A 57,671-nucleotide genomic window follows, 5' to 3' on the forward strand; every position below is an offset into this window, starting at 1 on the left:
AGCATAGCGTTAACATTCCTACTTACGTTGCTCGGATCTCCCATATTCAAACGGTCGGCTATCCACGGGTTGGTGGCGCTGGTTTGTTTTCTGAGTTCCCGGGCTAAGGCGATTTTCCAATCCACGGATTTCTTATCCTGATCGATGTGTTTCTGTGTTTTGCGGACCGTATCGACCACGGTGAACCCATCCCTGAACTCGCTAAGATGTTTTCCGTTGTGGCCGCATGAGTAACTGGCCTTCGACGAAATCGAGAAAAGTACTCAAAGCCCTTCTCAAGAATGGCTGGAGCATCAAAAGGGAAGTTCGGGGTCACACAAAATATTACAAAGGGATGGTTGGGATGATTATGTATACGCTTTTCATGAAGGCGTAGAGATTGGTCCCAGGATGCTTGCGCGTATTGCCAAAAGGACCGGCCTCAAACCGGAAGATCTAAGATGAAAAACTCGAACCAGTCGGTGGTCCAAATCTCCGGAAGCTGCGCTTCCTCCGATTAGACACCTCGGCGTTCTGAGAAGCAAAATGGTCACGGTTAGCAACTACAAAACTGACAAGTATTACCCAAAAATTGAAAGCGCCTTTGACGCCCTCCTAGCTGAAGGCACGGTGGTTGCATCCGTTGATGTCTTTATGAAAATCGGGAATTTAGAAAAAAGAAAATATGAAGACTGGTGATTCGGACGCATTTCTTGCTTGGAAAGCGTAATAATAGGAAACCTATCAAAGTGTAAGAGAATATTGAGAATAGTTGGGTTCCATGCACACGATCTCGACATGTCCCCAAGTCGAACCGTCTACAAAAATGGGGAAAAGGGAATTAAGTAGTTTTGAGATTCACGAAAAGCGGAAATCAGAAATTAGAATCGGACTATTCAAGGTGTTTTGTATGGAACAAACGGGAGTCTTACCTTAATTGGAAACAGAATCACAACAAGCCGTGTGATCAAAGACTATTTAAAGGAACTGGAGGAATTAAAATGAACAAAAGCGAAGAAAAAGAAATTATAGAGGCATACGAATCTGGGGAAGCAGTCCTCGAAAAACCATCCAAGGAACTCTTAGCTCAATTGGCCATCGCCGGCGAGAACACTTTTAAGAAGGATAAGAGAATAAACATCCGCTTAAGCAGTCATGACCTGTTGGGGATTCAGCGTAAAGCAGTCCAGAAGGGAATACCCCATCAGGCACAGATCTCTGGATTAATCTACCAATACGTGGAGGGTGACCTACTCGAAAAACAAAGATAGAGAATAAGTTGCTTCACGAAACCTGGACAAGCCGGTTCCGTGAGCTCGGTGTTCACTGAAAAGTGAATTCCCGAATCCTGTTCTATCAGTTTTCAATCAAAAAAACCCTTGGACTAATCTTTCGAGAACAAAAAAAGACCCTGCCATAAAGGCAGGGTCTTTTGAAATGACTTAATTAAGCACCAACGTTAGATGGCGGCGTCGCCACGTTCGTCAGTGCGGATTCGCACAGATTCTTCGATCGGAATTACGAAGATTTTGCCATCTCCGATTTTGTCGGTCTTCGCTGCAGCGACAATCGTCTCAACGGCTTTTTCAGCGATATCGCTGCTTACAGCGATTTCAATTTTTACCTTCGGAAGAAAGTCCACGGTGTATTCGCTTCCGCGGTAGATTTCAGTGTGACCTTTTTGACGACCGAAGCCTTTTACTTCGGTGACTGTCATGCCTTCGATCCCTATCTCGGCGAGTGCTTCTTTAACTTCCTCCAATTTGAAGGGCTTAATAATGGCTGAAATGAGTTTCATTTATTGTACCTTTATTTAAATTTTTGATTTATGATTATTTGTTAGTTTCTGTGGAAACAAGCATTAACGGCTCGCATGACCGAAGTCCGGGTATGCTTCCTGACCATGCTCTCCGATATCGAGACCTTCCGACTCTTCTTCTGCTGAGACTCTAATTCCCATGACTGCCTTTACAATAAGGCAAACAACAAACGAGAAGACAAAGGCAAAGATTGAAACAGATGCTGTTCCGATAAGCTGAGTGAAGAAACTGAGATCTTCATTGCCACCGTTAAAGAACGGAATACCTACAGCGAGAGTTCCAAAAATTCCGCAAACGCCGTGGACGGAAATGGCTCCAACCGGATCATCAACCTTGATCTTGTCAAAGAACAGGATCGAGACCACTACAAGCACTCCAGCGATAAGACCAATAACGACAGCCGACCACAAGGTTACCGAGTCGGCACCGGCGGTAATTCCCACCAGACCAGCCAGAATTCCGTTAAGAGCCATGGACAAATCGGGTTTCTTCAACAATCCCCATGAGAAAAAAATGGAAGAAAATCCACCAGCTGCAGCGGCGAGCGCTGTGGTTACAAATACATAGGAAACGGCTTCAGGATTAGCACTTAAAACAGATCCTCCATTGAATCCAAACCAACCCAGGAAAAGTAAGAATACTCCCATGGTTGCGAGTGGCATGCTATGACCGAGGATGGGGCGAATTCTGCCACCTTCAAGGTATTTACCTTTACGGGCACCCAGCACCAATACGGCTGCTAGAGCGGCGAAACCACCGAACGCATGAACCAGGGTTGATCCGGCAAAGTCGTAAAAACCCATTTCCGCCAACCAGCCTCCGCCCCATTTCCAAAATCCGGTAATCGGGTAAGCAACCAATACGATCAAAGTTCCGATTACCATGAAGCTACCGAGCTTGATACGCTCAGCAACGGCACCAGAAACAATCGTGGCCGCTGTGGCCGCAAACATCGCCTGGAAAATAAAGTCGGCCCACCCCGTCATACAGAGCGCAGTGCCTCCATATGAAAAATCAGTACCGCCAGAAGCAGCCATAGAAATAGGAGATCCTAAAGCGAACCAGCCACCGGCAAAGTCAGTTCCAGGATACATGGCGTTGAATCCCCAAACCGCATAAGTCAAAAGACCCATACAAATAATAAACACATTCTTAAAGAGTATGTTTACCGTGTTCTTCGATTGGGTGAGTCCACTTTCTAGAGTCGCAAATCCCAAATGCATTATGAACACGAGACCAGCAGCGATAAGCGTCCAAAGCACACTAATGGTAAAGAAATCAAATGTTTCTCCGTATTTGGCTTTTAGGGCGAGGTAATCTTTATCGGGCGCAGCGGTTTCGGCAACAGCTGCAGCAGCATCAGCAAGCTCGGTCTGAGCAAAGCCATGCGTTGCGAAGCTGAACACAGCTAGCAAGGTAACGGCAGTGAATATTAATGGTTTTAGTTTCTTCATGTGGTGATCAGTTAGCTATCAATGTTTAGATGGTTATGAGCCGGAATTCTCCTTTGAGCTTAGCAACTGATATGCCAACGCCGTCCACGGATAAAAAAATATTTCCGCATACCTCCTAATCCACTAACTACCATTCATTTATAAAACCTGATGCGTTTTGTCAGGCTGATGCAGAAAAGAACAGAGGATGAGTGGATTGAACGAAAATGAATTATTTTAAGCCTTATTATGAAAACAATTCCCTCATTATCGCACGCTACACGGAGACACTGGTCGATTTTGACCAGTCGAGTGGAACTGCCCGTACATAGAAAACCTCACCCATAATTGGATGAGGTTTTTGAAACTCTAAATCGTGACTACTTTTTTTCTACTACGATGGTCTGAATATGCAGATCGCGTAGCTGCCGCTCAGTGGCTGGTCCGGGACTCTTCGACATCAAGCACTGGCCTTTCTGATTTTTTGGAAATGCAATCACGTCGCGAATACTCGGCGAACCGGTCAATAGCCCGATGATACGATCAAGCCCCAATGCAATACCACCGTGAGGGGGAGCACCGTATCGGAATGCATTTACCATGTATCCGAAACGATCCTCAATAACGTCCTTGGGAAGTTGAAGTACTTCTTCGAACACTTTTTGCTGAAGCCCAGGCTGATGGATACGAATACTTCCGCCACCCATTTCCATGCCATTGAGAACCAAATCGTAATGCTGCCCCCGGACTTTCTTAGGATCTTCGTCCAGGTATTTCATATCTTCGACCACAGGTGCGGTGAACGGATGGTGAGCAGAAACAAATCGTCCTGCTTCATCGTCATAGACCATGAGCGGAAATTCGATCACCCAGAAAAAGTCCCATCGAGTGGAATCAATTTCCAAACGACCGCGCTTTTTAAGTAATTCCGCTGCTTCCAGGCGCACCTTGCCCAGTATGGAGCAACTTCTCTCCCAATCGGCGGCCATGAAGAAAACGATATCTCCGTCAACGACATCCATCTGTTCCTTGATCGCGGCTATTTCTTCATCACTAAAGAATTTAAGAATCGGCGATTTCCATTCTCCACCGTCACGGGCCTTAATGAAAGCCAGGCCTTTGGCACCCATGTTTACCGCCATGTCTGTTAAATACTTGAGCTCGCCCTCGGTGATATCGGAAAGTCCCTTGGCATTGATCGCTTTTACGCTACCACCACCCTTGATCACTGAGTTAAACACTTTGAATTCCGAATTCTTAAACAGGTCGTTCAGGTCTGTAAGTGGCATACCAAAGCGACGGTCGGGCTTGTCGCTTCCGAAGTTATTCATGGCATCGAGATAAGACATCCGTTCAAACGGAGTTGGAATATCCACATCGAGGATTCCTTTCCAAACAGCCTTCATCATCCCTTCGATCAAGGCATACATGTCTTCACGATCGATGAACGACATTTCGATATCGACCTGGGTAAACTCGGGTTGGCGGTCCGCTCGGCCATCCTCGTCGCGGAAACAACGCGCCAATTGGAAATAGCGTTCTACTCCGGCAACCATAAGCATTTGCTTATACTGCTGCGGGGACTGAGCTAACGCATAAAACTCACCGGGGTTCACTCGGCTGGGCACCAGGTATTCACGAGCTCCTTCGGGAGTACTCTTAAACAGCATGGGAGTCTCCACTTCGAGGAATCCCTCAGAGTCCATGTAATCACGGATAATTTTTGAAGTACGGTGCCTGATCCTTAGGGTCTTCAAGTTCTTGGGACGACGCAGATCCAGGTACCGATAGGTCAGGCGAAGATCCTCGTTTACTTTGTCCCCTTTTTCATCGTCGATCGGAAACGGAGGAGTTTCCGAAGCATTCAGCATTTTAAAGCTTTGAGCCTGGACTTCAATATCACCGGTGGCGAGACGGCTGTTAACCGCATCGTTCTCGCGGGCGGTAACTACGCCGTTCACCAGAATAACGCTCTCCGGCTTCAAATGATGCAATTCCTTGGCCAGAGCATCCTGAGTATTGGGATTGAAAACTACCTGGGTAATGCCCTCCCGGTCGCGCAAGTCGACGAATAATACGCCTCCATGGTCGCGAACCGAATCAATCCATCCAGTCAGAATAGCCGAAGATTCTATATCGGCTGACCTGAGTTCCCCGCAATGATGCGTCCGTTTCATGTGATTTCTTTCGTTCGAAGTGATTTCCCTCAGTGGGAAAATGAAAAGCTGGCTATAAACCGAAACTAAGGAGGAGAAATCAAACTTAATTTTGAGGTATAAAAACCATGGAATAATCAATATCAGTCGAGGCGCCGCGTCAAAGCGGTCACATTTCCTACTTCATCCTCGATTTCTACCAACAAGCTGCGGTCAGAACCTTTCGGAGAATTGAGGATAAGTTCGAACGTTTCCAAGGATTCATCAAGAATACCATCTTCCGGGTGAATGGAGTCTTTATCGTTTCCATTTAGTCGGTAGGTGACTTGACGGATGAGGCTGGTATTGTCCGAAGCGGTCAAATTCAAGGTCACCTCATCTCCGTCACGATCGTAGCTATTTATCAGGATGATGGGTGGGGTGTTGTCTATAAGAAACACCTCACTGATAAGCTCCCCCGTTTTCGCTTCCGATGCGGGATTAGTCGGATCATCGGTCACCGTGACCTTAAGAAGATAATAACCATCCTTAAATCCTTGGGTCGTAAAGGAGAGATAATTCTCCTCCTGGTCCTCTGATAAGGTGATCCAGGTATTTTCCCCCAATGCGGACAGTTTCACGGTAAACAATAAGTCATCTGCATTTCCATCCATGGATCTCCACACCGCAGTTCGAGCACCGGGTTTTGGAAATAATTTCACCTGGTCTGGTTTGTTTTCGAGTTTGCTGAATTCCTCTTCAACACCCGTGCTCAAACTTCGCGCCAAATCCACATTGGGTGCGGTAGTCTGGGTAGTAAACTTTCTCGCTTCATATCCTGAGCCCAAAACTTTTATACTGGTTACAAGCGGTGCCAAATTTTGAGTTCTCGAGAAGAAACGAATCTGATGAACCGCGGGTGCTTCTTCGTTTTCAAACAAGACTCTATATTGCATAAAACGGGATGGAGGAAGTGGATTACGAAAAACACCGCGTTCGCCGCTCAACGAGACCCAATCGGACCACGTCCGATCCGGGCTTTCCAAATTACCACCTCGAACCTCAACTCCGACCTGGCCATCAGCCAAAGGCTCGCTGAACACCTGGAAACTGCCAAACTGAGATACGTGATCCAAATCGACAACTTCAGATTCGTAGAACCCCACAGAAGCTTTGGTGGTATCCAACTTCAATATTCGCCCTGGATTGCTGCACACAAGATAGAACATCCCCTCCTTTTTAAGCGGAACAATGCCAGTTATCTCTCCGCTTGAATCCAACGAATGGAGCAGTGACCAGTCACTTGGTTTTGTTACCTCGTAAAGTTTCCCTTCACTTCCGGTACCTAAAATGAGATGCCCGTTTGGTAACTGTGCCATTGAATAAATAGATACTTTATTTTCCAACCACCAATTCGTCACAAACCCGTCTGGATCCATCCAGTAAACGACTCCAGAGTCCCCATCTTTCCCGGAAACAGTGAGCCCATAATAGGAAGGAGATTTGTCATTGCCGCTCGAAGGTTCGTCAGAGTCGGCAAAGAAAGAACTGCCAGAAGAATTGTTCGATTGGCTACTTGAAGAACTCGATGAAGTGCTTTTCTTTACAACTGTGGCTCGGCTGGGTTGATTGAACGAACTAAAAAAAATGGATCCATCAGGCTGTGGAAGTATGGTCCGGACTTCTCTTTCACCGGTCGAGTAAATCACCTCTCCTTCCCCTTCGGCATCAATGCGATATAACAGGCCGTGAGTCGCACTACCAGCGAGTAGGTGACCATCTGCTTCGAACGCCAAGGAGGTTATGTGCGTTTCCTCGGAATCAAAAAATACTTCCGCTTCTGGAGATTTGGAGCGGGTATTGATTCGATAAATCTTCCCATGCGAACCCGTGGCGAGGTATAACTGGTCGCCACTAAAAACCATATCCCAGACATATTCGTCCGGTAGTTTTAAGAAAACGTCCACATCGCCGTCACGGGAAATGCGGTAGAGCATTCCATCGGGAGATACCGATACATATACCTGATCCCGACTATCAATTGCTAATGCCCGAGCCATCAGCCGATTTGGCTCAAATACGGTGGTAACCTCACCATCTGCCCCTACCTTATAAATTACGCCTTCATTTCCGCTCCCAAGATACAGGTTTCCTTTGGAATCCAATTCGACGTCCCACAAGATGGGTGCATCAATCTCAGCAAGTGTTTCCAAAGACGGAGCAGGTAACAAATATCCATTGGTGTGAAGCGAGACCTGACTCAATTTACCCTTGCTGAATTGCTCGAAAGATTGGTGGACCGTTTCAATAGTGCGTCCGGTTAATAATGCACCGGAGACCAGGAAAGCAAAGGCGACTTGAGTAAGTTTCATATCAATCAACATTTAGAGGTAGTAATGCGCTGCCGCGAAATTCTGAGTCCATCGGTATTTTCATTTCAAAACCGCTCTCGCGACTCGTATTTTTATCAATCTTGAGACCTTTCGCATTCTTGAGTAATGCTAAGGTAGAAGGCGGTAAACCAGCCAAATGCTGGCCTTCAAAACTAATTCCGGGAGCTTGGCGCAAGAGTTTGACGTAAATGTGATCGCGGCTTTTCAAATCCTTGATTCGCTCTAACACGTGTTCAAATCGGGAAGCGGTGTAAAATCCTTCGAACTCCACCTGATCGGCTGAAATCGCATCGGTAACCAATATTTCAACACGTTCTTTTCTTACTTCTTCGGGTAGAACAAATGAAACTTGTTTGGAAAAGCGCTTACCCTGATGATTCTTTATTTGTAGAGTAAGGTTAACCGTATCCCCGGATTTAACCTTTTCTTCGTGGAGATAAACGGCCTCAAGGTAGCTTATCTCGGTGACAGGTCTCGACTCGATAGAAACCTTGAAATATTCAATCGGAGGCGGGTCAAACGTGTTGTCAGCAATCAGCTGATGAATAGCCAGTTGTTGAAAAGCGGCCGCATTGTCTACCCCATTGCCGGCAAAAATATCGGTCACTTCAATAGGATCATATCCTTCAACCTTAACCTCGGTCTTCACCCGAAGCGTTAGTTCCTCCGAGTATTCCAGACCACCTCTCAGCGATTCCATGGTAGCCATAGCGCCGACGATTGGACCGAGTCGAGGATGCCGAAACATCTTTGCCGAAAATTTCTTGTCTTCGAAATCCGGATAGGAAATGGACACAGAATAATCGATCATCGGTGAAACCGGCCCCAACTCCGCGGCAATACCTGTGAGTCGATCCTGATATACCCGACCCACCTGACCTCCCATATTCGACAATTTGAAAGAAGAGGACATGGAACGGACTATCGTCAGGATCTCGGCCTGGGCCAACGGCATCTCCACAGAGCCCCATTGAAAAAATGGATGCCCGAACGCAAGCAACTGATCACCGTCTACATGGGTAACCGTACCGGTCGCGCCGAAATTAAAATCACCCTGCATCAGGATGGCAGATACAGCGGAACCAGCTTCGATCTGGCCGGACAACTCGGTAGAAGAGGCACCACCTGGTCCATTCAACATTGTGATGCCGAGCTTATCCAATTCGCCGCTGAATGCGTTTAAAGTGGCCTCTGAGATTCCGGATGCGATCAATGGGGCCGGAAGTGGCTGAAGCACTGTTTGATATTCCCCGAGCCGTCCTCGACTAGTCGGCTCCACCGATTTCCAGTACGAATTCACGGAACCAGAAGAAGCCACTCCGCTCCCCTTATCTTCGAAAACAGGAAGCATGTTGTGAATCGGCGTTACTCCAATAATAGCCTGTTCCTTTGGCCAGGTGTAGCCATAGGCATAGGCCCCAACCAGTTTGCCCTGGATGAAAACAGGACTTCCACTCATCCCGGCAACAGGACCCGATAAAATATTAACTTTGTCGATCGCTTCGCAAATAATGACGGGTTGGTTAGGACCGACAAAGTGCTCCGCGATTCCAATTACCCGCAGCGGAAATGTTTCGATCGCAGTACCCGACATTACCGTACGCCACTCACCTTCCATGCCAGGTTTCACATCCTCGAGACGCATAAGCTCATAAGCCGCGTCGCTTTGAGAAAAGAGCGAGGCCGAACTCAAGGTCAGGATGGCAAAGAAAGCTATTAACCGGGGATACATGAAGGCAGATTACTCAATAACTAAATTTTGTCCTGTCATTTCCAATGGTTTATCGAGTCCAAGAAAATGCAATACAGTGGGTGCAATATCAGCTAGACGTGCGTCGGAGGAAATTAGTTTCAAACTTTCACAGCCTTTACCATAAACAACAAGTTCAACCGGATTCAAAGTATGGGCTGTGTGAGGACCGTCCACGGTTGGGTCCCACATCTGGTCGCAGTTCCCATGATCGGCAGTTACCAGGGCAACACCTCCTGCAGCGTCAATGGCTTCCAGGAGTTGACCCAGGCAGTTGTCCACTTTTTCGCAGGCTTTTTTCACTGCTTCCATCGAACCTGTGTGCCCAACCATATCCGGATTGGCAAAGTTGACTAACATGAAGTCGTATTTCTTCGAAAGGATAGCTGCTTTAGTAAGTTCCTTTACCTCTTCGGCAGACATTTCCGGGGCCAAATCATAGGTGGTCACTTTCGGACTCGGCGCCATCCCCCACTCTTCCCCAGGGAAAGGTTCTTCACGATAATCGTTAAAGAAGAAAGTCACGTGCGGATACTTCTCAGTCTCAGCACAGCGAAATTGAGTCATGCCATGGTCCGCTAAATAGCTTCCCAGAATGTTAGCCATTTTTCCAACACGTGGGAAAATGATATGATCAAGCATATCCTTTTTATAATCGGTCATGCCGGCGTAAAAAAGATCCAGCTTTTCACCCCGATCAAACTCGGCAAAACCCTCTTCGATAAATGCACGGGTTATTTCACGAGGGCGATCACCCCGGTAGTTATAAAAAACAACCGAGTCGCCGTTACCAATGGTGGCCAGCGGTGCGCCGGTTTGGTCAACCACCCAGGTTGGCGGCACAAATTCGTCACCTGTTCTGGAACTATCCAACGGATTATCGTAGTAATGTTGAACAGCCTCGGCAGCGGAGCCAGCTGTGTTACCAGCTTCCTTCCCAGTCAACATATGGTAGGCTTGAGATACGCGCTCCCAGCGGTTGTCGCGATCCATACTCCAGAAACGCCCACATACGGAGGCAATCTTGCCAATACCAAGTTCAGCGCATTTTGCTTCGACTTGCTGAATATAGCCCAGACCACTGTGGGGCGAAGTATCACGACCGTCGGTAAAAGCATGAATGTAAACTTCATCCAGCCCTGCCGCCGTTGCCTCTATGAGAAGCCCATACAGATGCTCTAGTAAACCATGAACGCCTGCGTCTGAAACAATGCCAAGCAGGTGCAAATGGCCGCCGGCCTTCACACGATCGAAAGCGGCTTGGAGCGTTTCATTCCCACGAATGCTTCCAGTCTCAAATGCTTTTGTGATTCGGACCACCTCCTGGTCAACGATCCGTCCAGCGCCAATGTTTTGGTGCCCAACCTCGCTGTTGCCCATTACTCCGACAGGAACCCCGACATCCAATCCACACGCAGCTAACTCTGTTCTGGGCCAATTTTCCGATAACCTATTGGAAACCGGTATGTTAGCCTGTTTGACGCAATTAAATGCGTCGTGGTCGTGGTTGTGATTTGCTCCCCAACCATCTCGGATCACTAGCAATACTGGACGTTTTTCCAATTTCATATGATTTGTTTACTATCGACTCATCCAAACCCCATCCCGGGAATAAGGAGCCGAAAGAATCGATAAATAGACGCTCCAAGTCTAGAATATATAAAAAAATTCTGGAAATGAACAACAGGTGGTTCAATCGACCTTCAATACCTTGCTGGCAACCGTTTTCGTGTCGATTAGCTGGTGGTTAAAATCCTTACTAAATTTTCGTCGTAGAACGCTTGACTCGGATAGGTTAAGTAGCTTTCTTCCGGCGCTTATCGGCGACCTTTGGAAGGGTGGCCGAACTTTTAATACCATCATGGCCAATAACCTGAAAGATACCCTTACACTACCGACTACCGACTTTCCAATGCGGGCTAGCCTTGTGGAAAGGGAACCAAAGCGAATTGAACATTGGGAAAAAGAGGATCTTTACGGTAAAATCCAGGAAAAGAACGCCGGAGGCCCCACTTTCATACTTCACGATGGCCCTCCGTTTACGAGCGGAGATGTGCATATCGGCACGGCTCTGAACAAGAGTTTGAAGGAAATGATTCTTCGCTACAAGTCCATGCAAGGCTTTCGAGCACCCTATATTCCAGGCTGGGATTGCCACGGGCTTCCCATTGAGCACCGGGTGATGAAAGACATGCGGGAAAAGGGCAAAGACCTTCCGGCATCAGAAATCCGCAAAGCGTGCGCCGATTTCTCAAAAAAATTCATCGAAATCCAGCGAACTCAGTTCAAGCGATTAGGTATCATGGCGGACTGGAAGAACGAGTACCGAACGCTGGATCCAGCGTATGAAGCGGATATCTTAAGGACCTTCTCTGCATTCATTGAAAAGGATCTGGTTTACCGAAGCAAAAAGCCGGTCTACTGGTCTATCCCTTGCGAAACAGCCTTGGCCGAGGCCGAGATTGAATATAAGGACCATGTGAGCCCTTCCATTTGGGTTAAGTTTGCATTGCCAGATACTGGTGCCCTGGCGATCGAAGGGAAGGTATCCATTGTTATCTGGACTACTACTCCCTGGACGATTCCATCCAACATGGCGGTAGCCGTGCATCCACATATCGACTATGCTGTCGTCGTTGCCGGAGACGAAAAGTATATCGTCGCGAAGGACCTAGTTGAAACCTTTACGGCAGCCACTGAGCTTGGAGAATACGCCATCGAACAAGAAATCCGTGGAGAACTGCTGGCAGGACTACAAAGCCGTCACCCATTTATCGACCGGGCAAGCCCGATCATACTCGCCGAATACGTTACCACCGAGACAGGAACCGGTGCCGTGCATACTGCACCGGGACACGGTTTGGAGGATTACCAGTCGGGTTTGAAATACGGATTGGAGATTTATTGCCCTCTGGACGATCAGGGCAGATATATCGATGATGGGCAAATTCCCACAGAACTCGTCGGAGTCACAGTATTGGAACGCAAGGGAAGAAGCCCCGCCAATGAAGCAGTTCTCGAGCTGCTTAAAGAATCGGGTAAGTTACTAAAATTTAAAAGATTCGAACACAGTTATCCTCACTGCTGGCGATCGAAAACACCGGTTATTTTCCGAGCGATGGATCAATGGTTCGTTGAGATGGATAAAAACGGATTTCGTGAACGCGCACTGGAAGCCATTGGAGAAGTAAAGTGGGTTCCCAATTGGGGGGAGAACCGTATTCGTGGTGCGGTGGAAGGTCGTCCGGATTGGTGCGTGAGTCGTCAAAGGAGTTGGGGTGTTCCGATACCGGCTTTTTACGATGATGATGGGACTGCCTATCTGGATGCAGGCGTGGTTAAAGCCATTGCCGATAAGACCGAAACCAAAGGAACGAATTTCTGGTTTGAGAATGATGCCGAGACGATTCTTGAAGGCATTGAGCTGCCCGACTCCTGGAAAGGGAAATCTTTAAAATGCGGCAAGGATACCTTGGACGTCTGGATCGATTCGGGATCGAGTCACCAGGCTGTTTTGCGGCGCCATGAAACACTGACCTTTCCAGCCGACTTGTATTTAGAAGGAAGCGATCAGCACCGCGGGTGGTTTCAATCGTCTCTATGGACAAGCATCGCCAAAGAGAATCAGGCGCCTTACAAAGGAGTCGTAACCCATGGATTTATAGTCCGTGGAGATGGGACCAAGATCAGTAAAAGTGATACCCATGGAAAACCGCAGACATCGGACGCCTACATCAGCCGTTATGGCGCGGACGTTATTCGCCTTTGGATAGCGTCACAGGATTACCGCAACGATATCCCGGTTTCGGATGACATCATTAAACGAATCGTGGATTCCTACCGGTTGGTCCGAAATACCATGCGTTTCCAGCTTTCCAACCTGAGCGATTTTGACTACGAGAAAGACGCGATAGCAATCGAGAAGCTCGATCCAATTGATCGCTGGGCATTACACAAAACTGCTGAACTTATTGACCCGGTAACGCAGGCCTATGAAGACTACGAATTTCATCGGGTTTACCAGCTGATAAACCAGTTTTTCTCGGTTACTTTATCAGCGCTCTACCACGATATGCTGAAGGACCGCCTGTATACCCTGGCTCCTGATTCGGAGTTGCGGCGATCGTCGCAAACGGCAATTTACCACATATTTAAGACGGTTTCACGGCTTTTGGCACCAATTGTTGCCTTCACGGCTGATGAGGCTTGGTCCTATTTTAAATCAGGCCAGGAATATGGATCAGATTCCATTCATCTGACGACATGGCCGAACGCTGAAAACAGCTGGAAATGGCCAAAAAACATTGAAGAATTTGAAAATGTCTTAAAATTTCGGAATCGGGTAAATGAACTACTGGAAAAGGCTCGACAAGCGAAAGAAATTGGAAAATCTCTCGACGCCGTCGTAACAATTATTGGATCAACATCTGATATCCTCTTTCAAAACCTTCAACAATTTGAATCCAAACTCCCTGAAATATTTATCACATCACAAGTCTCTTTGGAACCAAAGGACGTGGATACTGTTTCTGTATCCATTAATACAGCCTTAGGCGAACGCTGTCCTAGATGTTGGAGGACGGTCGAAGAGCTTGTAGCAACTAAATTAGAAGAAAACTTATGCCCGCGTTGTAAAGACACACTCAACCTTTAACACCCAAAATTATTTCAGAAGATGCCTGCCAAAAAAACTGATACCAAAAAAGTAACTAAGGTCAAAGCGGCGACAAAGCCTAAAGCTAAACCGACGGCCTCAGCACCAAAACCTAAAGCTAAACCGACGGCTTCAACTGTAAAGCCCACCAATGGGAAAGTGGCTGCTTTCACTCTTGATGATGTTAAAAGCCTGCTCAAAATCAAAAAAGCAGAAAAGAGTGAGAACGGAGTAAAGGAGCCAATAATAGTAGTTAAGAAAAAAACCAAATTCGAGTTGGATGATATTCCACATGAAACTCAAAACTTCGGAGCTGCATCTCTGGCAGACATTCTTGGATTCAGTGCCGGGGCGAAGCCAAAGAAAAATGACGAGTCGAATGTTCCAAAGAAATTAAGAGTATACTATGACTTGCTCATCGATTTGCGAAACCATGTGAATTACGAGCTCAATCTCCACACTCGCGAAACCTTGAAGAAATCCAGCTCGTCAGGTTCAGGCGCAACAGCTGGCTACGATAAGGGCGTTATTGATGAAGCGAAGGATGATTTCGATCCCGATTTCGCTTTGAGTCTTGTTTCCAGCGAGCAAGAAGCACTGGCCGAGATTGAAGAAGCGATCAACAGAATATTCGATGGAAGCTACGGAAAATGTGAAATCACTGGTGAAACGATATCAGCAGAACGCTTGCTTGCTGTCCCGTTCACAAAACACTCTTTGGAAGGTCAAAAACAACTGGAGAAAAACCGTCGTTTCAGCGTGAAGCGGGGCGGAGTCTACAGCACCGGTATCGAGGAATCTTCACAGTTTGTAATAAACGAGGACGGAGATTAAGTCTGATTCTGTGCACGACAAAATTTCCCGGCTAAACCGCATTCTGTATTATCGGATATTTTTTATAATCGCAGCTATTGTACTGGCGACTGATCGTTTAACCAAGTGGGTTGTTCAAATCTCTATACCATACGGCACCTACGATGAGTCCTCTATGATTGAGGTAATTCCTCACTTCTTCTATATTTGTCACATCGGAAATACAGGCGCTGCCTGGGGCATGTTTCACGGAAAGAGTTTCTTCCTGGCAATATTCTCCGGGGTAGCACTGGTTCTTCTCTACTTTTTTCGCAAAGGACTTGGACTGCGCAATATTTATGTCCAACTCACCATGGGTTTGGTTTCGGGAGGCATTCTTGGAAACCTGTATGATCGACTGGTTTTCAATCATGTAGTCGATTTCCTGGATGTGCATTTGGGCTTTTATAGATGGCCGGCATTTAACGTTGCCGATGCCTGCATATTGATAGGCGTACTTTTATTCTCCTGGTTCAGTTTTCAGGAAGAGGCGGCACGCAAAAGCTCCAAAACCTAGCTCGCTACTCAATATTTGCGATTTGCTCGCGTAGTCGTTCCAGCTCGTTCTTAAAATCGATAACATGACGAGTAATACGAATGTCGTTTGATTTACTCCCAATCGTATTGATCTCCCGATTCATCTCCTGGAGAAGGAAGTCGATTTTCCTGCCTACGGAACCCTCTGCATCGAGGAACTGCCCCAGTTGGTCCAAATGACTATTGAGTCGCGTAATTTCTTCAGCAATATCACAGCGATCAGCAAAGAGAGCAATTTCTTTTAACACCCGTTCATCGTCGAGATTTAACTCAAGGTCCGCCTGTCGCAGACGTTGAAATAACAATTCACGATATTGAGGGACACTATCGCCTGCATGGGCGGCAACTTCCTTCACACCGGCTTTCAGCAAATCTAAACGCTCAGCTAAATCAACTTTGAGCTTGGAGCCTTCGCTCTTTCTCATTTCTACCAAAGCATCGACTGCCTGAGAGAAAGCTCCACACAGAGATTCCTTCACCATTTCTGCATCGGGCAACACTTGGTTTTTCTTAGAGTAAAGAGCTAATTGAAACAAAAATTCGGGAGATGGATTAAAAGCTACTCCCAGTTCGTTCGATATCGATCGGAATTGGTCGTATAGACTATTAATTGTAAGTTTATCAAACTCCCCACTACCGGAATCACTGGTGAATTGAGCTTGAATCGTGACAACCACACGACCGCGAGAGATTTTTTCTTTCAAAATGCGAAGTAAACTTCCTTCCAATAGTTGCCACTCACGAGGCATCGTAATATTGGCATCGAGTGCTTTTCGATTAACCGAATGAACTTCGATGGTAATCTCAAGGTTTCCATGCAAGGCCGATGAGCGGCCATATCCAGTCATTGAATACATTATAATTCTCCTTCGCCTAAAATCTTTGCAACTTGTTGAACATCCTTATCACCTCGGCCGCTCATATTGACTAACAAAAGCGAATTTTTGTCCATTTCAGGGGCTCGTTTCAGTGCATAAGCCACCGCATGGGCAGATTCTAATGCAGGAATAATACCTTCGATTTGGCTACATTTCTGAAAGGCCTCCAGAACTTCATCATCTGTAGCGTAAGTGTACTCGATCCGGCCTTCGTCTCTGTAATAGGCGTGCTCTGGCCCGATTGCGGCATAGTCAAGTCCGGCAGAAACAGAATGAGTCAGTTCGATTTGCCCGTCGCTATCCTGCAAGACATAAGTCTTGGTCCCTTGCAACACTCCAAGTTTGCCTCCCTCGAAACGTGCGGCGTGTTCTCCAGGTCGAATACCCCTGCCACCGGCTTCAACTCCAACCATTCGAACGGAAGGGTCGCCCAAAAAGTCGTAAAATAGACCGATTGCATTACTGCCACCGCCAACGCAGGCGCACATCTCATCCGGCAATCGCCCTTCTCTTTCAAGGATTTGAGCTCTGGCTTCTTTACCGATGATGCGGTGAAAATCACGAACCATCATAGGATAAGGGTGTGATCCGAGTGCAGATCCCAAAATGTAGTGAGTATCTCGAACATTGGTAACCCAATCGCGCATGGCCTCACTCACAGCTTCCTTAAGAGTTTTCTGGCCAGCATCAACCGGCCGAACTTCTGCTCCGCAAAGACGCATTCGGTAAACATTCAATGCTTGCCGCTCCATGTCGACACGTCCCATGTAGATGACACATTTCAAACCAAATTTTGCACAAGCGGCAGCAGTCGCAATGCCATGCTGTCCAGCTCCTGTTTCAGCAATTATTCGTTTCTTACCCATCCGTAGAGCAAGAAGCGCCTGGCCGATCACATTGTTTATTTTGTGGGCTCCGGTGTGAAGAAGATCTTCCCGTTTAAAATATATTTTGGCGCCTCCCAAGATCTCTGTAAGACGTTTTGCAAAATATAATTCAGTAGGTCTTCCAGCGAACTCTTTCAAATGCCATGCTAATTCAGCCTCGTAGCTTGCATCCTTACGGGCTTCGGCATATACATCTCCGAGCTCCTTTAAGGCTGTCATGAGTGTTTCTGGCACATAGGCTCCACCATAAGGACCGAAGTGACCGCCCGCGTCAGGTAAAGTTGGTTTTTCGACAGATGATTCCTTACTCATTTAAGCTATAAAAGGGTTCCATTCAGGTTTTGCACCAGAAAAATTTGAAGAAGTAACAGACTATTGTTCGATAAATTCCAAACAAAAGGAATTAATCCTCATTCTTTAGAAAAGTGAGCAGGTCTACGAACTTGGAAAGATTTGCCTCATCTATTCTGATCAAATCTTTATGGGCCTCGATCAACATGTTCTTTTTCTGATCTTCTGTTTGCTCTTCCTCCACAAGACCTGTTGAAGTGCCATCAGGTCCTTTAACACTGTCTTCTACAATAGTTACGATTCTCCGAAGTCCCAAATTGTTCACTAACTCGAGGTTTCGTTTGTTAAGGCTAGCAAGCTGTAATTCACCAGGAGAACTCACTCGCTTCGTTTCCAGGGCGGCACCAGCTAAGATTCCCAAAAACGTGCTGTCCATTCCTGTACAATCTGAGAAGTCCAAAAGAAACTCGCGCTCTCCTTTATCGAACATTCTGCGGAAAAATGTTCTCAGAGGACTGCAATTCAAGAAATTGGCCCGACCGTGAATGTTCACCAGTATGGGTCGCCTCGACACATCGACCACAAAGGTCGGCTCCGTATCCTCGGCCATAATACTACAGATTTATTGAGAAGAAATTATGTTTCTAAGAACATAGGGTAATATGCCGCCATGACGGTAGTACTCCACCTCAATAGATGTATCGATACGCAATTTTACCTGAGTTTTTTGGCTGCTTCCGTCAATACGTTTGACTTCCATATCCAACACAATTCCTGGCTGTAACTCATTCGAAAGTCCGGAAATAGAAATTTCCTCAGAACCATCCAACTGAAGTGAATCGATAGTTTCACCTTCGATAAACTCTAATGGAAGAACTCCCATTCCAAGAAGGTTGCTTCGGTGGATTCTTTCGAAACTTTTTGCAACAACGGCTTTTACACCAAGCAGGTTTGTTCCCTTGGCGGCCCAGTCACGGGAACTTCCCATTCCATAATCAACACCGCCAAATACAATTGTTCCGGTACCACTATTTTTGTATTCCTGACTCGCATCGTATATCGACATCATTTTCGCTTCCGGCATGAGTTTTGTGTATCCACCTTCCTTACCGTCAGCCATGCGGTTCTTAATCCGCACATTGGCAAATGTGCCACGTGTCATGATTTTGTCGTTGCCCCGTCGAGAACCATAGGAATTAAAATTTTGGGGTTCAACGCCTTTTGAAATCAAAAACTTACCTGCCGGAGTGTCGGCCTTGAAAGCACCTGCCGGAGAAATGTGATCTGTGGTTACAGAATCTCCGAGTATCGCCAATGGACGAAGATCTACTAGATTTTCAATCTGGTTAGGTTCCATCGAGAAGTTGTCGAAAAATGGAGGCTCCTGGATGTAGGTGCTTTCTTCCTTCCAATTGAAAATGTCTCCTTCGCCAGAATCGATCGACTGCCATTCAGCAGACGCATCCATGATTTTGGAGTATTGATTTGTGAACATTTCGGACTTCAAGCCGCTTGCAACCAAGGACTGTACTTCTTCCTGAGTTGGCCAAAGATCTTTTAGATAGACAGGGTTTCTGTCCGAATCATTTCCGATAACATCCTCATTGAGATTAATATCGACTGTGCCGGCCAACGCATAAGCGACAACCAACGGAGGCGACATTAGAAAATTTGCCCGAATCGATCCATGCACCCGCGCTTCGAAATTGCGATTTCCGGACAGAACGCTCGCCGCGACTAAATCACCTTCGCGAATGGCACTCTCAATTGGTTCTGCCAATGGCCCGCTGTTACCTATGCAGGTGGTACAACCATACCCGACTAAATTGAATCCGATTTTATCCAGATACTCTTGAAGACCCGTTTCTTCTAAATATTCAGTAACTACGCGTGAGCCAGGTGCCAAGCTGGTTTTGACGGTCGAGTTAATTGTCATTCCTTTTTCCACAGCCTTTTTGGCAACAAGGCCAGCGGCGATCATTACATTAGGATTGGACGTATTGGTGCAACTGGTGATGGCTGCTATTAACACATTACCGTGTCCAATTTCTGATTCTGCAACAGCCACCCCACCCTCACCAGAACGAACAGGCACCTTTTCTGTGATGGTATCAAGCGACTTTCCAAATCCACCTTCAGCCACTGGCATTTCAAAAAGTGAACGGAATCGCTCTTTTAGTTCAGGGACGTTGATTCGATCCTGCGGTCTTTTGGGACCAGCCACACTTGGGACTACCTTTGTTAAATCGAGGTCGATAGATTTGGTGTATTCAATTTCGCCAGCCTTAGGAATACCGAACAATCCTTGAGCTTCGAAGTAGGTCTTTACTTGTTTTATCGAAGCTTCAGTGCGTCCGGTCAATCGAAGGTAATCGAGAGTCTTTTCATCGATTGGGAAGAATCCCATCGTTGCTCCATATTCGGGTGCCATATTGGCGACGGTAGCTCGGTCAGCCAAAGTAAGGTTTTCCGTACCTTCACCATAAAACTCGACAAATTTTCCAACCACTTTTTCTGCACGAAGCAGTTCAGTAACATGAAGAGCCAGATCTGTTGCGGTCACACCTTCACAAAGACTACCTGTCATGTTTACACCAATAACTTCCGGGGTCTGGAAATAAACAGGTTGGCCAAGCATTCCAGCTTCTGCTTCAATACCGCCAACACCCCAACCAACAACTCCGAGGCCATTGATCATTGTGGTGTGTGAATCAGTACCAACCAGCGTATCTGGATAAAGAACACTCGAATCACCCTCAACCTTTTCGAATACCACACGGGCCAAATACTCCAGATTCACCTGGTGAACAATACCTATGCTTGGAGGAACAACCTGAAAAGTATCAAAGGCTTGTTGACCCCATTTCAAGAACTCATAGCGCTCGCGATTGCGTTCGAATTCCATAGCCAAGTTTTGCTTAAAGGCATCAAGCGTTCCACTACGATCCACTTGAACAGAGTGATCCACCACAAGATCAACAGGAACCAACGGCTCTATACATTTTGCGTCTTTTCCCAGACGAGCGACAGCAGACCGCATCGCAGCCAGGTCGACCAACAAAGGAACACCGGTAAAATCCTGAAGCACAATGCGAGATACTACGAAAGGAATTTCGCTCAAGGATGGAGCCTTTGCATTCCAATTGGCCAAGCGTTTTACTTCCTCTTCTGTAATATTTTTCCCATCACAATTGCGTAGAACTGATTCTAAAACAATCCGAATACTAACTGGAAGTTTGGAGATTGGACCCACATCGCTGGATTCGAGTGCAGGAAGAGAGTAATAATACTTACCTTCCGACTCGTTCAAAGTGCGTAGGGAATTAAACGGATTGTTTAAGCTACTCATAAAAAATGAAAAGAACTGAACTATTCGACTTCGAGAAAACCTACTTATTGAAGAGCGGCCTTAATGGCATCAAAATCTGGAAGAACTTTTGGATCGTCGCTGCTGGAACTAAATTGAATAGTACCTTCAGCATCGATTACAAAAGCTGAACGTTTTGCGGGGCCATCGTATCCCACAAATCCTTCATACATCACATCATAAGCTTTGCTCACATCGTGGTTGTAATCGCTCAACAATGGAAAATTTAAGCTATTCTTCTGGGCAAATGCTTCCTGGGCGAATGGACTGTCTCCACTGATAGCATATACCTTCGACCCCAATTCATTGTAGTCGGCCAGGCTATCACGCATTGAACAAAGTTCTGTTTCACAAACTCCGGTAAAGGCAAAAGGGAAGAAAAGAAGCAGTGTTTTTCCAGATCCGTAATTATCGCTAAGTGTGATTTCCTGCAGTCCCTCTGCATTTTTTGTTTTAAGAGTAAAATCAGGTGCTTTGGTTCCAACTTCTAAGGCCATGGTATTGGGTGTTATAGTTTTTAGTTTTGGTGATTATTAAAACAGAAAACAATGGGGTGAAAATGTGCCTTGGCAATGATTTCCCACACAAATCCTAAATTTCGTACAATCATGAGCCAAGACCTTTACTATTGAAACTCCTGCAGGAAACCGAAATTTATTATCGCTTCTTATGAACGTTATTGAAGAGATCCGCCGAGGTACTGATGCCATTTTAAATGAGGAAGAGCTCGAGAAGAAGCTCCTGAAGAACCGACCTCTTCGTGTAAAACTAGGGGCTGATCCTACGAAGCCCGACCTCACACTTGGCCACACGGTCGTTTTGCAAAAGTTGAGGCAATTTCAAGACCTAGGGCACATAGCCGTTCTAATCATTGGCGACTTTACCGCCCGGATTGGGGATCCCTCAGGCAAATCGGCCACGCGACCCGAACTGACCAAGGAAGAAATTGCTGAAAATGGAAAAACTTACATCGATCAAGTTTACCGGATACTTGATCCTGAAAAAACTGAAATTCACTACAATAGTGAGTGGCTGGCATCACTGACCTTTGAAGATACATTAAATCTTCTCCGTAAAATGACGGTCGCCAGGATGCTCGAGCGCGATGATTTTTCCAAACGCTACAAATCCCAGACACCTATTTCAGTCGTTGAATTCGTTTACCCTCTCTCTCAAGGCTACGATTCGGTTGTGCTTAAGGCTGATATTGAATTGGGTGGAACCGATCAGCTTTTTAATCTCCTGGTAGGTCGACAATTGCAAAAAGATGACGGCCAAGAAGAACAAGTGGTTATAACCTTACCCTTGCTGGTGGGTCTCGATGGGGTTAACAAGATGTCCAAGAGCCTGGGGAATTACATAGGCCTGAACGACTCGGCGAAGGAAGTATTCGGAAAAGTAATGTCGATCAGCGACGATCTCATGTGGAATTACTGGACCACCCTTTTTTACAAAACAGACGATGAAATCGAATCTTTGAAGCAAGAACACCCAATGACGGTTAAAAAATCGCTGGCAGTGGCTATAACAACGCGACTTCACGACCAAGTAACGGCCGAATATGAACTTCAACAATTTGAGCAAGTTTTCTCAAAAGGACAAACTCCGACGGAAATGGACGAAATAATTTGGTCCAATATTTCAGACGGAGCTCAATCATTGGGAATATTGGAATTATTGGGCAATTCTGGCAAATTTCCTAGCCGGAAAGAGGCCAAACGTCTCCTTCTACAAGGAGCAGTCAAGGTCGATGGTGCTAAATCAGCAATTGATCAAAAGGTCGAAAAACCTCAAACTGAAATGATCATTCAAGCAGGTAAACGATTGTTTTTCAAAGTCTTACCGTAATAGGGAAGCAATTATATGGGGGATTTTACCTCCATTCCTCTGTATTTGCCTTTCTCCTACACAAACCGGGAAGTTTGAAAAATCTATGTATTTTTGGTTTACTTCTTCAATTTGAGTCTTTTTATTATTAATTAACAAGTCAGCTCAATATCTCAAATACTCCTTTTCAACCACATTTCGCACAAGCTGAGTGCGTCTCACTTTCAAACTTTGGTAGCAGGTTAAAAGGATAAGTTGGGATTGTAGAGGGTATGAATTAAGGTTTCATGCCCTCTGCTTCTGTACAGACAAGTGGATTTTACGCAGATAGCGTGTAAAAAGGGTCCAATTTGCTCAGTTATTGAAAAAGATTGCCTCGGCTAAAGTCGCTTCAGGAGATAGAATTCCTGACCTTAGAACGTAAGAAAAGTCACCACGCTCCATACAACCGCTCAATTTCGCTGTTCCAGACGAAATTTCAGATTCGAAGCGAAGGTTTCTTTGGTCTTCGTAATCAAAATGGAGGGCAAAATCGCTTACCTCTTCTTCTGGAGCGGTTTCCACAACAACCCTATCAAAAGGTAAAGTGTGGCCAGAAATCGATGCACATTCTTTAAGACAATTAAAAATCCAATGCGAAAGAGCACCTCCTTCTGAGGAATATTTTGAAGAACAACTAAGATTTGCAGTGGCCAGCTTATCAACCAGGCTGCTGGGCTGAAATCCACTTAAAACCTTTCCGATAGTTTGGCGAACTGGAAGAAGTCGAGCGTAGCTCAAATCTCTAAAACCTTCAGGGTCATCCAGTTGACTACTGAAGCCTTGGCCATCAATCGAAGAATCATAAACTTTCCTCTTACAGAGCTTAATGAAGTTTTTGTAGATCGAATTTATTCGCTCAGCGGGAAGCCGATGGGTCCAATAATAAGTCGGTAAATCGCTTTCCAACCACACAGAGACCTGGTTCTCCAAATACTTAGGTGCATTAATATCGTAACCAAGCGTTAGGATCTCACAGCATCGCATATCTCGCCTGTTCCTACCTATGTAGCACTCGGAATAAAGCTTACCGGTTAGTAGAGTATCCGGATTCTCGGAAGGAGTGGGACTTAGAATAATAATCCGACTTGGATAACTGTGCGCAAACTCGTTCAAAGTCTTGAAAAGGTGTTTGGCTTCTTCTGGAGTCGTTCCATAACCCAAATGCAAAATGAGGTTCATTTGAGAAGCCCGAAACTCAGATGGAGCAACCGACCCTTTAATAGGTTCCGATTCCCACATTTTCGCCATGGTTGAAACCACTTCGGAAACGGGGAGCTCAATCCCAGGAATGACGCTGAATACTGAGGCCATTAAGGTCCGGGCTTACGCCACTGGTGGTTATTTCTCCAAAGAAGCTGATCAGCGTCCAAAGGGCCCCATGAGCCAGACTGATATTCAGCCATACCTTGATTTCCGCAGGATTCCCAAAAATCGAGGATCGGAGTGATTATCTTCCAGGACGCTTCGGTCTCATCCCCGCGAATAAACAAGGTATTGTCTCCTATCATAGCATCCAGGATGAGACGCTCATAGGCCTCTGGTGTATTGGATCCATAGGTCGTTTTGTAGCGAAAATTCATCCTCACAGGTTGTGTACGAGTCTCCAATCCGGGAATCTTTGAATTCATGACCAATGACACACCTTCATCTGGCTGAATTTGAATCACCATCGTGTTTGCTGATAAATCGAACGCATTGTTGTTACTAAATAAAATGCCAGGTGGTGTTTTAAACTGAATGGCAATTTCACTCACTCGCCGAGCCATTCGCTTTCCAGAGCGAAGGTAGAAAGGCACTCCTTCCCAACGCCAATTGTTGATGGATAAACGCAGAGCAGCGTAGGTTTCGGTTGAAGAATCATCAGGAATACCAGATTCGTCGAGGTAAGGTGGAACTTTTTTTCCTCCGACCAAGCCCTCAGTGTAACGAGCTCGCACCACATCGGTATTTTTGGAACCCAATTCAAGAGGCTGAATGGCTTTAAGCAGCTTTACTTTTTCATCCCTAATGGACTCAGGATCCAACGAAACCGGTGGCTCCATGGCCGTTAAACTCAATAATTGCATGGTATGATTTTGAATCATGTCCCGAAGCGCGCCACTCGTATCGTAATAGCCTCCTCGCGATCCCACTCCCAGATCTTCAGATACAGTAATTTGTACGCATTCGACAAAGTTTCGGTTCCAAAGTGGTTCGAAAATCGAATTGGCAAATCGCTGAACCAATAAATCCTGAACCGTCTCTTTTCCGAGATAATGATCAATTCTGTAGATCTGAGACTCTTCAAAATGCTGATTAATGGTAGCATTTAAGGAACGGGCTGATTCGAGGTCTTTACCAAATGGCTTTTCAACGACCACCTTGGAGGCAATAGACGTGTGCAAATGCTTTGAAGCTAATCCACAATTCCCCAGGTTAGAAACTACATTGGGGAAAACTCCAGGTGGAGTTGATATATAAAACAGCACCTGCAAATCTCGACCAATTTCCTTTTCATAGGTTTCAATCTGATCTTTAAGCTTTTTATAACCAGCAGGATCATCGTAGGGACCATCTACATAACAAGTATTTGCCCGCAGGCGACCCCAGATTTGTTCATCCAGCTCTCTCCGCGAAAACTCTTTGAGAGATTCTTCGGCCAATTCCCTAAAGGATTCGTTCGGTATCGGTTTTCTTCCGAATCCAATTAGAAAGAAATCTGATGGGAGCAAGTTATCTAAGGCCAGATTGTAGATCGCTGGAACCAACTTTCTGGCGGTCAAATCTCCGGAAGCACCAAAGATGACCACCGCAGTGGGTGGAGCTCCTCGATGTTTACTGAGACCCTGCAAAAAGGGATGTCTTTTTTCTGAAGGCATAGAGTGATTTTTTTAAGACGCGAATAAAACGAGCATAGCCAATACCAAGGCAACACCATTAGTAGAAATTTGGATGAATTTCTTTCATTAAATCTATAAGAATTTAACTTTAGGTCATTTGTCAGTTTTACCAATCGATATTTGAAAAATGAAATATCTCCCAATTTTTCTCAGGAGAATGGTTCACTTCAACAACATCCAAACGATAAGTAATCGGTGTCCGTTTTAGAGTTCGCATGTAAGCTTGAGCTGCCCGTTTTAACGCACGTTTCTTTCGATTATCCACGGAGTAATAGCCAGGGACCAATCCTCCAGCACGTCGCGTTTTAACTTCAACAAAAACCAGGATTTCGGACTCGTAAGCAATCAAATCTACCTCGTCTCTACCGCTTCTCCAATTTCGCTCACAGATCTTAAAACCCTTCTCCCGGATTAAAAACTTCTCGGCGGCGAGCTCCCCTACTTGCCCGGTGGCACCAGAGTTTCCTCCAAATAATTTCTTTAGTTTATCGAGCATCATAGCTCATAGCTTCCGGGTACCTACGTTATTTATCACAACAATCTCCTTTCCGATTGGAAACAAAGCCAATCCGGCAATTTTGAGATGCTGAATCCCAAAAGGGATGCCAATTATGGTTACGAAGAGAAGCAAAGCGGTAGTCAAATGTCCGATTGCCAACCAAAGGCCCCCTAACACAAACCAAATTACATTTCCTACGGCACCCAATGTCCCAGTACCAATATCTTTTTCGCCACGAGATATACGGCGATCCACAAATCCTCGACCAAATGGCCACAATACAAACACACCGATTGTAAAACAGGCCCGCCCCCATGGAATGCCCACAATCGAAATAAACATTATCACCCCAACGATGAACCAGCCGAGTCCATTTACCGCACCGAGGAATAGAAACCAAAGAATGTTAAGTAACGTGTTCATTTAATTTCTTTCCAAATTGAACTGCATGGGGGCTCGAACGCGAGTATAGACTGGGTTACCGTTTTTGATGCCAGGCTTGAACTTCCAACGCTTAACCGAATCAACAGCTGGTTGATTAAACCCTCTATTTGTTGAAGACTCGACTTCGACATCTCTGACATTTCCTTTTGGATCTACAGTAAACACAACAGAAACACTTCCCTGAATTCTACTGGATTTTAATATCGGCGGATATTGAGGGACGTAGGTTTTAGTAGCTACAGGAGCTTCATCTACTTCCACAATCTCAAATACCTTTACACCGTAGTCATCCGACTTGAGCATCAAAGAAATCGAAACGTTATAAGCTGTGTTTGGTTGGTCCGTATTATTCATTTCGATACGCCACTTGCGAATACTTTCCCTTAAAAAGAGACTCAAATCCCAAGGAAGTTTTTCGCGGAATTTCGGAAACCGAACCCTTCCAACCGGGTCGACCACGAGATCCCAGGTACAGATCCAGTAAAACTAAAATCGGCGGTTAGACACTGGTCCAAAGATATTTCAACAACTTCAGGAATATCGAAAGCCAGAGCATAGTCCATCACCTGCATAGCCAAGTTTTGATCCAATGCACAATTTGCACCGTATTGAATAAAAGACTTAATACTTTCTCTCTCATCCTGGATAACAGCCATCCATACTGGCGCCGGACCCTTTTGTGGTTTAAGATTCGGATCAGCATTCAAAGCGAGGAGTTCATGAACAGAACTGGATTTTTTGGCCAACACCGCCGTATAGAGGGGTGTCATTCCTCGACCATCCTTCACATTGATACTTATGCCCGCATCTACCAAGAGTCTGATAATTCTGGGTAATCCTTCATTCGCAGCAAAGTGTAGCAGCGTTTCTGAGTTAGATCCGAAAGTAGTTTCAAGGTCTGCTCCTTTATCGATCAAAAACTGAACAAGATCTGGATTGCCGGAGCGCACCGCCAGCCTGACAGCGTTGAAATCCTTATGCTTGGAATTGATGAGTTTAACAAGATCTTCGTCCAGTTCAAACAGTGCCTTTACCAGTTCCAGGCTCCCCATTGAACAATTGTTCTGCAAGGGATGAAACAGATTTATGACCTCAATATCCGTCACCCCAGTTTCAATCTTAAAATCCCGATCACCGATCTTGTCCATAAGCAGCTGATAGATTTTCGGCCTTCCTGCTACCAAGGACCTGAAGGCAGCATTCCCCCACTCGCCCTTAAATGTTAAACATTTAGAGTCATCCGTCAAAAAGTCCACAATCTCGACATGACCCAAATGGACGGCATCGAGAAAAGGCGTCTGAGCTTCGCTAAGCTTACGAATAGAACTATGTCCCAAATCGCTAAGGAATTTTACGGAATCAATCTTTCCCCCAAATATTGCGTAACGAATTACAGAGTTATAGTCCTTCTCCTTAATGTTATGAGCTCCCACTCTCTCCAAATACTTCAACACACTCATGTTTCCGTACAATGCCGCTCCATGCATCAAAGAGAGATTATCCCCTATTCTTAATTTCAACAATTGTTTTTTAGGAAGGCCGAGTTTACCGAAGTCCTCATCCGATCCGATACATGCCAGGCGATACAGATAATCTGCATTCATTGTGAAATTCTTCCGTCCGGGAATAGGCTCGAACGTATCCATATTTAAAAGACATATAAACGGATGCCCGCCCAAGTCCTCCTCGTCTACTCTAAAATTCTTAAAGGAGTGATTTATCGAAAAGCTGGAGACAGGTCTATTCGTATGAAAAAGCCTGACAGAGCTAATACGGCTTTTACTTCTCCAACCTAACACGACCAGCGTAGATTGGAATTGATCATCCTCCCAATAAAATGACAAAGGGGATTCCTCAGAATGCAAAAACTGTCGAGGAAACTCGTCTCTTTCCAAGCGGATAAGGTAACGGCCAGAAGCATCACTATCCTTATATGAAACGATATCGCGGGAAAGCTCGTATGTTTTAGGAAAATGACAGTTATCCCAAAAAGAATCATTGAGAATTTCCAGTCCCCACATCCCATCCAATGGAAGATATTTCTTCGTACCATCTACGATTGAAAACGGCCTCGCCAGGTCGAAACCATCGACCGAGTAGGTTACCTCATCATACTTGTAAGTGAGCTTAGCAGACCCAAATATTCCTGGCACCAACACTAAGAAAAATGCACATGCGAGGTATTTCATTGAGAGAACCGTCGTTCTAATAAGAAGACGCAAAAACAATAAAAATACAAACGAGTAAAGGCAAACCTAGATTATAACCAGCGGATAATCCGCTCCTCAAAGTTGATTATCCAGAAACCTTTACGCATCCACAGTTGCCAGTTCCACTTCCTCAGCCGAACCTGCATCGCGGTTGAAACGCATCGAAATCACCTTACTAACTCCGCGTTCCTGCATGGTAACACCGTAAATGGTATCAGCACTCGAAATAGTACGTTTATTGTGAGTGATGATCAGGAACTGAGAGTGCTTGGTAAATTGGCGCAATATATCCACGAAACGTCCGATATTCGCTTCATCCAACGGCGCGTCCAATTCGTCCAATAGGCAGAATGGACTTGGTTTTACCATGTAAATCGCGAAGAGAAGGGCGACAGCTGTCATGGTTCTTTGCCCCCCTGACAGTAAGGAAATTGACTTCAATCGAGTGCCGGGAGGTTGTGCAATAATTTCGATTCCAGATTCGAGAGGGTCCTCAGCATCCTGAAGAGTTAAATCGGCTTTTCCGCCACCAAACAATTTATCAAAGGTAAAAATGAAGTTCTCACGCACCTGCATGAAGGTTTCTTTAAACTGAGCCAGCGACGTTTGATTAATGTCGTCGATCGCGGCGAGAAGTTGGTCCTTCGAATTCCATAGATCCTCGCTCTGCGTTTTCAGAAAATCATGACGTTCGCGTAATTCAGCATACTCTTCGATAGCTACCAGATTGACTGGACCCATTGAATGAAGCTTTTTGCGAAGCACTTTCACTTCTTCCACTATTGGAGCCCAATCAGGCTCTTCTAAATTTTCCAGGTCTAGATCAGTAGGCTCTTTAATCTGAGGCATATCTTCCGGATCGGGAGCTTCCGCATCCTCATCTTCGAGGTCCAAAGATAATTTTTCGACTAGTTTTTGATTTGCGATACAATACTCGCGGCGCCAATTGATCTCTGCCAATTCAATATCATACTCACGCATGATTTCTTCCGAAAGATAACGCATTTGGGACTTCTTTTCGGCCAGAATGATCGCCTCCTTATTGAGGGATGCTTCATAGGAGTGAAGCTCTTTGCGGTCTTCAGCCAGACTCACCTCCTTTTCAGAAATTTCTTTTTCCTGAGCCATCAACTGCTCACGCAACTCGTTGCTTGCAGCCTGGGCTGTTTGTAACTCAGCCGATAGTTCAGTTGCCAAGACATTTTGCTCCTCTATCTGTTGAGTCAGCTCATCAACTTGGTTACTTAGAAAACTTTTTTCATCATTGCGCTGAAGCCGAATACTTTCGATTTCAACTAACTGATCCTTCATCTCCTGAAGGCTTCTCTCAAGACTTTGCAGTTGCTGCTTCTTTGCAGCCAATTCGACTCGAACCTCAGAAAGCGCTTCCCGTTTTTGTTCACGCTCGTCCCGGAGTTCACGAAGCAATTCTTCCGATCGATCAACGCCCGAACGTTTTTCATCGATGGCTCTTTCAGCCCCCTCAAGCTTGTTTCTCGAAGTATTGAGATTCTCTGACGATCGAGATCGATCAGTCTCAATTTCCAAAATATTTTTTTCCAGAAGCGTCAAGCGGTCGCGGCTTTTTCCCAAAGACGCTTCTGCCGTGCGTTTTTCAGATTCAAGAACAGATTCTTCACGGTGGATTTCTTGTTTTCGGGTTTTAAGCAATTCAATCGCTTCCTTCACCTTTTCAAGTTTTTCATCGATCCCCCGGGCAGATGCACGCTTTCCTTCCAATCCAGTTTCGTGCTCACCGATCTTGGTTTTTAGATCACGAATCTGGTTCACTCGCTCAAGTATACTATCTGGTTCATTTTTGCTATGGCCACCAACGAACCATCCTCGACGGTCGACCAAATCACCCGATCTCGAAGCGATTCGAGAAAAAGCAAACTCGGGGGTTGCCTTCCAAAATGCCAAAAACGCCTCGACGTCTTCACAGATGTAACACCCTGCCAGCACGCGCTCCAATGCCTGAGAAGTGCGAAACTCTTTGGAATCGACCACCGAATCAGCCCTTATAAGAAATTCCGGTACGTCGATGGTTTCACCGACTTTTAGTGGTTCTACAGGAAATTGAAGACAAGCTTTCCCAAGCTTCCGGATCTCAAGCTGTTTTATCACTGATTGGGCGATTTCTGCGGAATCGACAAGTAATGCATCCAAAGAAGCACCCAACAGCGCTTCGACAGCTCGGGTATCCTTGGAAGACACTTCTATATTCTTGGCCAGGAGACTAAATTCACGCGTATCTACAACCGCATCGATCCTGCCCTGTAACACGGCCTTTGCCCCTTCGCTGAATCCTTCAAATTTTTTATTCAGGTCATTGAGCACATTGAGGTGAGCAGCCATACGCGCCAATTGCCGATCCATGTCTTGAATCTCAACTTGCAAATTCCGGAAACTACCCAGCAAACCCTCAGAAGATTTTACCTCTATTTCAAGCTGCGCATTTACTTCGGTTTTTTCAGACTCGAGAATCAGAGATCGACTATCGTGATCCAGAAGTTGTTTTTCAAATACGCTGGTTTCATCTCTGAGCCGATGCACGTCCTCTTTCAGTGAAGACTGTTTTACTTCGTAAGTCTTGAGGGCAACCTCGAGGTGAGAAACTTCAGTCCTTAACCGTGCGATTGAGACTTCGTTTTCACCAATCAAACGTCGTTCATTCAACAGGTTGGCTTCGGCGGTAGCGATTCGCGTCTGAACCTCGCTAAGTTCATCCGTTTTGGATTGGTAAACTTCATCGGAATTACCAACGAGATCCAACTGCTGCTGGCGAACCTCTACATCACCCTGCGATCGATTTTGTACCTCCTCGAAACGGCGAACCAGATTTTCCAGTTCCACATCTATTTGTTCAAGCCGATGGGTGACATCCTCGATTCTTGATTGTGCAAATTTTGACTGATTGTCCGCCTGATCTTTCTTGGATCGCAGATCAAAAATACCCTGTTGAGAGACTTCCAAATTTGAATATAGGTTCGTTCTCAATTCTCTTTTTCCCTCAAGCCCAAGTTCTTTAGTGCTTACGGACTTCCTCAGCGTTTCCACCTTACCCGTAAATTCCTTACTATGCTGACTTGCCGAATTAAGACTGGCTTGAATTTCGGAAAACTCATGACTGCTTAACGAAAGATCCAAGTGCTTGAGCCTGTGAGAAACACGTTTATAGCGAAGCGCTTTACTTGCTTGTCTACGCAATGAGCCGATTTGCCTGGAAACTTCCTCAATAACATCAGTAACCCGAGCCAGGTTGGCGTCCACATGAGAAAGCTTATTGAGCGCTTCTTTCCGTTGGGCCTTGTATCGTGTGATACCCGCCGCCTCTTCAAAAATGGTACGGCGCTCGGACGGGTTTGAGGAAAGAATCTGGTCAATCTGGCCCTGGACCATGAAGGAATATGACACCTGTCCTACCCCAGTATCCATAAACAGTTTGCCGATGTCTTTTAGACGACACGATTTACCATTTATGTAATAATTGCTGGCACCGTCACGAACGACGCTACGCTTGATTTCAACCTCGTGAAATCCTGCGCCTAGCTGTTCTTCGCAGTCAGAGAAAATTAGACTTACTTCACAAAGGGAGTGAGGTTTTCGCTTATCTGTCCCCTCAAAAATGACGTCCTGCATCTTTCCACCACGCAACGCCTTAGCACTCTGCTCGCCTAAAACCCACCGAATGCAGTCGGCAATATTACTCTTGCCGCACCCATTCGGGCCAACGATAGCGGTTACTCCAGGTTCCAGCGATAGTTGGGTATAATCGGCGAAACTCTTGAATCCGTTGATCCTGACTTCCTTCAGATACATGGATAAAAGTGGGGTAGATTTGTAATGGCTTGGCGATTCAGCAACCCTTAATTTCAGGAATCTACAACATCAATAAATTACCTACTGGTTACCCGACCAAATAAGTAAAACCCAATGGCCTGAAAACTTATATTTGGTATCCATATGAGCAAATCAGGACGCAGCGACGGATTTTTTTCCACCCATCCGACGATGATAATCGCCAGGTAGTAAATAAACGCCATTCCCAACGCCAGCATGATGTTAGCGTAGCTTTCGCTGCGCCCCACTTTGATCCCCAGAGGAATAGCCAAAAAGGTTAAGGACAGGACCGAGTAGGCCATCGCAAAATTGTGCTGAACTTGAGACTGAACGCGAATAACCTGTTCCCGTTTTTCCTGAGGATCCAAATTTGAATCAGTTAAAGTCTTCGCACGCTCTTCCAGAAGATCATTAAAATTGAGTGAGGAAAGCGTTTTGCTATAGGTTGATTTTCCAAGAAATCCGGCTAGAGGGAGCTTAATCCTACCTTTGTCGAAATTAATCGCTATGACCGGTTTATCCAAGCCGTCCGGGTCTTTTTGATCTCTGTTTTCGGCGTACCCATCAAAGACGGTAAGAATTAACGCCTCCTGTTCTGCGTCGAAACTGAATATGCCTCGCTGGGCCCGGACAAACTGGTGGACATTCCGATTATCATCCAACTGCCAAATCCAAAAATCTCTCAACTCTGAATCCGTCTCTTCATTTATATAGATAACCCGGCCAGGAAATTCGCGAATGAATGTTTTGGCGACAATCAGTTTCAGCGGATCCTGGCTAATCGTATTAACCATCTGAGTTCTGTAGGCGGCCTTCGAATTGGGTGCAAAGTAGTGATTGACCATGACAGAACCAGCAACACCCAACACTGCGATAGCCAAAATGGGAGCTGAAATGCGCCATATACTCAATCCTGCACAACGCATAGCGGTGATTTCATTGTGAGCCGACAACTTGCCAAGAACGAGTAGGACACCAGTCAACATTCCCAAAGGCAATGCGTACGAAGCAACAAACGGCACCAATGTGGCCAACATCCCAAGGAATTGGTACCAATCAAGATATCCAATACTGAGCAAAGGAACCACATCCTTAACTGCTCTGGCCATAAGCAAAATCAAGGTGAACAATCCAACCGACATCACACAGGCGAATAATACCTTGCGGAAAATATATAAATTAAGCGTTTTCACCCTATCTTGTTGCGATCATTACGGTACAGTACAAACAAACACCAGACTGCTTCAACTTGACAATGCCAAATCTCCACAGTTTCCAATTCATCATTTTTAACAAGCGATGAAGTACCAACCTGATAAAAAGCTCATCTACGGGGAATCCCTGGAAGAATTGGAACAGTTTGCGAAGGAATGTGGACAGCCCAAATTCCGTGCCAAGCAATTGACAGAATGGCTCTACAAAAGTCGCGTTAGAACCTGGGCCGAAATGACCAACTTGCCAGGGAATTGGAGAGCAAAGTTGGTCGATACCTACATTTTAGAGCCAGTCAAACCACTCTTTAATTCAGAGTCCAAGGATGTTACGAATAAGTTATTAATGCAACTCGGAGACGACTCGTTCATCGAGACAGTTCTAATCCGCGCGCCCATGAAGGGAATTGGCCAAAAGGAGTCGAGAATCACGGTATGTATTTCAACACAAGTCGGCTGTGCTTACGGCTGCAAATTCTGCGCCTCAGGCCTTATGGGTTGGAAACGAGATTTACTTCCAGGAGAGATCGTGGCCCAGCTATTGCAAGTTTGCCATATGGAGGATGGGCGCACGCCAAGAGCAAAACCAGAAATACCCTCCTTCGATAACATTGTTGTTATGGGTATGGGCGAACCGTTGGCCAACTATGACAATCTCATGAAAGCCATACGCATCATAAACGCTGATTGGGGCCTCAAATTTGGTGCACGCAGAATTACTGTTTCAACGTCGGGCTTGGTGCCGCAGATAAAAATGCTATCGGAAGAAGACGTCCAATTTCGTCTGGCTATCAGCCTCCATGGAGCGACGAATAAAGTGCGGACAGAGATCATGCCGATAAATCGCAAATATCCTCTTGAGGAGCTGATTCCCGCGGCCAAGGCCTTTGCTGTGAAACACGGACGCATGCTCACTCTGGAATATATTCTGATTGAAGATGTCAATGATTCGCTGGATGAAGCCAGGGAGCTGGTGAAAATAGCGAAAAATCTTCATGCCCACGTAAATTTGATTCCTTATAATCGCGTCGAAGGGCTCGCATGGAAACGGCCCAATGTTTTGAGACAGGACACCTTCGCCAACGTCCTTAAAAAGGCCGAAATCTCACATACGGTCCGGCGCGAGAAAGGACACGATATTGATGCAGCCTGCGGACAATTGAGATTAAAGGAGGAAGCCCCGGATCAGCCAGATGGTGTTCGCTTTGATTTTGCAGAAAACTGAGGAATATGAACTTTACATATCAACATATCAGGATACGTTGATACATAATATGAATAGCCAGGCAATCTCCTCGCTCCTGCAATCGGGCAAGCCTATCAAGTCTCTTGAGTTTTTTCCTCCAAAGACTGAAGAGGACACACGTCGACTATTCCTGGCAGCCACCCGATTGAAAGAGTTTGGTCCTGATTTTGTATCTGTAACCTATGGAGCCGGAGGTTCTACAAGAAAACTTACACAGGGGATTACCGCGCGCCTTCAAAACGAATTGGGTTGGCTAATGATGCCCCACCTCACTTGTGTTGGCTCAACAAAGGAGGAGTTAAAGGACATTATTCAGAGTTTTTATGATGAGGGATTTCGCAACATCATGACATTGCGAGGCGACCCACCCAAGGGAGAGGACAAGTTTGTAGCGACCAAAGATGGATTCCGATACGCAAGCGATTTGGTGGCCTTCATCAAAACAAATTTTCCCGATATTTGTATGGGGGTAGCTGGATATCCAGAAAAACACCCAGAAGCACCTTCGTTGGATGAAGACCTTAAGCATCTGAAGTTTAAGATCGATCAAGGCGCGGATTTCATAACGACACAGCTCTTTTACGACAATCAACGGTATTTTGAATTCGTAAAGAAACTCAAGGACCTAGGGATCGAAAAGCCGGTTCTACCAGGTATATTGCCGGTTTTAAATGTCGACCAGGTAAAGCGCTTTAGCATCACGTTACCCGAACCATTATATCAGCGACTCAAGAAAACAGGCGAAGACAAGGAAACCCAACGTGAGATAGGTGTGGATTGGGCTGTCGAACAGATTTCCGAATTACTTGATAATGGAGCGCCTGGCTTTCATCTATACGTCATGAATATGAGCAAGTCAGCCTTGAGTATCCTCGAAGGCCTGAAAGCCAGAGGCTATTTTCAAGAATAACAGGGACCCTATTACCCACCTGCAAGAACGACCTTAAACCCTGCTTCTTCCAGGATACGCTGAACATTTTCACGATTATCCCCCTGGACTTCCATCGTAGGCCCTTTCAAAGCTCCACCAACGCCGCAAGAGGTTTTCAATTGTTTCAGAATGTGTTCCCGTTCCCGCAGCTCGATATGCTGCATGCCATAAACTACGGTCACTGTCTTACCTCCACGACCGGATTTCTCGCGTTTAACGTCCAATCGACCCCGAGATTTCTTTTTTTCAATTGAAGAAGAATTCGAAATCACCGGACTGCTCGCGGGCAAAGATTTAAGCCCCTCTATCGAAAGAGCAGCAAATGGATTGTTTTCGAATGTATCTTCGCCTGAGACTGATAACCGTTCTTTTTTCTTTCCCATGTCAAATTTAAGAACCGTTATTCCGCTTATCCTTCAATAAACACCAGTGCTTTTTGGTAACTACGCTTATCCAAATAATGCTTTAGATGTCCATTAATCTCAGAGCCTCGCTCTTTATTCAACGAATCAAGAGCCAGGGTCGCTTTAAGGACTCCTTCTGAATCAGCTTCGGCTGTGGCTACTAAAAGATCTCTAATAAGGGCTGAAATTTCTTCTTCGATCATTACTTCTTATTATCTGGTGCGGTTATTAATAAATTGAATCTTATATACAAAAAAAATCTATCGGTGAGCTTGCAGAGTCTATTTGGCCTGAATACCTTTCAACCTTTTTTATTCTTAGAACTACTAAATGAAAAATCTCACGTTTGCAACTCAGTGGAATGCGAAGCTTATAGACCAATACTACGAAGACTGGGTCGAAGACCCCGCGTCCGTAGATTCTCACTGGCAAGCCTTCTTTGAAGGTTTTCAATTAGGCGAGTCGCGGGAAGCGAAACACATTAAGGAAGATGGCAGTCCCGGTTGGTTGGAGAAAGCAGCCAAACAAACCAGAGTAGATAGCCTTATCTATGCTTATCGTTCATTGGGTCACACCATAGCCAAAATTGATCCTCTGGGCCTACACAACCTGGTTCAACCCCGTTTGGAACTGGAGAATTTTAACTTATCCGAAGACGACCTCGAAGATACTTTCCAAACGGGACACCTCATTCATGAGCAATCGATGAAGTTGAAGAACATCATCGACCTATTAAAATGCATTTATTGTGGTTCGATTGGTGTCGAGTATGTGCATATTCAGGAAACCGAAGTTCGCCGGTGGATTCAGAATCGAATCGAGCCATCTCTAAACACTCCGCATTTTTCAGCAGAGAAAAAAAATCGTATTCTTACGAAAGTATTGGAAGCTGAGAGCTTTGAACGCTTTCTCCACACCAGGTACCTGGGGCAAAAACGCTTTTCGCTGGAAGGAGCTGAAACATTGATAGCGGCATTGGATGGGATCGTCCAACATTCACCCGTTGTCGGCGTCGAAGAAATAGTGATCGGCATGGCCCACCGAGGTCGCCTCAATGTATTAACGAATATTCTTCGCAAGTCGTACGAGTTTATTTTTGAGGAATTTTCCGAAAACTATATCGCCAATACCATTTTTGGAGATGGTGATGTAAAGTACCACCTCGGATTTCATTCCATGGTAACGACCCAAGCGGGTCCCCAGATTGAAATGCAAATCGCTGCAAACCCAAGTCACTTGGAAGCAGTTAATCCAGTTGTTCAAGGGAAGACGAGAGCAAGGCAACGGATCAGAGGAGATCTGGAACGCAAGAAGGTCTTACCCATTCTTATACACGGGGATGCGGCCTTCGCCGGCCAGGGGATCGTTGCAGAAACTCTAAACTTTTCGCAAGTCCAGGGTTATCGTACGGGAGGAACGATTCATATCATCGTTAATAATCAAATTGGGTTCACCACCCTGCCCCACGATTCTCGATCAAGCGCTTATGCAACAGACGTGGCCAAGATGATTGAAGCTCCGATTTTCCACGTGAATGGAGACGACCCTTCATCCGTCGTTATGGTTGTGGAACTAGCACTGGAATTTCGCCAAATTTTCCAACGAGACGTTGTGGTTGACATGTATTGTTACCGGAAACACGGCCATAATGAAACGGATGAACCAGCATTTACTCAACCAACGCTCTACAAAGAGATTAGCACCCACAAAAGCATTTCCCAGATAATGATCGAACAATTGGTCGCTGAAAAAACCTTATCAGAAAAAGAGGCGGCCCAGATTGAATCCAAGTTTCAGGAAACCTTGGAATCCGCGTTCAAATCTGTGAAACGCAATCGGGAAATCTCGGAAGAGAATCCGGAGAGTGCCGCTGAGTTTGAAGCTCTGAAGAATGAAAGAAAACGATTGAAGGAAACAGGAACCTATTACTCTTTCAACCCGGTTCCAACTTCAGTAAAAAAAGACCTCCTTCAAAAAGTAGTACACGGATTAACAACTGTTCCGGAGAGTTTTAATGTGAATCCCAAGATTAAACGTCTCATTGAAGGTCGCCGAAAAGCTTGGGATGAAAAGCTGAATATTGATTGGGCCTATGCTGAATCACTCGCTTTCGGTACGCTTCTGGTGGAAAATACTCCGGTACGCTTAAGTGGTCAGGATTCAAGAAGAGGAACCTTTAGCCAACGTCATTCTGTTTTCTACGATGTGCGAGATCGCGAACGCTTTATACCTCTCAAAAACCTGGATAAAGACCAAGCGCAATTCTGCGTTTACAATTCAACTCTTTCTGAAGCCGCTATTCTTGGTTTCGACTACGGGTACTCACAGGATTTCCCTCAAATGCTATGTCTGTGGGAAGCGCAATTCGGAGATTTTGTTAACGGCGCTCAAGTAATTATCGACCAATTCATCACTGCCAGCGAATCAAAGTGGCAAAGGGTATCCGGTATTGTGATGCTACTACCGCATGGCTACGAAGGCCAAGGTCCTGAACACTCGTCAGCGAGACTTGAACGCTTTTTGCAAGCTTGTGCTGAGAATAATATCCAGGTGTGCAACCTTTCAACACCTGCCCAATATTTCCATGTTCTCCGGAGACAAATGCGTCGGGAATTTCAAAAGCCATTAGTTATTATGGCCCCAAAAAGTATGCTTCGGAACAAGGATGCGGTATCCACATTTTCAGAATTGGAAGAGGCCGTCTTCGAGGAGATTCTCGACGACGCAGCCGCCCCAAAATCGCCAAAGAGAATCATACTGTGTTCAGGTAAAATTTATTGGGATCTCTATAATTACCGGATTGATCATAATATCGAAGACACAGCGATAATTCGAATCGAACAACTGTATCCACTTCACAAAGACCGGTTGATTGAATTGGCGAAGAAATACCAGTCCGCTGAAACAATAGTCTGGTGCCAGGAAGAACCTCAGAACATGGGTGCCTACACTTTTATTGAACCCAGACTTGAACTTATATTTGAAAAGAAAATCTCTTATTCAGGACGAAGCAGTGGAGCGAGCACAGCGGTAGGTTCACTTGCATTACACAAATTTGAGCAAAGCGAACTCATCGAAAAGGCATTCAATCTTTAAGGATCGGAAATTTATTATGGCAATTGAAGTTAAAGTCCCTCCTGTAGGAGAATCTATCAGCAGCGGAATATTGGCTGTCTGGCACGTTAAAGATGGCGACCAGGTTAAACGCGACCAAGTAATTTTTGAACTGGAAACAGACAAGATTACCTCTGAAGGATTGGCTGAAGTTGCGGGAAAAATTACGCTGAAAGTAGCCGAAGGCGACGACGTCAATATTGGTCAGGTGGTTGCGACTATTGAGGAATCAGCTGTAACAACGGAAGAAAAAGTCGACGAGGTTGAAGAATCCAAAACAGAAGATTCTACCACCGAGGAAGATTCATCTGAATCCATCGCTGAAAGTGAAATTAAACCAGTGTCACCAGCGGTCCGCCGGATCGCGACCGAAACGGGAACCGATCCGCAGGATGTCGAAGGAACAGGTAAAGCAGGTCGAGTAACCAAAGGAGACATGTTAAAGGCAATTGAACCTAAGCCTGCTACTGAGTCGCCAAGCCAATCAACTACACCATCTGCCAACAGCGGTGAACGAACAACCCGCAAAAAGATGTCTGGCATACGTAGAAAGATTGCAGACCGGTTAGTTCAGGCACAGCAGGCGTCTGCAATACTTACCACTTTTAACGAAGTTGATATGAGCGCGGTTATGAATCTGCGCAAACAACATCAGGAAAAGTTTGTGGCGAAGTATGGTCATAAACTGGGCTTCATGTCTTTTTTCGTGAAGGCAGTCGTGAAGGCACTGAAAGAAGTACCAGGAATCAATGCACAAATCGACGATCAGGAAATCGTAACCAATCATTATTACGATATCGGAATCGCAGTGGGGACTGATAAAGGGCTCGTCGTTCCTGTGGTAAGGGATTGCGATCAAAAGTCCTATGCAGAAATTGAGGGCGATATCCTCGGCTACGCCGGTAAAGCACGAAGCGGAAAATTATCCATCGATGATCTCCAAGGTGGTGTATTCACAATCACCAACGGAGGTATTTATGGTTCGATGTTATCAACGCCAATTCTTAATTCACCGCAAAGCGGCATCCTCGGGATGCACACCATCCAAGATCGACCCATGGCGGTCAATGGCGAGGTCGTTATTCGACCAATGATGTATCTGGCGCTTTCTTATGACCACCGAATCGTAGACGGCAAAGAGGCGGTAACATTCCTCGTGAAGGTGAAAGAAGCCATCGAAGACCCAACCCGTTTATTGTTCGAAGTTTAATTATGAGCGATCACACATTTGATGTTGTTGTTATTGGCTCCGGACCTGGAGGTTATGTAGCTGCGATAAGAGCTTCACAACTTGGGCTAAAGACTGCCCTGGTTGAAAAAGGACATCTCGGCGGCACATGCTTGAATGTTGGCTGTATTCCAAGTAAGGCACTGCTTCACTCCACGGAAATGCTTCACTTTGCCGAAAAGAAAGCAGCCACTCACGGAATCAAACTCGAAGGTATTTCTTTTGATTTGGAAGCAATGATGAACCGCAAGTCGGCGGTCGTGAAAACGCTCCGCGGTGGAGTTCAAGCCCTGGTAACCAAGAAAGGCGGAACCATTTTTCATGGGCTAGGTGTTATTCAATCTCCGAATTCCGTCTTGGTGAAGCAAGAGGAAGGGGAGATTAAGCTCACCACAACACATATCGTAATTGCCACCGGATCCTCGCCGATAGAATTATCATTTCTCCCTTACGATGGGGAGAAAGTGGTATCAAGCGACCAGGCGATCGCCTTTGATTCGGTTCCCGAACAACTCGCCGTTATTGGAGCCAGTGCAATAGGACTGGAACTCGGATCGGTATGGGCTCGCCTGGGCTCGAAAGTTACCATCATTGAATTCCTACCGAAAATCGCGCCCACCTATGATGATGATATCTGTAAGATGGCAGAGCGTGTATTCAAACGCCAAGGACTCATCTTTCATACAAGCACCAAGGTAACCGGTGCGGACACAAGCGGTGAAAAGCTGTTGTTAACAGCCGAAAAAAACGGAAACACTATCACAATTGAAGCGGATAAAGTTTTGGTCGCCGTTGGCCGGAAATCAAATACAGCAAACACGGGATTGGAAAACGTCGGCATTAATCTGGATGAAAAAGGCCGCATTCCGATCGATAAATATTTTAGAACGAAAACTGCAGGAATTTACGCTATAGGCGACGTAGTAGCTGGTCCTATGCTGGCGCACAAAGCTGAAGAAGAAGGTGTGGCGGTAGCTGAAATTATCGCAGGTAAAGCTGGCCATGTGAATTACGACGTGATTCCCGGCGTTATTTACACAGATCCCGAAATCGCGTCGGTGGGCATTTCGGAACAAGAGGCTAAAGAACAGAACATTGCTGTAAAAACCGGGACGTTTAATTTATCCGCAAACGGAAGAGCAATCGCGTCCGATGTGACCGAAGGAATGGTAAAAGTAATCGCCGATGCCAAAACGGATAAACTCCTCGGCGTTCAAATTTTTGGGCACAATGCCTCTGAATTAATAGGAGCAGCCGTAACGCATATGGAATATAGTGGAAGCGCAGAAGATCTGGCCCGAACCATTCACGCTCACCCTACGCTTTCGGAATCATTAAAAGAAGCGGCTTTGGCCGCAGATGGTCGTGGAATCCACAGTATTTAAATGTGGAAAAACCCAGGATTAGCATAGATTGAAATGCCGGTTTGATCCTGGTGATTTCAAGTGGTGAAACGCCTAGAAACTAATCTTCGTATCTCTTAAATACGAGAGTGCCATTATGACCACCAAATCCAAGGTTGTTGCTGATCGCAACGCGGATATCGGCCTTAACTTTTACATTGGGTGTGTAATTCAAATCGCACTCAGGATCCTGGTCATCCAAATTGATCGTGGGAGGCACTTCTCCAGTGCGAATGGTATTGATACAAGTAATCGCTTCAATTCCACCGGCCGCACCCAAAAGGTGACCCGTCATTGATTTGGTAGAGCTGATTATTACTTTTCTAGCATGCTCCTCGCCAAGGGAATTCTTGATCGATTTGGTTTCGATCAAGTCATTGTAAAGGGTGGAAGTTCCGTGAGCATTTACGTAATCGACATCCTCGGGCTGCATATCCGCATCTTTTAGGGCAAATCTTATAGCATGCTCCAAGCCTTCACCTGACATTTCAGGCGCAGTGATATGATAGGCATCGCAGGTGGCACCATAACCAGAGATTTCACACAGAATATTAGCTCCGCGTTTTAGCGCATGGTCCAACGATTCCAGAACAATGACTCCGGCACCTTCACCCATCACGAAACCATCCCGGCCTTTGTTAAATGGTTGGCTCGCTTTTTCTGGAAATTCATTCTGGGTACTCATCGCCTTCATCTGGCAGAAGCCAGCATAGGCTAATTGGGTTATCGTCGCTTCACTTCCCCCTGCGATCATTACGTCCGCATCGCCGTAGCGAATGTGCCTTAAAGCTTCACCGATCGAATTGGTGCCTGTGGTGCACGCGCTAACGATTCCGAAGTTTGGACCCTTGGCACCAAGTTCAATCGCGACCCGACCACAACCCATATTGGCAATCAACATCGGAATCATAAAAGGAGACACACGGCGCGGACCTTTTTCAAAAAGGACTTTCGATTGGTTTTCAATCGTGTTCATTCCACCGATACCAGAACCAACAAATACTCCTACACGGTAAGGATCTTCCTTACTCATATCGATCCCCGAATCTTTAAAAGCTGCGAGAGCAGCGAAGACGGAGAATTGGGTATACCGATCGTTTCGGCGAGCCTCCTTAATATCCATGACCCTGGTTGGATCCCAGTCAGCTATCTCAGCGCCAATCTTACACGTATACTCCGTAGTATCAAAGGCTTTGACGGTGCTGATCCCACTAACTCCATTTAACAAGTTGTCGTGAAAGGCATCAGGTGTATCGCCCAAAGAAGTGAGCAATCCCATACCGGTTACAACTACGCGATTGCTAGATCGGGAGTTAAGCATAAGCAACTGGGACCATACCTAGACGGCCCAAACATAAAATTATTGAGACTTTTCTTTGATGTAAGCGATAACGTTTCCAACCGTCTGGAGCTTTTCAGCATCAGATTCAGGAATTTCGCCATCAATCTCTTCTTTGAACTCTTCTTCGAATGCCATGATTAGCTCGACAGTATCGAGTGAATCAGCTCCTAGATCGTCCAAAAACGAGGCTTCAGGAGTAACCTGCTCTTCATTTACGTTGAGCTGGTTAACGATAATTTCAATTACGCGTTCTTCTGTTGTTTTATCTGCCATGGTAGGAAGTAGATGTTTTAGAATAGATCAGAGTTTATATCGTCATACCGCCGTCAACAGTAAAAACCTGACCAGTTATATAATTCGCTTCTTCAGAAGCTAGAAAAGTAACCATATTGGCAATATCTTTTGGATCACCAAATTTTTTAAGAGGAATATTTGCCAGCACTTGTTGAGCAATATCGCCTTCTTGAAAGGAGGAGGTCATATCGGTGGAAATAAAGCCGGGAGCGACAACATTACTAGTAATAGAGCGGGATGCCAATTCTTTGGCCAAGGACTTCGCCATGGCGATCATGCCAGCTTTGGCGCTGGAATAATTGATTTGCCCGGCGTTTCCGACGATTCCACTCACCGAGCTCACATTAATAATACGACCCCAGCGTTTTTTCGTCATGGGTCGAACCAGACCTTTGCACCAATAAAAGCTACTGCTTAAATTCGTGTCTATCACCGAATGCCAATCTTCTTCGGTCATTCGGATTAACAGGCCATCTTTTGTGATCCCAGCGTTGTTTACCAAAATATCCACGCAGCCAAATTCTTCAATAAGTTGCTTACAGGCTGCTGCTACCGCACCAGCATCACTGACATCTACAGCCAAAGAGCTCGCTTTTCCACCTTGAGCCCGGATGCCTTCAGCGGCTGCACCGCAGCTGGCTGGATTTAAACTTACACAGACTACATGAACACCTTCCGCGGCCAAGCTTTCAGCAATGGAGCGACCGATTCCTCTGCCAGCTCCGGTGACAACCGCAACACGTTCATTAAAAGTCAGGTTCATAAAGCGGGAAGTGGGACACAATTTATTGGGCCGATCAAGTGAAAATATCGGAAGAGTGCCCAAGCTTTCCAGTCATTTAAAACGAGTTTAATAGACGTCTCTAAGGTAACGTTTTTCTTTTTTCATCTGCTTAAAATAGACGACCGCCTCTTCTTCGGATAAGCCACCATGTTCTTGTGCGATGGTGTGAAGTGCCGCATCCACATCCTTAGCCATATGCTTGGCATCTCCGCACACAAAAAAGAAAGCACCTCCTCTTATCCACTCCCACAAGGTTGCTCCAGATTCGAACATCTTATCCTGGACATAGATTTTTTCTTCCTGATCCCGGGACCAGGCCAAATCAAGTTTCTCAAGATGTCCCGCCGCTTTCATGGCTTCGAATTCTTCTTCATATAGGTAGTCAGTTGCCCGATGCTGATCACCGAAGAACAACCAATTCTTACCCGGAGCATTCTTGGCAATCCGTTCCTGCAAAAATGCACGGAATGGTGCAATACCCGTTCCTGGCCCCACCATAATCATTGGAGCGGAATCATCGTCGGGTAAGCCGAAATGAGATTTGGCTACAAACACCGGCATGGACGAGACTTCCAATTCTACGCGGTCCGAAAGATAGGTACTACAAACACCAACGCGTTTCCGATTGTTCGTCTCGTAGCGGATAATGGAGACGGTGAGATGAATTTCGTTTGGGTATAAGAGCGGGGATGATGCGATCGAATACAGACGCGGCATCAACTTCCTCAAACTATCTACAAATTCTTGAGCAGAGAAATTTGCCGAAGGAAACTCTTCAAGAATATCGAGGAATTCGCGATTTGCGAGATACTCCTCGGTCGACTCCTTATTGGCATCGTCCAAGAGTTCAGCAAGGATGGATGCTTCCGCCTCATTTTCAACTTTACCAGCGAAGGTCATTAACGTTTTGCGAGTCGGAGCTGCCAGGGAAAGCTTTCTGGATAGGGCCTCGCGAAAGCTAATAGTCTTCTCTTTCTTCGGCAGGGTAACGAGTTCATCGCCGTTTACCCCCAGTGCCTTTATGACTGCCTCAACAGTTTCAGACTGGTTTGAGGGATAAACTCCCAGGGAATCACCGCAGGAATAAACAAGATTGCTACCCGTAAGATCCACCACAAAGTGGCGGGTATCTTTTGAACTCCCCTCTCTATATAGAGGGGAGTTTTCGGTTAGCTTTGCCAGAAATGGATTGTTTTTATCGTATTGTGGTTCTACTTCAGCATCCATAAAAAAAGCGGATTAAAAACAATCACAAAATCCTGTCCATCAATAATAATAGTCAATTTAAGTTTTTAATATTCCTTTCGATATCCCATGAGTTCAGCTTCACCTGAAAGATTACAAAAATTTCTCGCCCAGGCCGGCGTTGGCTCCCGCAGAAAGTCCGAAGCCATGATAGAAGCAGGTCGGATTGTGGTTAACGGCCAGATTGCAAAATTGGGGATGAAAGTTATTTCCGGCAAGGACCATGTATTTCTCGACGGTCGTCGCGTTCAAAAGGTCGAGACACCCAAAATCGTACTCATGGTAAATAAACCGATCGGCTATACCTGTACCAGCTCCGATCGTTTTGCAAAGAAGACTGTTTTCGAACTCCTGCCCAAAAACTTTCAACTGGATCCATCCCTGCATTGCGCAGGTCGGCTCGACCGCGACAGCCAGGGCTTGCTCGTAATCACAAATGATGGGGATCTCACGTTTGCCTTAACTCACCCTTCGAATAAGGTGTTAAAGTATTATCGGGTTTATCTTGATAAAGAATTCCCTTTTGAACTGATCAGCAAATTAACGACCGGGATTCAAGATGGAGACGAGCATCTAAAAGCAGAAGCGATTAGACCCAATCCCCGGAAACCCAGAGAAATAGAGGTTACTCTGAATCATGGTAAAAAACGAGAAATTCGGCGTCTGCTAAAATTGGTCGGATTTGAAGTGAAAGAGCTGGAAAGAACAAAAATTGGCCATTTCGGGATCAAAGGATTAAGAAAAGGGTCGGTAAAAAGACTCACCGATGCAGAAAAGAGGTTGTTGTTGGCCTAAAGACACTTAAAGATAAATTTCCAAATAAAAAATATCATGAACAGATCATTCATTCTGAAAACGTTCCTCCTTCCCATTTTTTTATTCTCAAGCGTATTGGGAGTCGTAGGACAAGAAATGGTAGCGGTGTTTCTTAAACCGGACTCCAGCTCTTACCAGGTTACTACTTTGGCGGCGAACGATTCCCGTTTAGCCGCTGCTGCTGAGATGCCTTACAGCACCGAGCAATCGAATGTGTGGAAATGGGTTGAGCTTAACCAAACCTTCGAAGGATTCGTTAGAAAAGGTTATGTGACAAAAGGACTTACCGTTCAGGTTGGAGCCCCGGTCTATTTTGTACCGGGTGACGAAGATGCTTTTCTGACCATTTTGGAGGACGGAGCTAGTGCCGAAGTTGTCCAAGCTGCTGGCGAGTGGATCAAAATCTCAGTCACAACTTCAGTCCCCGTTTACTTTGAAACGGATACACCCGCAACCGCCCCAGGACCAGCTTTTGCTGCCGAGCTACCTTCAGCTCGCAATGATACTGCTTATGAAGTCGAATCAGCCGTAGTCCAAGACGAAATCGCGGCTTACGAACCATTGGATTTGTCATCTACCAAAACCTACCCCGGGGAACCCATAGATCGTATTCTGGAAGGAAAGCTGGTCGTGTATAAAGGCTTACCATACCCTTTTAATAAACCCACATACCAGTGGCAAATATTGAACAGCCGTAAAAAGCGGATGGCATTTGTCGATCCACGGAACCTGATTCTCGATCGACCCTTCGAATCCTACCTGGGACAGAAACTCAGTCTTGCCGGTAGTATCTACCGAATAAACAAAGGCCGCGATTTGGTAATCGTCGCCAGCCAGCTCACAGTACAATAGACCTCAATGAAGTTAATCGACGGTAAACACATCGCCGCGACCATTCTGGATGAAATTACCGAAGAAGTAGCCAAGCTCGGAGACGAGAAGCCCGCTGTTACTTTTGTGAGGGTCGGTGAAGACCCTGCTTCGGTTTCCTACGTCAGGAATAAGGAACGCGCCGCCGCAAAGACAGGTATTCGAAGTGAACTTAAGGTATTCCCCGAAACGATCTCTGAGAATGAGCTCCTTGCGGAGATAAAAGCACTCAATGAGAATCCTTCTATACACGGGATTTTGGTTCAGGCTCCCCTACCCGACCATATCGACGAAGGAACCATATTTCGGTCGGTGTTGCCGGAGAAGGATGTGGATGGATTTCACACCGTAAATATCGGCAAGCTTTGCCAGGAAGACCCAAGCGGTTCAGTTGCGTGCACACCTGCAGGAGTTATCGAATTGCTCAAACGTTCGGATATATCAACCGAAGGGAAACATGTGGTGGTTCTTGGACGAAGTTTAATTGTCGGAAAGCCTGTTTCACTTCTATTTCTGCAGAAAGGAGCATTTGGAAATGCAACCGTAACCGTGTGCCATTCACGAACCCGAGATATTGCATCCATCGTAAAACAAGCGGACATAGTTGTAGCTGCGATTGGAAGAGCCCACTTTGTAACCGCCGACATGTTAAAACCAGGTGCGGTTGTTATAGATGTCGGTATCAACCGTATTGAGGACAGTTCAAGAAAGAGTGGTTATCGATTGGTTGGAGATGTAGATTTTGAAGCCGCCAAAGATATTGTCTCGGCCATAACACCTGTTCCAGGTGGAGTAGGCCCCATGACAGTAGCCATGTTGATGAAGAATACACTTCGGGCTTTTCAGGCAACCAGGAGTTAATTGCCAAGATGCAAGAGCCTCCCGAATTGCCACTATCGGCTCAATCGATAAGTAATCATGTCAAGCCGACTCCGCCGTGGGTAAGGTTACTGGCGGGAGGAGCAGATGTAGTGGTATGTGGATTACTGGCGTTCGCAATAATCATGGTCATCCTTATTCCAAAATATTATCCTGGAACCGAATCCATTATTGTCGAATACGCCGAGAAGTCATCGGGGAACTTTATGGCGGACAAGGATCTTGCAAAGACATTGATGGAGAATCCGGATCTGAGGAATATGCTGGTGGCCAGTCAAACCATCCTGTTCACCATTTTCTTCCTCTATTTTCTGATTAGCGAATGGAGATTAAAAGGTAGCTCTTTAGGGAAACTGATATTCCGAATAAAAGTGTCGCGTTATCAATTGGATCAACCGCTCCTTTTTCGAACCATATTTATGAGAGCCTGGTTGAAGACGATTTTCCTGCTGCTCAGTCCATGGCTTTGGATCACCTTTATGTTGATCTTTTTACAAAAGGACAAACGAACGGTACACGATCTAATTACCGGAACCTGGGTTATTGACTAGGAAAATGACCAAAGAGTGTAAGTAGACTTTTAAACTTTTGTTTTTGTTAGACAAAACAATAACCATAGGGTTTACCCTTACGTTTCCTTTGTAAAAACTCTACAGCTCAGTGAAGATAAATCCTAAAATCCTCGTGGTTGATGATCAGCCGGTTAATGTAAAGCTTCTCGAAAAAAAATTAGTTCGAGAGGGCATGGACGTGTGGACAGCCAATGACGGAGAAACTTGTCTCAAGTTGGTCGAACAACATATGCCCGACGTCATTCTTCTGGACGTTATGATGCCAATAATGGACGGGCATGAGGTCTGTGAACGTTTACAGGAGAAAGAGAAAACACGATCGATTCCTATTATCTTCATCACTGCAAACTCAACCAAAGAAGGAAAACTTGAAGGACTGAGTTTTGGCGCAGTTGATTATATCACGAAGCCTATTGATTTGGACGAAACCGTAGCACGTGTGAATACACAACTCCGCTTTCTGGAAGTAAACCGGGAAAACATGGAGCTCACCAAAAGACTGGGAGAAGTGCGGCGAAATGCAGCCATCGGAGCAATTACTCAAGGAATAGCACATAACGTTAACAACCTTTTGGGTGTCGTAGTCGGCTATCTCGATTTGATTAAGACCGATCTAACCAATGAGGAACTCGTTCATCGTGGAATCGCTGTGATTGATAAAACAGTTGGAAAAATGACGGCCATAGTAAAACAGCTCAGCCGGCTGGCTAGCGAATCACACATTGCGGTAGGCGAGCTCATACTGGATGATTTGCTTGAGACTGCCGTCCAAAGATTTAAGGATACCCACGAAATTGATTTCATTGAAGTAAAGATGAGCGATCCTTCTATGAAGCTTCAAGCCAACCGGGAAACCTTCGAAGACGTTCTATCCAGACTGATGGAAAACGCGCTGGAAAGTTACCACCGCTTCGATTGTGCGAATCCGATCATCCGGGTTGAAACGGATGTCGCAACTCACGATAATCGTCAGATGCTTCGTATCCAGGTAACTGATCGGGGAAAAGGAATCCGTGAAGATATCCGCGACAACATTTTCGAACCATTTGTAACTATCAAAGCCGGAATTGGTTGTGGCATGGGATTAACGGTTGCACAGCATTCGGTTCGTTCCTTGGGTGGTCAGCTAAGCATAGCAAACAACCCTGAAGGACAGGGAACGATTTCTACTTTTTTGCATCCTATACATGCAGCACATGAGCGTCTCGTCTAAAATTGGATTCTGGGGAAGCGGTAACATGGCCAGTGCCATGATGCGTGGATTGATTTCCAAACAAGTCGTCAAACCAGAACAAATCTATTGTATTAGTGAGTTTGGTCGCGGAGCTGGTGCCTTTGCAAAAGAGACCGGGGCAAATTCCCTGGGAAATTCTTCGGAGGACCTCATTGAAGCAAGTGACATTTTGGTGTTGGCCTTCAAGCCGCAACAACTGGATACACAGGCAGAGGCGGTTCAAAAAATAAACAACCGCCTGGTTCTATCTATTCTCGCGGGAACTTCATTGGAGAAACTGGCCCGAGCCATCCCCAACGCCGGGACCCTTGTCAGAACCATGCCCAACACTCCGGGCCGCATCAGCGAAGGAATTACCGCTTACTGCAGCAATAAAACACTTGAGGATTCCGATAAGGAAATACTGAAAGCAGTTTTAGGGAGCCTTGGACAAGTCTTTCAAATCGACGAAAGTATGATGGATGTCCACACAGCGGTGGCAGGCAGTGGCCCTGCTTACGTGTTCGAGTTTATTGCCGCATTGGCCGAGGCCGGAACACAAGAGGGACTTCCTCCCGAAATGGCGCTTCAAATAGCAAAACAAACGGTGTTTGGAGCGGCAGCCCTGGCAAAGCAGGCTGAGGAACACCCCGAAGAATTACGCAATCAGGTTACTTCAAAAGGCGGAACAACTCAAGCAGGCTTGGAAGCCATGTCTTCAGCCAATTTTAGAGAAATGATCAGGGACACCGTTCGTGCTGCAAAACTTCGCTCCATCGAAATGGGGAAATAAAAAAGCCCGGTAATTCACCGGGCCTTTTAAAAATAGATTAAGCTGAAGCCTATTCAGTGTCCCAGGGCTTGAGCTCTTCAACCGTCCACATACCACGTTGCCCTGTCTGCTCCCGAGCTTCGGCAACGACCGCGGCATCCACCGGACCGGACGTGTTACCCCACTCCTGGCGAACATAGGTAAGCACATGAGCAATCTTCTCGTCATTGAGAACAGATCCCAGAGGAGCCATAATAGAATTATACCCAGTACCTTTGACCATGATTGGACCTTGCATACCCGCCAACACAATGCGCGCCAATAATTGTGGATTCTTTGCAACCCACTCAGACTCGGCCAAAGGAGGAAATGCTCCAACCATCCCCTGTCCATTCACCTGGTGACATGCCATACAGTTTGTTTGGTAAATCTTTTTTCCTTCTTTAACAGGATCAAAAGCAGCAACTTCTCCAGCTCCAGCAGTGCCTGATCCACCGCCCAAATTAGCCATCTCACTGGCAATACTCGAAGACTCAAGATATTCATTGGAATCAAAGCCACCAGAAAATCTAGCCAGATAAATTACGGCCAGGATTATAGAAAAGACTATCGCAAGATAACCAATTGTTTCCGGTGAAATAAAAGTATTTTTATCGTTGAGTGAGACAAGATTTGAATCTTCGACCTCCTCAGATGATTTAAAATTGGATTGATCTTCGGTCATTACTTTATCCGCTTCGATTCAGGTAAGTCATAGTCCATATTTAAACTCTGCAAGTAAGCGACTAACGCCACGGCATCATCTGTTGGAACAATTTCAAATCCTTCAGCAGGCGTGTCATTGCCTACAAGGACAAGCGCGTTTGCAGAAAGAGTACCACTAAATTCTCTCTTCTTGAAGAGAAAAGGGTACGAGGGCATATTGGAAACTTCCGATACATCGCTGGGTTTATTTAAATGGGCGAAAAACCAGGCTGCATCATGTCGAGATCCCACGTTGGAAAGATCCGGACCAATACGCTTATTTCCAAGAATGACTTGATCCTGCAATACGTAGTCACGGGCTACTGATTGTCTTGATCCCCAATCACGGCCAAAATCTCCGCCGTATCCTGGACGACGAGTTTGTTGCGTGTGGCAAACCACACAGCCGAGTTCACGATAAACTTTTTGCCCACGACCAGCGAGCCCTTCGTGACCGATGATGATAACATCCTCATCGGATACCTTAAGGCTAGTTTCAAGCTCCGATGGGCTCAACTCTTTTGCTCCTTGAAGGAGGAGGAAATACGAGGAACTTGTGATTCCGATCAATAACACAAAGAATAAGGAAGCAAAACTTTTCATGACTCAACTCCTCCCACAGCATCCTCTTCGGCTCGCGTAAGATCCTCTATACAGGATTCAACATCGGCCCTCATTATCACTATTACGTTTAAAATCAATGCGAGGTGACCAATTATAAGAAAAATCCATGCCATTGACCGCGCGACCATCCAATAAGAGGTGTAACGAACTATCTCCGCAAATGGAACAGCCGCATCGTTCATGGCTACACCTTGTTTCCAGCCACCGACGGCTAAGGGAACCACGAGCATCACAATTCCAGTGAATGCTATCCAGAAATGAGACGATATTAGAAAATCCATCGGCCACTCTCGACCAAGAATTTTTGGCAATGCGTAATAAACGATGGCGAACATCGCCATGCTAAATACCCCGTAGAAGATGAGGAAGTGGTGAGCATCCAGGAGAATAGTAAATTGAGAAACTTCCGCAACGCCCCTAAGAGAAAGCAACACAACGCCCACGCCAGAAATCAACAAAGCGAGTGACGCAAAACTGGTGAATAGGAGAACTCCATTCCCCACAATCTGAGAACGATTCTGCCAGAGAGTACCGAAAAAATTAATACCGGTGATCACAAAAAAGATAATCATCAACAGACTTGCTACGATGCCGGAGGTAATCATCCATGCGGGGAATGGTCCTCCGACGAGTCGGGCGGCTCCCATCCATGTTCCAGCAAGGACAAAAACGAGGAATGCGCGCCGAGCGATTCTGTAAGCCAAAAGGCTCGTACCTAGTAGTTTGGGAATCAGGTAATATAAACCTGCAACCGCAATAGATCCAAACCAGAGCCAAATAAGATTGGAAGCAAACCAGCTGGCAACCAAGGCCTGAACTACGCCAGGAACCGGGTTCACGAACAACATGATTTGCGCGACAATCTGTATCCAGGGAAATATCAGGAAGGCGGCTAATAAAAACCATTGGGAAGCATAAAAGTCCGGGTAACTTCTGTTTTTGAAACACGCGATACCCCAGACACATACGACCAACGAAGAAAGAAATAACGCTAAGCCGACATAGGAAGGAAGTTCCAAAAGCTCAAACGCGTTGAGATCACCCATGAAAATCCCGACAACACCGACCGTTAGTGCGAGGTTCCAAAATACGGCGGCAATGATAAGTACCAACCTGAAACGTAATTGAGTTCCACAAAGCCGTGCCATCAACCAAAGACTAACAGCAAAAGCGATGTTACAGCCAAAGCCGTAAACAAAAGCAGCCGTGTAGACAGCTTGTACGCGTCCCACAGTTAGAAATGCCCAGCTGTTTAAAAACTCCGGATTGTGAGTTTTCCAAGACGCGAGGTATCCAAAGATTGAGGCGAATAAAAGCCACTTAAGCGCTGAAAACAAATAGACGAGAACAGGCGCTTTGGTGGAACGATCGATGGCCGCCGTTCCTGAAAGAGTTAAATTTGATTCCATAGAACTCATTTTAATTAATTATTTTTTCAGCTCCTGGATTACTAGTTTTTGAGCGACTTCGGCAGGAATGCGAACGACACCCTTTTCCTGATCGACCCACCCGTAAGTAGAAAGGACTTCGTTATCATGCGCTTTGAGTTCCGCGCCAGTTGGTGGTGCTGCTTCGTCTCTGACTTCCACTACAGCTGGTGCATCTTCACTGTCTCCCAAGCCGTAGGCCCATAATACCAGGACAGCGAACACTGCAATCGCTACAAGAACAGCAATGATAGATGCCAAAAACGAAAATCCGTCAGGTTTGGTTGAATTATCGGCCATTGTGGTGCAGGGATTCTAAAATTCGTGGATCTTTAACCGGAATGATTTGGGACTTGCCCCAGCTTCGCATGAATGACCAGGCGCAAATTCCACCGATTCCAAGGAAGGCAGCTATATCCCAAAAAGAGATATAAAACGGATAGGAAATATACATATCGTAATCCAAACGCTTGGAAGGAAGTATGTTGAAATATAGATCCAACATATGGAAGGAGAGTAACCAGATGCATATAAAAATCATTCGGTTCACCTTCACTTTGTTGGCGTAGAAAAGCAGGTAGATAAAAGGGAATAGGAAGTAACCAAAGATCAGACCCATACTTATCGTCCACCACGCACCTTGCTCGCGCATATTATACCAAAAGGTTTCTTCAGGAATATTTGCATTATAAATCAGGAAATACTGGGAAAAACTGATGTAAGCCCAGAACACGGTAAACGCTAACATGATACACCCCAAGTCATACATATGACCACGTTTGAAGAATCCGGTTAACGGGCCATTCTTGTATACTTGAATGATACAAACCAAGGCGGTAACCGCCAAGGCAGCCCGCATGCTTGCGGCAAAAAACCACACACCAAACATGGTTGAAAACCAGTGAAATTCAATGGACTTAATCCAGTCGATGGAGGCAAAAGTCAAAGCAAGGGCCGTAAACATAATGCCCCATGCTGAGTGGAAAAGCAGTTTCTTACTCCAGGCAGGATTCCCATCAGCATCTTGAGCTTTGCTCAATTTGCGGAGCCTGTTTGCGAGATAACACCAACCAACAAAATAAATAGCACACCGAACCAAAAAGGCGGTTTCGTTGAGCCACCAGGCTTTTTTCTGATAAAGCACATCATCGGCTACAGCTCTTGCATCCAACCATTTCCATATGAACCCTGAATTATCGTCGCCCATCAAAAAGCTGATGACCAGGAAAGGAACAAAAATCAGCGCCAACCAGGGAAAGATCGAAAGACCATGTTCCAACTGACGACGAGGAATCGTGGACCATCCCGAACCAAAAACATGGTGAATCATGGTTAGCATTATCATACCCACGCCGATGCTAAGGTAGAAAATGAACATGATTAAGAGCCCATAGGCAGGACGTGGATTATGATCAGCCACACCTGAAAATACGCCGAGCAGAGTTATCGCTAAAAATACAATTCCTCCGATAAGGAAGATTTTCGACCAGGGTTTTTTACTGGAAGATGAAGCAGTGGCAGCTCCTGCAGTTGTTACTTCGCTGTTCATAGTCCCAAATCCTTTCTGTTGGCCGGCGGCACATCATTGACTGACGCATTTTGCGAACGTTGAATTACCCGCAAATAGGCAATCACGGCCCAGCGATCTTCAGCAGAAAGCTTATCACGGTAGTAACCCATAAGGCCTTTGCCATTGGTCAAGGTATTGAAAATTTCACCTTCAGCGATGTCCCGTAGACGGTCATCGTGGAAACTGGCCACAATATTCATACCGCGCGGCTTGGTGACTCCATTGCCATCCCCCACGCCTCCGTGGCAAACGGCACAATAAATACCGTAGCGTTCTTTGCCACGATTAATCAAATCGTCAGTTACTGGCATCGGAAAGCCTCTCGCCCATTCCTCACCCTTCTTTCCGAAGTGAAGAAATTCGTCATCCTTCAAAAGACCGCGAGCAACGGTTCCCGCAATAGGAAGGCGATCCGTACGACCATCAGCAAAAAACGTACTGGTGCCCTGCGGCTTATATTTCGATTGGTCATCCATGTCTGGAAACATTTCCAAAGGTGGCTTGGTAAATGATCCTCCGCGGAATCCTAAAATGGAAACCACTGCGGCGACGGCTAATGCAAATGCGAACAGGAAATATCTCATGATTAGTCTTCCAACTCCTGTATGTTAGTTCCGCCTATTTCCTGCAGGAACGTGCGGGTTTTTTCTGCGTCATAAAGCGGGTCGGCAGCTTCAATCGTTATACGTAAAATGTCGTCTGTTGTTCCGGCAAAGTTCTTTGCCTTCATCGCCGGGTGGTAATGCCGGGGAAGCCCATTTAGAATAAACATTCCGGCGATGGTAGAAAGTGCAGCGAGAAGGATGGTGAGCTCATACATGACCGGGAATGGAAATACCGGACTAAACAAGGGTTTACCACCAACGATCAACGGGTAGTCGAAATAGTTCATGTACCACACCAGAAACAAACCGATAATGAATCCAGTGGTTCCGCCAATGAAGGTAAAGAAAGGCACCTTGGAACGTTTCAAGCCCATGGCATCGTCCAATCCGTGAACAGGGAAAGGGGTGAGTACATCCCAGGATTTGAATCCTTCATCACGACATTTTTCAGCCGCCTTCATCAGAATCAAAGGGTTTTCAAAATCGGCCATGAGACCGTATATTTTATTGTCCGCCATACAAAAATTCTCCGATTAGTGGTGTCCTCCTTCGTAGTGGTGCGGATCTGCCTGCGGGGTCACGGCCTTCACTTCAGCGATGGCAATGAGTGGTAGGAAGCGCAAGAAGAGAAGGAACAGTGTAGAGAAGACTCCAAACGTTCCGAAGAAAGTAAAAATATCGACCGCGGTCGGAGAATAGTATCCCCAACTTGAGGGTAAGAAATCTCGGGCGAGCGAAGTGACCGCGATCACGAAGCGTTCGAACCACATACCGACATTTACAAAAATGGAGATGATCCAAACGACATGAGGTCGATGGCGGATCCACTTAAACCAAAACAACTGGGGACATATCACATTACAGGAAAACATCGTAATGTAAGCCCAGGAGTAGATACCAAAAGCTCGATTAAAGAACGCGAAAATCTCATACGGATTTGCTCCGTAGAACGCTATGAAGAATTCCATCGAGTAGGCATACCCAACAATCGTCCCGGTTGCTAATGTGATCTTACACATGCAATCGATGTGATGTTGGGTTATCAGATCATGTAGTCCGTAAATGGCACGCAAAGGGAGCATCAAGGTTAACACCATTCCAAATCCGGAAAAGATAGCACCCGCTACAAAGTACGGTGGAAAAATGGTAGTGTGCCAACCAGGAATCAAGGCAACCGCGAAGTCGAAGGATACAATCGTATGAACCGAAAGAACCAGAGGCGTTGAAAGCCCGGCTAACAACAGGTATGCCATTTCGTAGTTGCTCCAATTGCGGTTGGAACCTCGCCAACCCATGGAGAAAATACCGTAAACGATTTTGCGAAACTTTGATTTTGCGCGATCACGCAGGGTAGCCAAATCCGGAAGCAGACCTACATACCAGAATGCAACCGATACAGTAGCGTAAGTAGACACGGCAAAAACGTCCCAGAGAAGAGGACTTCGAAAGTTTGGCCAAATGGCATTGGCATTGGGCAAAGGGAATAACCACCAGGCGAACCATACACGTCCAACGTGGAAAACAGGAAAGATCCCGGCACAAGCAACAGCGAAAATAGTCATCGCTTCAGCCGCGCGATTAATGGTCGTCCGCCATGGTTGTTTTAATAGACAGAGAATGGCCGAAATCAAAGTTCCTGCATGGCCGATACCAATCC

At 45.8% G+C, this 57,671-nt stretch carries 50 protein-coding genes and 1 pseudogene (1 of these 51 running past the window's edge); 17 read left to right on the plus strand and 34 right to left on the minus strand.

Annotated features, from left to right (window positions below; all coding sequences use genetic code 11):
- Nucleotides 1-226 precede the first annotated feature (226 nt).
- Together O3C43_07865 and O3C43_07870 are read left to right on the plus strand one after the other, a co-directional pair.
- Nucleotides 227-444 (plus strand): annotated as a pseudogene (locus O3C43_07865) (type II toxin-antitoxin system HicA family toxin).
- A 536-nt stretch (nt 445-980) separates the two neighbouring features.
- Nucleotides 981-1,250 (plus strand): hypothetical protein, encoded by a 270-nt coding sequence (locus O3C43_07870; protein ID MDA1066404.1) that lies wholly within the window; start codon nt 981-983, stop codon nt 1,248-1,250.
- A 188-nt stretch (nt 1,251-1,438) separates the two neighbouring features.
- Here the strand turns inward: O3C43_07870 and O3C43_07875 are convergent, their stop codons facing one another.
- From O3C43_07875 to gpmI, 6 genes are all read right to left on the minus strand, one after another.
- Nucleotides 1,439-1,777 carry a P-II family nitrogen regulator gene (locus O3C43_07875; GenBank protein ID MDA1066405.1) on the minus strand — a complete coding sequence of 113 codons (339 nt, stop codon included), beginning with the start codon at nt 1,775-1,777 and terminating at the stop codon, nt 1,439-1,441.
- Nucleotides 1,778-1,840: 63 nt separating this feature from the next.
- Complete coding sequence (locus tag O3C43_07880) at nt 1,841-3,253, minus strand: ammonium transporter (protein ID MDA1066406.1); 1,413 nt, start codon at nt 3,251-3,253, stop codon at nt 1,841-1,843.
- A 359-nt stretch (nt 3,254-3,612) separates the two neighbouring features.
- On the minus strand, nt 3,613-5,409 hold the full coding sequence (aspS, locus tag O3C43_07885; GenBank protein ID MDA1066407.1) for an aspartate--tRNA ligase: 1,797 nt from the start codon (nt 5,407-5,409) through the stop codon (nt 3,613-3,615).
- Between the two features lie 122 nt (nt 5,410-5,531).
- Nucleotides 5,532-7,739 (minus strand): hypothetical protein, encoded by a 2,208-nt coding sequence (locus tag O3C43_07890; protein MDA1066408.1) that lies wholly within the window; start codon nt 7,737-7,739, stop codon nt 5,532-5,534.
- Nucleotide 7,740: 1 nt separating this feature from the next.
- Complete coding sequence (locus O3C43_07895) at nt 7,741-9,492, minus strand: hypothetical protein (GenBank protein ID MDA1066409.1); 1,752 nt, start codon at nt 9,490-9,492, stop codon at nt 7,741-7,743.
- A gap of 9 nt (nt 9,493-9,501) precedes the next feature.
- Complete coding sequence (gene gpmI / locus O3C43_07900; GenBank protein MDA1066410.1) at nt 9,502-11,079, minus strand: 2,3-bisphosphoglycerate-independent phosphoglycerate mutase; 1,578 nt, start codon at nt 11,077-11,079, stop codon at nt 9,502-9,504.
- 292 nt (nt 11,080-11,371) lie between these two features.
- Here gpmI and ileS point away from each other — a divergent pair, with 292 nt between their 5' ends.
- Nucleotides 11,372-14,164, plus strand: coding sequence for an isoleucine--tRNA ligase (ileS, locus tag O3C43_07905; GenBank protein MDA1066411.1), 2,793 nt, complete (start codon nt 11,372-11,374; stop codon nt 14,162-14,164).
- Between the two features lie 14 nt (nt 14,165-14,178).
- Here ileS and O3C43_07910 read toward each other — a convergent pair whose 3' ends face one another.
- Nucleotides 14,179-14,337: a hypothetical protein gene (locus O3C43_07910; GenBank protein MDA1066412.1), complete on the minus strand. Its 159-nt coding sequence runs from the start codon at nt 14,335-14,337 to the stop codon at nt 14,179-14,181.
- Here O3C43_07910 and O3C43_07915 point away from each other — a divergent pair.
- Nucleotides 14,324-14,998, plus strand: coding sequence for a TraR/DksA C4-type zinc finger protein (locus O3C43_07915; protein MDA1066413.1), 675 nt, complete (start codon nt 14,324-14,326; stop codon nt 14,996-14,998). The two genes, O3C43_07910 and O3C43_07915, sit on opposite strands and share 14 nt — an antisense overlap.
- Before the next feature lie 10 nt (nt 14,999-15,008).
- Nucleotides 15,009-15,533: a signal peptidase II gene (gene lspA, locus O3C43_07920; protein ID MDA1066414.1), complete on the plus strand. Its 525-nt coding sequence runs from the start codon at nt 15,009-15,011 to the stop codon at nt 15,531-15,533.
- 4 nt (nt 15,534-15,537) lie between these two features.
- On the opposite strand, the gene O3C43_07925 is transcribed toward lspA, so the two are convergent.
- From O3C43_07925 to O3C43_07945, 5 genes are all read right to left on the minus strand, one after another.
- A complete protein-coding gene (locus O3C43_07925; protein MDA1066415.1) occupies nt 15,538-16,410 on the minus strand; it encodes a YicC family protein in 873 nt (290 codons plus the stop codon).
- The gene (trpB, locus tag O3C43_07930) at nt 16,410-17,630 is read right to left on the minus strand and encodes a tryptophan synthase subunit beta (protein ID MDA1066416.1); all 1,221 of its coding nucleotides are present in this window, start codon (nt 17,628-17,630) and stop codon (nt 16,410-16,412) included. The genes O3C43_07925 and trpB overlap by 1 nt, the downstream gene beginning before the upstream one ends.
- Nucleotides 17,631-17,721: 91 nt before the next feature.
- On the minus strand, nt 17,722-18,219 hold the full coding sequence (locus O3C43_07935; protein MDA1066417.1) for an STAS domain-containing protein: 498 nt from the start codon (nt 18,217-18,219) through the stop codon (nt 17,722-17,724).
- 12 nt (nt 18,220-18,231) lie between these two features.
- Nucleotides 18,232-20,958, minus strand: coding sequence for an aconitate hydratase AcnA (gene acnA / locus O3C43_07940; GenBank protein ID MDA1066418.1), 2,727 nt, complete (start codon nt 20,956-20,958; stop codon nt 18,232-18,234).
- A 44-nt stretch (nt 20,959-21,002) separates the two neighbouring features.
- The gene (locus tag O3C43_07945; protein ID MDA1066419.1) at nt 21,003-21,473 is read right to left on the minus strand and encodes a redoxin domain-containing protein; all 471 of its coding nucleotides are present in this window, start codon (nt 21,471-21,473) and stop codon (nt 21,003-21,005) included.
- Nucleotides 21,474-21,645: 172 nt separating this feature from the next.
- Here O3C43_07945 and tyrS point away from each other — a divergent pair, with 172 nt between their 5' ends.
- Complete coding sequence (gene tyrS, locus O3C43_07950; protein MDA1066420.1) at nt 21,646-22,824, plus strand: tyrosine--tRNA ligase; 1,179 nt, start codon at nt 21,646-21,648, stop codon at nt 22,822-22,824.
- 333 nt (nt 22,825-23,157) lie between these two features.
- Here the strand turns inward: tyrS and O3C43_07955 are convergent, their stop codons facing one another.
- The 8 genes from O3C43_07955 to O3C43_07990 form a co-directional block, all read right to left on the minus strand.
- Nucleotides 23,158-24,156, minus strand: coding sequence for a glucose-6-phosphate dehydrogenase assembly protein OpcA (locus O3C43_07955; protein ID MDA1066421.1), 999 nt, complete (start codon nt 24,154-24,156; stop codon nt 23,158-23,160).
- Nucleotides 24,156-25,703 (minus strand): glucose-6-phosphate dehydrogenase, encoded by a 1,548-nt coding sequence (gene zwf, locus O3C43_07960; protein MDA1066422.1) that lies wholly within the window; start codon nt 25,701-25,703, stop codon nt 24,156-24,158. The genes O3C43_07955 and zwf overlap by 1 nt, the downstream gene beginning before the upstream one ends.
- 127 nt (nt 25,704-25,830) lie before the next feature.
- Entirely contained in the window at nt 25,831-26,223 is a 393-nt protein-coding gene (locus tag O3C43_07965; protein ID MDA1066423.1) for a YraN family protein, read from the minus strand.
- Between the two features lie 3 nt (nt 26,224-26,226).
- Complete coding sequence (locus O3C43_07970; protein MDA1066424.1) at nt 26,227-26,646, minus strand: YccF domain-containing protein; 420 nt, start codon at nt 26,644-26,646, stop codon at nt 26,227-26,229.
- Complete coding sequence (locus tag O3C43_07975; protein ID MDA1066425.1) at nt 26,647-27,021, minus strand: energy transducer TonB; 375 nt, start codon at nt 27,019-27,021, stop codon at nt 26,647-26,649.
- Between the two features lie 41 nt (nt 27,022-27,062).
- Complete coding sequence (locus tag O3C43_07980; GenBank protein MDA1066426.1) at nt 27,063-28,856, minus strand: ankyrin repeat domain-containing protein; 1,794 nt, start codon at nt 28,854-28,856, stop codon at nt 27,063-27,065.
- Between the two features lie 120 nt (nt 28,857-28,976).
- Nucleotides 28,977-32,699, minus strand: coding sequence for a chromosome segregation protein SMC (smc, locus tag O3C43_07985; GenBank protein MDA1066427.1), 3,723 nt, complete (start codon nt 32,697-32,699; stop codon nt 28,977-28,979).
- A gap of 77 nt (nt 32,700-32,776) precedes the next feature.
- Nucleotides 32,777-33,913 (minus strand): LptF/LptG family permease, encoded by a 1,137-nt coding sequence (locus O3C43_07990; GenBank protein MDA1066428.1) that lies wholly within the window; start codon nt 33,911-33,913, stop codon nt 32,777-32,779.
- Nucleotides 33,914-34,019: 106 nt separating this feature from the next.
- On the opposite strand from O3C43_07990, the gene rlmN reads away from it, so the two are divergent.
- Both rlmN and metF read left to right on the plus strand, forming a co-directional pair.
- Nucleotides 34,020-35,156: a 23S rRNA (adenine(2503)-C(2))-methyltransferase RlmN gene (gene rlmN / locus O3C43_07995; GenBank protein MDA1066429.1), complete on the plus strand. Its 1,137-nt coding sequence runs from the start codon at nt 34,020-34,022 to the stop codon at nt 35,154-35,156.
- A gap of 49 nt (nt 35,157-35,205) precedes the next feature.
- Nucleotides 35,206-36,087 (plus strand): methylenetetrahydrofolate reductase [NAD(P)H], encoded by an 882-nt coding sequence (gene metF, locus O3C43_08000; protein ID MDA1066430.1) that lies wholly within the window; start codon nt 35,206-35,208, stop codon nt 36,085-36,087.
- Between the two features lie 11 nt (nt 36,088-36,098).
- On the opposite strand, the gene O3C43_08005 is transcribed toward metF, so the two are convergent.
- Nucleotides 36,099-36,491 carry a translation initiation factor gene (locus O3C43_08005; GenBank protein ID MDA1066431.1) on the minus strand — a complete coding sequence of 131 codons (393 nt, stop codon included), beginning with the start codon at nt 36,489-36,491 and terminating at the stop codon, nt 36,099-36,101.
- Nucleotides 36,492-36,517: 26 nt separating this feature from the next.
- The gene (locus O3C43_08010; protein ID MDA1066432.1) at nt 36,518-36,715 is read right to left on the minus strand and encodes a hypothetical protein; all 198 of its coding nucleotides are present in this window, start codon (nt 36,713-36,715) and stop codon (nt 36,518-36,520) included.
- Between the two features lie 127 nt (nt 36,716-36,842).
- Here O3C43_08010 and O3C43_08015 point away from each other — a divergent pair, with 127 nt between their 5' ends.
- From O3C43_08015 to lpdA, 3 genes are read left to right on the plus strand one after another with little or no spacing between them, the layout of a single operon-like run.
- The gene (locus O3C43_08015; protein MDA1066433.1) at nt 36,843-39,608 is read left to right on the plus strand and encodes a 2-oxoglutarate dehydrogenase E1 component; all 2,766 of its coding nucleotides are present in this window, start codon (nt 36,843-36,845) and stop codon (nt 39,606-39,608) included.
- Between the two features lie 16 nt (nt 39,609-39,624).
- The gene (gene odhB, locus O3C43_08020) at nt 39,625-40,836 is read left to right on the plus strand and encodes a 2-oxoglutarate dehydrogenase complex dihydrolipoyllysine-residue succinyltransferase (GenBank protein MDA1066434.1); all 1,212 of its coding nucleotides are present in this window, start codon (nt 39,625-39,627) and stop codon (nt 40,834-40,836) included.
- A gap of 2 nt (nt 40,837-40,838) precedes the next feature.
- On the plus strand, nt 40,839-42,239 hold the full coding sequence (gene lpdA, locus O3C43_08025) for a dihydrolipoyl dehydrogenase (GenBank protein ID MDA1066435.1): 1,401 nt from the start codon (nt 40,839-40,841) through the stop codon (nt 42,237-42,239).
- 79 nt (nt 42,240-42,318) lie between these two features.
- Here the strand turns inward: lpdA and fabF are convergent, their stop codons facing one another.
- From fabF to O3C43_08045, 4 genes are all read right to left on the minus strand, one after another.
- Nucleotides 42,319-43,578, minus strand: coding sequence for a beta-ketoacyl-ACP synthase II (gene fabF / locus O3C43_08030; protein ID MDA1066436.1), 1,260 nt, complete (start codon nt 43,576-43,578; stop codon nt 42,319-42,321).
- Between the two features lie 39 nt (nt 43,579-43,617).
- The gene (locus O3C43_08035) at nt 43,618-43,872 is read right to left on the minus strand and encodes an acyl carrier protein (protein ID MDA1066437.1); all 255 of its coding nucleotides are present in this window, start codon (nt 43,870-43,872) and stop codon (nt 43,618-43,620) included.
- A 34-nt stretch (nt 43,873-43,906) separates the two neighbouring features.
- Complete coding sequence (gene fabG, locus O3C43_08040) at nt 43,907-44,656, minus strand: 3-oxoacyl-[acyl-carrier-protein] reductase (GenBank protein ID MDA1066438.1); 750 nt, start codon at nt 44,654-44,656, stop codon at nt 43,907-43,909.
- 87 nt (nt 44,657-44,743) lie between these two features.
- Nucleotides 44,744-45,904 carry a sulfite reductase subunit alpha gene (locus tag O3C43_08045; protein ID MDA1066439.1) on the minus strand — a complete coding sequence of 387 codons (1,161 nt, stop codon included), beginning with the start codon at nt 45,902-45,904 and terminating at the stop codon, nt 44,744-44,746.
- Between the two features lie 87 nt (nt 45,905-45,991).
- Here O3C43_08045 and O3C43_08050 point away from each other — a divergent pair, with 87 nt between their 5' ends.
- The 6 genes from O3C43_08050 to proC all read left to right on the plus strand — a co-directional run bounded on the left by O3C43_08050 (nt 45,992) and on the right by proC (nt 51,065).
- Nucleotides 45,992-46,717: a pseudouridine synthase gene (locus O3C43_08050; protein ID MDA1066440.1), complete on the plus strand. Its 726-nt coding sequence runs from the start codon at nt 45,992-45,994 to the stop codon at nt 46,715-46,717.
- Nucleotides 46,718-46,753: 36 nt separating this feature from the next.
- Nucleotides 46,754-47,590, plus strand: coding sequence for a hypothetical protein (locus O3C43_08055; protein MDA1066441.1), 837 nt, complete (start codon nt 46,754-46,756; stop codon nt 47,588-47,590).
- A gap of 6 nt (nt 47,591-47,596) precedes the next feature.
- Nucleotides 47,597-48,469, plus strand: coding sequence for a bifunctional methylenetetrahydrofolate dehydrogenase/methenyltetrahydrofolate cyclohydrolase FolD (folD, locus tag O3C43_08060; GenBank protein MDA1066442.1), 873 nt, complete (start codon nt 47,597-47,599; stop codon nt 48,467-48,469).
- Between the two features lie 8 nt (nt 48,470-48,477).
- Nucleotides 48,478-49,038 (plus strand): RDD family protein, encoded by a 561-nt coding sequence (locus O3C43_08065; protein MDA1066443.1) that lies wholly within the window; start codon nt 48,478-48,480, stop codon nt 49,036-49,038.
- Nucleotides 49,039-49,147: 109 nt separating this feature from the next.
- A complete protein-coding gene (locus O3C43_08070) occupies nt 49,148-50,272 on the plus strand; it encodes a response regulator (GenBank protein MDA1066444.1) in 1,125 nt (374 codons plus the stop codon).
- Nucleotides 50,256-51,065 (plus strand): pyrroline-5-carboxylate reductase, encoded by an 810-nt coding sequence (gene proC, locus O3C43_08075; protein MDA1066445.1) that lies wholly within the window; start codon nt 50,256-50,258, stop codon nt 51,063-51,065. The genes O3C43_08070 and proC overlap by 17 nt, the downstream gene beginning before the upstream one ends.
- A gap of 49 nt (nt 51,066-51,114) precedes the next feature.
- Here the strand turns inward: proC and O3C43_08080 are convergent, their stop codons facing one another.
- The 8 genes in view from O3C43_08080 to nrfD are tightly spaced (at most 18 nt apart) and all read right to left on the minus strand, a layout consistent with a single transcriptional unit that may run on beyond the window.
- Nucleotides 51,115-51,768, minus strand: coding sequence for a cytochrome c (locus O3C43_08080; GenBank protein ID MDA1066446.1), 654 nt, complete (start codon nt 51,766-51,768; stop codon nt 51,115-51,117).
- Nucleotides 51,768-52,391, minus strand: a complete 624-nt coding sequence (locus tag O3C43_08085; GenBank protein MDA1066447.1) for a cbb3-type cytochrome c oxidase subunit II — start codon at nt 52,389-52,391, stop codon at nt 51,768-51,770. Before O3C43_08085 ends, O3C43_08080 begins: the two co-directional genes overlap by 1 nt.
- Nucleotides 52,388-53,821 (minus strand): cbb3-type cytochrome c oxidase subunit I, encoded by a 1,434-nt coding sequence (locus O3C43_08090; protein MDA1066448.1) that lies wholly within the window; start codon nt 53,819-53,821, stop codon nt 52,388-52,390. The genes O3C43_08085 and O3C43_08090 overlap by 4 nt, the downstream gene beginning before the upstream one ends.
- Before the next feature lie 18 nt (nt 53,822-53,839).
- Complete coding sequence (locus O3C43_08095) at nt 53,840-54,139, minus strand: hypothetical protein (GenBank protein ID MDA1066449.1); 300 nt, start codon at nt 54,137-54,139, stop codon at nt 53,840-53,842.
- Nucleotides 54,129-55,388: a hypothetical protein gene (locus O3C43_08100; protein ID MDA1066450.1), complete on the minus strand. Its 1,260-nt coding sequence runs from the start codon at nt 55,386-55,388 to the stop codon at nt 54,129-54,131. The genes O3C43_08095 and O3C43_08100 overlap by 11 nt, the downstream gene beginning before the upstream one ends.
- Entirely contained in the window at nt 55,385-55,993 is a 609-nt protein-coding gene (locus O3C43_08105; GenBank protein MDA1066451.1) for a cytochrome c, read from the minus strand. Before O3C43_08105 ends, O3C43_08100 begins: the two co-directional genes overlap by 4 nt.
- A 2-nt stretch (nt 55,994-55,995) precedes the next feature.
- The gene (locus O3C43_08110) at nt 55,996-56,532 is read right to left on the minus strand and encodes a DUF3341 domain-containing protein (protein MDA1066452.1); all 537 of its coding nucleotides are present in this window, start codon (nt 56,530-56,532) and stop codon (nt 55,996-55,998) included.
- A gap of 15 nt (nt 56,533-56,547) precedes the next feature.
- Nucleotides 56,548-57,671, minus strand: partial view of a polysulfide reductase NrfD gene (gene nrfD / locus O3C43_08115; GenBank protein ID MDA1066453.1) — the 3' portion only. 316 nt of this gene lie beyond the right edge of the window; only the last 1,124 of its 1,440 coding nucleotides appear in the window; its start codon lies off the right edge, out of view; the stop codon is at nt 56,548-56,550.

The organism is Verrucomicrobiota bacterium (assembly GCA_027622555.1).
Classification (GTDB): domain Bacteria; phylum Verrucomicrobiota; class Verrucomicrobiia; order Opitutales; family UBA2995; genus UBA2995.

Bases quoted from the DNA above. Each gene is read 5' to 3' on its own strand.
- O3C43_07870 (MDA1066404.1), top strand. From the start codon at position 981: ATGAACAAAAGCGAAGAAAAAGAAATTATAGAGGCATACGAATCTGGG.
- O3C43_07875 (MDA1066405.1), bottom strand. From the start codon at position 1,777: ATGAAACTCATTTCAGCCATTATTAAGCCCTTCAAATTGGAGGAAGTT.
- O3C43_07880 (MDA1066406.1), bottom strand. From the start codon at position 3,253: ATGAAGAAACTAAAACCATTAATATTCACTGCCGTTACCTTGCTAGCT.
- aspS (MDA1066407.1), bottom strand. From the start codon at position 5,409: ATGAAACGGACGCATCATTGCGGGGAACTCAGGTCAGCCGATATAGAA.
- O3C43_07890 (MDA1066408.1), bottom strand. From the start codon at position 7,739: ATGAAACTTACTCAAGTCGCCTTTGCTTTCCTGGTCTCCGGTGCATTA.
- O3C43_07895 (MDA1066409.1), bottom strand. From the start codon at position 9,492: ATGTATCCCCGGTTAATAGCTTTCTTTGCCATCCTGACCTTGAGTTCG.
- gpmI (MDA1066410.1), bottom strand. From the start codon at position 11,079: ATGAAATTGGAAAAACGTCCAGTATTGCTAGTGATCCGAGATGGTTGG.
- ileS (MDA1066411.1), top strand. From the start codon at position 11,372: ATGGCCAATAACCTGAAAGATACCCTTACACTACCGACTACCGACTTT.
- O3C43_07925 (MDA1066415.1), bottom strand. From the start codon at position 16,410: ATGTATTCAATGACTGGATATGGCCGCTCATCGGCCTTGCATGGAAAC.
- trpB (MDA1066416.1), bottom strand. From the start codon at position 17,630: ATGAGTAAGGAATCATCTGTCGAAAAACCAACTTTACCTGACGCGGGC.
- O3C43_07935 (MDA1066417.1), bottom strand. From the start codon at position 18,219: ATGGCCGAGGATACGGAGCCGACCTTTGTGGTCGATGTGTCGAGGCGA.
- acnA (MDA1066418.1), bottom strand. From the start codon at position 20,958: ATGAGTAGCTTAAACAATCCGTTTAATTCCCTACGCACTTTGAACGAG.
- O3C43_07945 (MDA1066419.1), bottom strand. From the start codon at position 21,473: ATGGCCTTAGAAGTTGGAACCAAAGCACCTGATTTTACTCTTAAAACA.
- tyrS (MDA1066420.1), top strand. From the start codon at position 21,646: ATGAACGTTATTGAAGAGATCCGCCGAGGTACTGATGCCATTTTAAAT.
- O3C43_07955 (MDA1066421.1), bottom strand. From the start codon at position 24,156: ATGGCCTCAGTATTCAGCGTCATTCCTGGGATTGAGCTCCCCGTTTCC.
- zwf (MDA1066422.1), bottom strand. From the start codon at position 25,703: ATGCCTTCAGAAAAAAGACATCCCTTTTTGCAGGGTCTCAGTAAACAT.
- O3C43_07965 (MDA1066423.1), bottom strand. From the start codon at position 26,223: ATGATGCTCGATAAACTAAAGAAATTATTTGGAGGAAACTCTGGTGCC.
- O3C43_07970 (MDA1066424.1), bottom strand. From the start codon at position 26,646: ATGAACACGTTACTTAACATTCTTTGGTTTCTATTCCTCGGTGCGGTA.
- O3C43_07975 (MDA1066425.1), bottom strand. From the start codon at position 27,021: ATGAATAATACGGACCAACCAAACACAGCTTATAACGTTTCGATTTCT.
- O3C43_07980 (MDA1066426.1), bottom strand. From the start codon at position 28,856: ATGAAATACCTCGCATGTGCATTTTTCTTAGTGTTGGTGCCAGGAATA.
- smc (MDA1066427.1), bottom strand. From the start codon at position 32,699: ATGTATCTGAAGGAAGTCAGGATCAACGGATTCAAGAGTTTCGCCGAT.
- rlmN (MDA1066429.1), top strand. From the start codon at position 34,020: ATGAAGTACCAACCTGATAAAAAGCTCATCTACGGGGAATCCCTGGAA.
- metF (MDA1066430.1), top strand. From the start codon at position 35,206: ATGAATAGCCAGGCAATCTCCTCGCTCCTGCAATCGGGCAAGCCTATC.
- O3C43_08005 (MDA1066431.1), bottom strand. From the start codon at position 36,491: ATGGGAAAGAAAAAAGAACGGTTATCAGTCTCAGGCGAAGATACATTC.
- O3C43_08010 (MDA1066432.1), bottom strand. From the start codon at position 36,715: ATGATCGAAGAAGAAATTTCAGCCCTTATTAGAGATCTTTTAGTAGCC.
- O3C43_08015 (MDA1066433.1), top strand. From the start codon at position 36,843: ATGAAAAATCTCACGTTTGCAACTCAGTGGAATGCGAAGCTTATAGAC.
- odhB (MDA1066434.1), top strand. From the start codon at position 39,625: ATGGCAATTGAAGTTAAAGTCCCTCCTGTAGGAGAATCTATCAGCAGC.
- lpdA (MDA1066435.1), top strand. From the start codon at position 40,839: ATGAGCGATCACACATTTGATGTTGTTGTTATTGGCTCCGGACCTGGA.
- fabF (MDA1066436.1), bottom strand. From the start codon at position 43,578: ATGCTTAACTCCCGATCTAGCAATCGCGTAGTTGTAACCGGTATGGGA.
- O3C43_08035 (MDA1066437.1), bottom strand. From the start codon at position 43,872: ATGGCAGATAAAACAACAGAAGAACGCGTAATTGAAATTATCGTTAAC.
- fabG (MDA1066438.1), bottom strand. From the start codon at position 44,656: ATGAACCTGACTTTTAATGAACGTGTTGCGGTTGTCACCGGAGCTGGC.
- O3C43_08045 (MDA1066439.1), bottom strand. From the start codon at position 45,904: ATGGATGCTGAAGTAGAACCACAATACGATAAAAACAATCCATTTCTG.
- O3C43_08050 (MDA1066440.1), top strand. From the start codon at position 45,992: ATGAGTTCAGCTTCACCTGAAAGATTACAAAAATTTCTCGCCCAGGCC.
- O3C43_08055 (MDA1066441.1), top strand. From the start codon at position 46,754: ATGAACAGATCATTCATTCTGAAAACGTTCCTCCTTCCCATTTTTTTA.
- folD (MDA1066442.1), top strand. From the start codon at position 47,597: ATGAAGTTAATCGACGGTAAACACATCGCCGCGACCATTCTGGATGAA.
- O3C43_08065 (MDA1066443.1), top strand. From the start codon at position 48,478: ATGCAAGAGCCTCCCGAATTGCCACTATCGGCTCAATCGATAAGTAAT.
- proC (MDA1066445.1), top strand. From the start codon at position 50,256: ATGAGCGTCTCGTCTAAAATTGGATTCTGGGGAAGCGGTAACATGGCC.
- O3C43_08080 (MDA1066446.1), bottom strand. From the start codon at position 51,768: ATGACCGAAGATCAATCCAATTTTAAATCATCTGAGGAGGTCGAAGAT.
- O3C43_08085 (MDA1066447.1), bottom strand. From the start codon at position 52,391: ATGAAAAGTTTTGCTTCCTTATTCTTTGTGTTATTGATCGGAATCACA.
- O3C43_08090 (MDA1066448.1), bottom strand. From the start codon at position 53,821: ATGGAATCAAATTTAACTCTTTCAGGAACGGCGGCCATCGATCGTTCC.
- O3C43_08095 (MDA1066449.1), bottom strand. From the start codon at position 54,139: ATGGCCGATAATTCAACCAAACCTGACGGATTTTCGTTTTTGGCATCT.
- O3C43_08100 (MDA1066450.1), bottom strand. From the start codon at position 55,388: ATGAACAGCGAAGTAACAACTGCAGGAGCTGCCACTGCTTCATCTTCC.
- O3C43_08105 (MDA1066451.1), bottom strand. From the start codon at position 55,993: ATGAGATATTTCCTGTTCGCATTTGCATTAGCCGTCGCCGCAGTGGTT.
- O3C43_08110 (MDA1066452.1), bottom strand. From the start codon at position 56,532: ATGGCGGACAATAAAATATACGGTCTCATGGCCGATTTTGAAAACCCT.